Origin of the sequence: Streptococcus sp. Marseille-Q5986, assembly GCF_946902915.1 — a bacterium.
Classification (GTDB): domain Bacteria; phylum Bacillota; class Bacilli; order Lactobacillales; family Streptococcaceae; genus Streptococcus.
Genome location: NZ_CAMPPY010000001.1, coordinates 460,020 through 517,690, shown reverse-complemented (window position 1 = coordinate 517,690; position 57,671 = coordinate 460,020). Strand labels below are relative to the sequence as shown.

The following is a 57,671-nucleotide window of genomic DNA, read 5'->3' as shown; positions in this document are numbered from 1 at the left end:
ACACTAGCTGGCTTGTCACCGTCTTTTTCTAAATATTTACCCATGCTGTCCCAACCTTCACCGTAGGTTACGATGTTAGGGTCAATCTTGTTGATTGCTTCACGAACAGCTTTCATCGTTTTCACGTCGAGGTCGCTCATAGCGTCAAAACGGAATCCATCCATTCCGTATTCCATCGCCCAGTAAGCAACTGAGTTGACGATGTACTGACGCATCATTTCGGAGTTGGAGCGTATGGCATTTCCTACGCCGACATCATTGTTCATCTTTCCATCTCTATTAATGGCATAATAGTAGCCAGGAACTGTGTATTCAAAAGGATTGCTTTGTCCATCATAGAGGTGATTGTAGACGACATCCATGACGAGATTTAAGCCTGCATCATGGAGTTTTTGAACCATGGTCTTGACTTCACGGATACGATTTTCAGGGTCACTTGGATCCGTCGCATAGGAACCTTCAGGGACATTGTAGTTTTTAGGATCATATCCCCAGTTTTGTTGGTCATTCGCTGAGAATTCCTTAGAAATTTCGTTGTTTTTTGGATCGTTCTTTTCTAGTTCAGGAACTGTTTGATAGTCATAGATAGGCATGATTTGGAGATAGTTTACTCCGAGATAACGTAGATAGTCTAGTCCTGTCTTTTTGCCTGTTTTTGGATCAGTTGTCCCTTTCTCAACAAGTCCAAGATAGTTCCCTTTATTTGCTTCTGTTACACCCGAGCTTTTATCGATAGAGAAGTCACGTACGTCAACTTCGAGTACACTCAACTTTGTTTTAGAGTTCACACGCTTATTCTGACTAACAGTAACTTTCCCTCCAACAGTAGTTGGATCTAAAATAACAGAGCGTTTCCCGTTTTTGACAACTGCTACTGAGTAAGGATCCTGGGTGGTAACTGTTTCCGCAGGACCGTTGTACATTTTAGCAATCTGTGCATGAGAAGCGGTGGATGAGAGTTCTTCTTTTGTGTCTTTAGATGCAGAAGCAGAATTGACATATTTGTCTCCGCGTTTTTTCCATACACCTGGTTTTTCCTCATACCAATCTTCCGTCTTCTGGATGAAGTAAGCTTTAGGTATGGTGAGGGTGTAATCGTAAGCAACCTTATCAAGTGTTTTCAATGTTGACGCTACTTCACTTGGTTTTAGATGATAGCTCCAAAGTCCAATTGTGTTTTTAGTATGGTCATTTTGATTTTCATCGGTCCCACGAGTCATTTCAAATTGTTTCAGAAGAGGGGCATTTTCTGCTGTTGATTGATAAATATTTAAAGTAACTTTCTCTGCGGTCGGTGCCCAGACATTGATAGTTGCGCTGCCGTCAGCATGTAGGGTCGCTCCCAATGCTCCTTTAGAACCGACAACATCAAATTTACCTTGCTTATTTACGACTTTATCGGTATAGCCATACTTTTTATCAAATTCTGGAGTTTGGACATTCAAAAACTGTGAATACCAGCCATCTGCACCATGGTAGATGTCAACAGCACTTGCTTTGAGGACAGTTGCCGTCATGTCTTCTTGACCACTGACTTTAGTTGCTCCAGACCATTCTCCCTTGTCAGTAATAATATATTGGAAAGATTGTACATCTGCGTCTGGCTTGACTGTTAGGACACGCTCCCCCCCCTTTTTTCCATTTTTAAGAAGCGTCCGCTGGTCTGGTGTTGAGCAGTATCTCCCCAAACCCAGGCATAGTAGTCTCTTGTATCACCAGCTGCTGGTTTGTAGTGGATGCGTACATCTTGAGCGACCTGAGCTACTGGTTTTAGCTTATCCGCTGTTGAGACAGCATTCTTGACTATCTGTTCATTTACAGCAGTATCCACTGTATGTTCTTTGTTTTCAGTGTTAACTGATGTTAATTCGGATTGTTCTTTACTGTCTTTACTTTTTGATACAGTCTCTCGTTCATTATTCTCTTTCCCAGCTTGCTCACCAGATGTTGCTACAACTGTGGAAGAGATAGTCTTATCATCTCCCACAGATACATCTTTTTGAATTTTTTCAGGGGAATCCTGTGGTATACTGTACACCTCTTCTATCACTGCGGGATTTGTGGGAACGGGGCTGTCTGCAAACGCTTTCGACTCTCCCCCTAATAAAACACTGGCGATAACAGCAGTACCAAACAACCAGCGTTTCCCTGATTTCCACATCCTAAACCCACGCAAGGTTTTCGTCTCTTTAATAGCCATAACATACTCCTTTGATATATTTCATCACCTTCTATTATGCAATCGTTTTCAAAAAAAGTCAAGTGTTTTGATTTAAAATATTTTATTTTCTCGTTATAACATAAAATATAACAAAAAAATAGCTATTCTGCTATACTAAAGCAAGTCAATGATTTCCACAAGGTCAAGCTAAAGTATAACACCGTTTCAGAAATGTTTAGTTTGAGACAAGCACTGCCAACTCCTACGTCTGGAGTTTCCTCCACTTGCAGAGTAAACGGTTGTTGCATTATGATAGAAATGGACGTTCACTTTATCTGGATTTATATTTACCAGTTTTTTGTAACAGCTCGTGCAAAGTTACCTCTTATGAGTCCAGTAGAATGGAGCTTCAGCAAAAATAGGTCTAATGAATTCATATCAGCTTTTAAATGCAATCGCGGAGGATTAGAAAACCAGTTAAGTATTTTTCTGGTAAAATGATTTACTTTGTGTTAAACTAACAAACATGGAACATCATTTTAATCCTAAAGCAGAATCATTTGATTCTCCCAAAAATAAATTTCTCGCTGACTTTACTTGTCAAGAATGGAGAAACAATTTTCTCAGAATGGTTTTTCATCAACTAAAACTCAGGTGTTCTACAGTGCAGATGGACTCTTTTTAAGGAATTATGCTGAACTGTTCGTAACGTCAACACAGAAGTCCTAATCACATATACATCAAAGGATTTAATTCTGGATTGAACAGGACTAGATCCTTTTATTTTTTCTCAGCCTTCTTTATTCCTCATTAACTACTGAGCAAAGTTACAAAATCATCATAAAATTACTTCCCTCAAAATCGTCAAGTATGATGAAAAGCTTGATTCTCAAGGAACACAAATTGCCTAGAAGTATGGAGGCGATACTTATGATGGGAACAATTTTCTTTGATTCCATTATTTTTTCAAAGAATAACTAGAAAAACTAAAGGAAAGCTAGGTTATTCTAGTTATTTTTGAGTTTTTCATAGTTGATAATCAAGGATTTTAAATCCCCTTGCCTACTTCTGCATCTGCTACAATTTCGGCGAGATTTGTCTGGCTCAGTTGTTTTTCCATCGCCTGCTGTGTTTCGATTAGCTTATGATCCAAGATCTTATGAATATTGGCCCCTACTGGACAGTTAGGATTAGGATTGTCATGAAAACGAAAGAGTTTGCCAGATTTCCCCAAACATTCGACAGCCTGATACACATCAAAAAGATTGATATCTCGGAGGTCCTTTATAATTTCGGTACCACCTGTCCCACGAGCAACTGAAATCAATCCAGCTTTTTTCAGTTGCGACAAAGTCTTACGGATAATGACTGGATTAACTCCAACGCTAGCTGCGAGAAAATCACTGGTCACCTTGCTTTCCCGGCCCTTGATAGCAATGATAATGAGCATATGGGTCGCAATGGTAAATCGACTTGAAATTTGCATTTTGTTCCCCTTTCACCTGAGATTCTCATCATCTCTCTTCTCATACCCATTATACCCCTTTTTGATGTCATGTCAATCATTACTACCATCTAACCATGCATCCAACTCAATATCATGCCCCTGTTCTTGGGCAATCTCATACAGAAGTTCCTGGTTATGAGTATGGTGAATCCCATTTACCAAACTTTCATAATAGACCTGGAAATAGGGGAGCTTTAAATCTTTGGCCAACTGCAATTCGGCTTCTACATCATAATCCACTCGACGAAAATCAACATCAGCCAAACCTGCTTCATCAAACTCTAAGATCATATATTGGGCCCGCAGATCCTTACGTAATCCTGCATCTAAAAAGAAGGGTTGCCCAATGGACCCTGGATTAAGAATCAACTGTCCATCACTTCCATAACGAAGCAACTGTTGGTGGATATGACCATATACTGCGATAGAGGCATGCGGTTCCTTGACCAATCTATCAAAATCTTCTTGTTTTCCCCTATGAATCAACTCTCTACCCCAGTTTTTATCTGGGAGATGGTGAGTGATTCCTACCGTCAAATCACCAAACTGACGATGAACTTGCATGGGTTGATTGTAGAGGTCTTCGATTTCTTCAGGGCTGATTTCTTCTAAGATATATTGGCAGTGACGTAGGAGGTAGCGATGGCTAACTTTTGTCAAATCTAGCTTACGATGCAAGCCTCGCCAGAGACTATTCTCCCAATTTCCAAGAACTTTTACTGTGATGGGCAAAGCAGCTAAAAGATTCAATATCCTTCTACGTCCCGTTCCCGGCATAAGAATATCCCCCAAAAGCCAGTACTCATCTACCTTTGCCTTTTTAGCATCAGTCAGTACAGCTTCCAAGGCTGTCGTATTCCCATGTATGTCTGAAAGAACTGCTATTTTCGTCATCCTTTCTCCTCTTTTCCTCTTACTTCTTTTGTTAGTATTATAGCAGAAAACACTCAAAAAGAGCACTATCACTACTCACTGGATCAACTTGTAAAGGCTTCCAAGGTGTGCTATACTATATGTAGAGAGTTCCCCTTCGTTTAGGATCATGTGCTCTTCAACATCTCTCAATTTTTGCAGATTGGAGGACTATTGCCATGCGGAAATATCTTAAGTATATTCCATACTACCTTGTCCTATTTTTCTTTTACTGGCCTCTCTATGAGTTGCTTTTATTGCTGATATCTGATTCTTATACGCTGAAGGGACTTTACATTTATAACATTCTCCTCTTTTCTCCCCTAGTAACCTTTATCGTGTCGCTACTTTATAGCTATCGATTTCATTTCTCACTTTGGTGGCTACTTGGTATTGGTCTGATCTTTTGCTTTACCATCATCACCTTTGGTGAGTTCATCCTGCTTTACTTCCTAGCCTATGAACTCTTTGCCTTACTTGGCTTGGCTGCTGGCATGGGTATCAAGCATGTCTTCCAAAGAGAGAAAAACAAAAAAATTATACAAAAACCTTGAAAATTCTCGCAATCATGCTATAATAATCCATAGAGACAAGTCACTTAGTCCCTTTCTACTAGAGAGTGCGTGGTTGCTGGAAACGCATAGAGAGCCTAAACTGATACTACTCTTGAGTTTTTTATGAAAACATAAAACGGTGGCCACGTTAGAGCCAATCAGAGGTGTCCCTCTTTTTTGAGGAACATAAATGAAGGTGGAACCACGTTGCGACGTCCTTTTGAGGATGTCGCTTTTTGATTTATTAACGAAAAATCAAAAGGAATTTCTATTTATATTTCAAGGATACCTTCACTATAACTAGGCTAATAAAAACTTTATAAGGAGAAAACCATGATTAAGATTACTTTCCCTGATGGCGCTGTTCGTGAATTCGAATCTGGCGTAACAACTTTTGAAATTGCCCAATCTATCAGCAATTCCCTAGCAAAAAAAGCCTTGGCTGGTAAATTCAAGGGCAAACTCATCGACACGACGCGTGCTATCACTGAAGATGGAAGCATCGAAATCGTGACACCTGATCACGAAGATGCCCTGCCAATCTTGCGCCACTCAGCTGCTCACTTGTTTGCCCAAGCAGCTCGTCGCCTCTTCCCAGACATTCATTTGGGTGTCGGTCCAGCTATCGAAGATGGCTTCTACTACGATACGGACAATCAAGCTGGTCAAATCTCTAACGAAGACCTTCCTCGTATCGAAGAAGAAATGAAGAAAATCGTCAAAGAAAACTTCCCATCAATCCGGGAAGAAGTGACGAAAGACGAGGCCCGTGAAATCTTTAAAAATGACCCTTATAAGTTGGAATTGCTTGAAGAACACTCAGAAGACGAAGGTGGTTTGACTATCTACCGTCAAGGTGAATACGTAGACCTCTGCCGTGGACCTCACGTCCCTTCAACAGGTCGTATCCAAATCTTCCACCTTCTCCATGTAGCAGGTGCTTACTGGCGTGGAAATAGCGACAACGCGATGATGCAACGTATCTACGGTACAGCTTGGTTTGACAAGAAAGACTTGAAAAACTACCTTCAAATGCGTGAAGAAGCCAAGGAACGTGACCACCGTAAACTTGGTAAAGAGCTTGACCTCTTCATGATTTCTCAAGAGGTTGGTCAAGGGCTTCCATTCTGGTTGCCAAATGGTGCCACTATCCGTCGTGAGTTGGAACGCTACATCGTAGACAAAGAGCTAGCTTCTGGCTACCAACACGTCTACACTCCACCACTTGCGTCTGTTGAGCTTTACAAGACTTCTGGTCACTGGGATCATTACCAAGAAGATATGTTTCCAACTATGGACATGGGTGACGGTGAAGAGTTTGTCCTCCGCCCAATGAACTGTCCACACCACATTCAAGTCTTCAAACACCATGTTCACTCTTACCGTGAATTGCCAATCCGTATCGCTGAAATCGGTATGATGCACCGCTACGAAAAATCTGGTGCCCTTACTGGTCTTCAACGTGTACGTGAAATGTCACTCAACGACGGTCACCTCTTCGTTACTCCAGAACAAATCCAAGAAGAATTCCAACGTGCCCTTCAGTTGATTATCGATGTTTATGAAGACTTCAACTTGACTGAATACCGCTTCCGTCTCTCTCTTCGCGACCCTCAAGATACTCACAAGTACTTTGACAACGATGAGATGTGGGAAAATGCCCAAACCATGCTTCGCGCAGCCCTTGATGAAATGGGTGTGGACTACTTTGAAGCCGAAGGTGAAGCAGCCTTCTACGGACCAAAATTGGATATTCAAGTTAAGACCGCTCTTGGAAAAGAAGAAACTCTTTCTACTATCCAACTTGACTTCTTGCTTCCAGAACGCTTCGACCTTAAATACATCGGAGCTGATGGCGAAGAGCACCGTCCAGTTATGATTCACCGTGGTGTTATTTCAACTATGGAACGCTTCACAGCTATCTTGATTGAAAATTACAAAGGCGCCTTCCCAACTTGGCTTGCACCTCACCAAGTAACCCTCATCCCAGTATCTAACGAAAAACACGTGGACTACGCTTGGGAAGTAGCGAAGAAACTCCGTGACCGCGGTGTCCGTGCAGACGTAGATGAGCGCAATGAAAAAATGCAGTTCAAGATCCGTGCTTCACAAACAAGTAAGATTCCTTACCAATTGATCGTTGGGGACAAGGAAATGGAAGACGGAACAGTCAACGTTCGTCGCTACGGCCAAAAAGAAACACAAACTGTCTCAGTTGATGACTTTGTTCAAGCTATCCTAGCTGATATAGCCAACAAATCACGCGTTGAGAAATAAAACAATCACAGTCTGAGAAACATTTTTCAGAGCCAGAAAAAGCAACAACTATTTCAGCTGTTGCTTTTTTATCTTTTATTTAATCTAAGCTAGTAGTGATTGCTCAAACCACCACACAAGATTTATTTTCATGAGTTAGATAAGGTCAATATCCTCAATCCTTGTCTGCTTCATTTTCTTTTACGAGATCTTTTTGTGAATCTTTTTCAGAGAGTTTTTGATCGATATACTTGTTAATGGTTTCATAAAATTCCTTGGTCGTATCGCTGTCTAATTTTGTCGAATTATGAACTTGATTGACTTTCAATTGAACAGATTGGATACCGTAAGAGGCTTGTTTTTGATGGAGCGCTTCTAATTCTTCGTCTGAAATCGGATCTCCAACAACCGTCAAGACCAATTCATTGTTCCTTGACTTGTAGACTTGATTAATGACCGTGTGATTGGCGAACTCTTTTCCTACAAACTGTTTGATTCCTTCTTTTCGCGCTTGATCTATCGTCAGAGTGACTGCTGAATAACTGGCTGGAAGAGCCAATAATACAATCAAGGATGTCAAGCCAATTCTCATTTTAATATTTAGCTCTTTAAATGAACTTAAGGGAGATTTCCTCATCAAAATTCCTGTTCCAACAATGTTGGTTAGCATGATAAAGACACAATTGATCAAGAAAAGATAGAGAGCTCCAAATAAAAATCGTACATTTCCATTAGCTAAACCATAGCCTGCAGTACAGATAGGTGGCATCAGAGCTGTTGCAATGGCTACTCCTGGCACGATATTGTTTGCTTCTTTTTTCCTTGAACCAATTACGCCTGCTATCCCACCAGCAATAGCAATGAGCACATCCCAAATGGTTGGAGAAGTTCGTGCAATCAATTCGCTACTTGCATAAGATAAGGGAGAAATCCAGAAATACAGAGTCGAGACAAGCAAGCTGACCAATACTTGGGTAAATAAAACCTCTAGAGATTGCTTGATTAAACGCGTATCAAAAATAGCTAAACCAAATCCGAGTCCAACAATCGATGTCATAAGAGGAGAAATCAGCATGGCTCCAATAATGACAGCTGTTGAATTCATATTTAGGCCGATAGAGGCAATAAAAATCGCACACATCAAAATCACTGTATCTCTTAATCGAACATGAAGGTCATCATATAGTTTCTCGCGGAATTCACGTGTTGAATAGTTTCTGGTCATTGGTTACTCCTTTTATTTCATATAATCTTATTTCTGCATGGATGATGGTAGAGAGACTTTTGTCCAATCTTACATATTTTTCTTCTCACCTGTTATTCTTTTGAAAATTATCCTTTAAATATCCGTCAGTCTATCCTTAACATTATATCAAAAATTTTACAGTCTTTCTCTGAAGAAATCTATCAATTGAACAGATAGAGAAAGTTATCGTCAACCTCATGGTATCATCGACTACTTCAATGACCTCTAGAACCAAACTAAGTATATGATAAACAAAGGCCAATGGAGAAATGCAAAAATTACAGGAAGGAAGAAAACTGTCAAGATTTGCTTGTTAATGGTTTGCTTAATATGCTTTTGATCTAGACCTACCTTTTCGTTCGTGGTCTTCACATCCCTCAGAGATTTGTTTATAATAGATAAAATAATTTACTCAGATATACAGTTAAAGATAAAAAAGCCCAGTTGTCTTATCCTGGGCTCTTATCTACTCTTCTCACTCAAGGACTAAGTTCACTTGAGCAAACTGAATCCGCACTATCGTTCCTTTTCCGACCTCAGACTCGATGCGAATCTGGTGCCCCAGTTCTTCAGAAATTTTCTTAGATAGGTAGAGGCCAAGTCCAGATGACTGCTGGGTCAAACGACCATTGTAGCCTGAAAAGCCACGTTCAAAGACTCGGAGCACATCACTGTTTTTAATCCCGATTCCCGTATCCTTGATACAGATCTCCTGGCCTTCCATATAAATCTCTAGTCCACCTTTCTTGGTGTATTTGAGGCTATTTGAGAGGATTTGTTCAATGACAACCAACAGCCACTTCTTATCGGTCACGATGATTTTGTCAAGGTCATGTAGATTGACCGTCAGTCCCTTTTGGATAAAGAAAAGAGCATACTTACGAACAACTTTCTTCACCAGTTCCTCCACTTGAACCTTTTCAAATACCAAGTCATCGTGGAAACTTTCTAAACGCAGGTACTGCAACACCAGATTGGTATAGGAGTCAATTTTGAAAATTTCCTGTTCTAACTGCTGCTTCAGTTGGCGGTCGGCTACTTCTGCAACTAGCAGTTGACTTGCTGCAATGGGGGTCTTAATCTGGTGCACCCATAAGGTGTAGTAATCAAGTAAATCCGTCAGTTTACTTTGGGCTTCTGACTTCTTTTGATACAATTCAGACTCACGCTCTTCGAGTTTTTCCGCTAGCACACATTCCAAAGGAGACTTTGGGTCTCTTTCAGCATAGAGTACTTCCTGACGGTAAATCTGAGCTTCTGCAAATATATCCCAAGCCAAAAATAAGAAGGTCAAAAAACTACTGAGGAGGAAAAAATAGAAAAAATAAAATCCTATACTAGCGAATAAAAACTGAAAGAGAAAAATAAGAAAACCCAATGAAAAAATATAGACAAAAAGACGACTGCGAGAACGCAGATGGGCCAGAAAAAATAGTTTCCAATCAAGCATGTTTCAGTCCGTATCCTATTCCCTTCTTGGTTTCGATAAATCCTGCCAAGCCTTGCTCCTCTAACTTTTTACGCAAACGAGCAACATTGACAGACAAGGTATTATCATCGATAAAAAAGTCACTATTCCAGAGTTCTCGCATCAGGTCATCTCGCGCCACGATATTACCCGCATGTTCAAACAAAATCCGCAAAATCTGAAATTCATTCTTGGTCAAACTCAGGACTTCCCCCTGATAGTGCAAATCCATAGACTTGGTATTGAGGATTACACCGGCATACTCCAGCAGACTTTCATCTCGGCCAAACTCATAAGAACGGCGTAACAAGCCCTGAACCTTAGCAAGGAGCACCTGCTGGTCAAAAGGTTTGGTAACAAAGTCATCTGCCCCCATACTGATCGCCATGACGATATCCATCGCCTGATCTCTGGAAGACAGAAACATGATGGGCACCTTGGAAATCTTACGAATCTCCTGGCACCAGTGATAACCATTGAAAAGAGGCAAGCCAATATCCATGAGAACCAAATGAGGTTCTGACTGGACAAAGAGAGTCAAAACTTCCATAAAGTCCTCTACCAAAATAACCTCAAAACTCCATTCAGAAAGCAATTTCCCAACTTGTTGCCGAATGACTTGGTCATCTTCTACTAGTAAAATCTTGTGCATGCGCTCCTCCTTTGTTCTTATTATAACAGATTTTCCCTATGGATAAAACGCAAACCTGTATTTAAACCAGCTCGCTAGCAGTATAGCAAAATCTAGTCAGCCTACTAGCTAATTCTAGGTAAATGTGATAGGATAAACATAGAGAAAGGAGCTTTTATGGCCAATATTTTTGACTACTTGAATGATGTAGCATACGATTCCTTTTATGACCTCTCCGTGAACGAGTTAGATGTTCTTGCCTTGACTGAATTAACCTACCTTGCTTTTGATGATGTAGTCACCCAAGAACCAAAGCGTCTCATAGATCTTGCACCTCAAATCCCTAGAGAAACAACTATGTTGACCAATAAAAGCCGCCTCCAGTTGTTGGATCAACTCGCTCAACACAAACGCTTTAAAAATTGCAAGCTTTCAGACTTTATCAACGATATCGATCCTGAATTGCAAAAACAATTTGCAGCCATGACTTATCGTATCAATCTCGATACCTATTTACTTGTTTTTCGCGGAACTGATGACAGTATCATTGGCTGGAAAGAAGATTTCCATATGACCTATATGAAGGAAATCCCAGCTCAAAAACATGCTCTCCAGTATTTACAGGACTTTTTTGCCCAACATCCTAACCAAAAGGTTATCCTAGCAGGACACTCAAAAGGGGGCAATCTAGCTGTCTATGCTACCAGTCAACTTGATCTAAACTTGCAGAAAAACATTATCGCTGTCTATACTTTTGATGCACCTGGACTTCACAAGGAACTAACCGAAACACCAGGCTATCAAAACATGATAGACAGAACAAAAGTATTTATCCCACAAGGTTCTATCATCGGGATGATGCTGGAAATTCCTGATAAAAAAATCGTCGTTCGAAGCACCGCCTTAGGTGGCATCGCCCAGCACGATACCTTCAGTTGGCAGATTGAAGATAAACACTTTGTCAAACTAGACGAGATAAATAGTGACAGTCAGCAAGTCGATACAACCTTCAAGGAATGGGTTGAAACCGTTCCTGACGAAGAACTACAGCTCTACTTCGACCTCTTTTTCGGAATCATTCTCGATGCAGGAATCTCCTCTATCAACGACCTTTCTTCCTTCAAGGTTATTGAACACATTCATCAACTCTTTGTCCAAGCTCAATCCCTCACTCCCGAAGAAAGAGAAACCATGGGGCGCTTAACTCAACTCTTGATTGACACCCGATACCAAGCTTGGAAAAATCGTCAAGGCACGAAAAAGACTTTCTGATACCCTAAGCATTCTCTTCTATGCTATACTTAGTTTAGTACATTCTTTGAGATTGGAGCCAGTATGAAAATCCATAAAACCGTGAATCCCGTTGCCTATGAAAATACTTATTACCTGGAAGGAGATCAACATCTGATTGTGGTTGACCCAGGTAGCCATTGGGAAGCTATTCATAAGACTATTGAGAAAATCAACAAACCAGTCTGTGCGATTCTCCTGACCCACACCCACTACGACCATATTATGAGTCTGGACTTGGTTCGCGAGACTTTTGGAAATCCCCCAGTTTATGTAGCAGAGAGTGAAGCATCTTGGCTTTATACACCTGTCGATAATCTCTCTGGTCTCCCTCGTCATGATGATATGGCAGATGTGGTCACAAAACCTGTAGAACACACCTTTGTCTTTCATGAGGAATACCAGCTTGAGGAATTTTGTTTTACAGTTCTACCAACCCCAGGGCACTCTATTGGCGGTGTTTCCCTCGTCTTTCCTGATGCCCATCTAGTCTTGACTGGAGATGCTCTGTTCCGAGAAACTATCGGACGAACAGACCTTCCTACAGGTAGTATGGAACAACTCCTCCATAGTATCCAGACTCAACTCTTTACCCTTCCTAACTACGATGTCTATCCTGGTCATGGTCCAGCTACAACCATCGCTCATGAAAAGACCTTTAATCCCTTTTTCTAGCAAGCAAAAAACCAATGATATCAGCTGTTTTTATTCTATTCAGACAAAGTTGTAATATAATGTAGTGTTTTCTCCATTAGCCACGCTGTTCCAAGTCCAATAAAGCTACCTAATATTATCCCGATGAAACGAAGCTCAACTAATGTTATTGAATCTGTCTTTGTAATTAGCGTTGATAATAAAATAGTCATGGGATTGATAAAAATATTTGCAACAGCATAATTACGTACCACATAGTATTGGGATAGTCCATATAAACAAGAAATCGTTAAAATCAACGATAGGCCACTGATGTTAAATTGTAATAAAAATATAGATAATATTAAACCGAATGAACTACCTAGTAAATATTGAACATGACGTTTTTTCATCGCTTCAAGATTTTCAACTAATAGAATGGAAGCACAGGCTATTGTTACCCAATAGGGTTTATCTAAACCTAACGCGTGACTAATATAAACTGTCAAAAATAGAGCAATGCTGTAAAATATTGCATCAACAAGAGCAACGGCATCTTGTTTAAAAACTTCCGTCAATAATGTCTTATCTAAACAACTCGCCTCTTTTCGTTTATCTAGTCGTTTAATACTATATCCGCCAATTAAACTTAAGAAAATACCTAAAGTAAAAAAACAGCTTATCTCAAAGAGTCTTGATAACGGCAGAGATAAGTTGACACCCATAGCACAAACCATTACATAAAATAGAGCTCCAGGTTTATGAATATCGTATAAGCGTGTCAATAAACGACTGATAAAGGCAACTATTCCAACAACAATAGGTGAAAGCCATGGCGATATAGTAGATAGGAGACCTAATATAAAAGATAGTAATAAGGTTATGCCTATAATTCCTAGAAATTTCATCAAGGATTTTGAAGGGATATTTCGATAATAAAATAGGGTAAACAAACCTATAGAGGATATGCTAGGTATGGAATAATTGTTACTGAAGTAACCCATCAATAGAATAATCAATATAGATATCGTTAAGATAATTGAACGAAAAGGATTATCATTAACTTTTGTAAAAGTGAGGCAAGATTTTAATTGTTTTAAATATTTCATAGTTTGATTATAACACAATCCTTTTTAGGATATGAGAATTGAGGTTTTAACAAAGCTGTATTCCTAGCTTTTATTTCTCTGTTTTCTAGTTTTTATTTTGTCAAACATTGATTATCTTGAGCGTCAAGAAAGTCTTGCGTAAAATCAAGGATAATTTTTCAGTACGTGCTGAAAAATATGAGAGCTATCAAGACTTAAAAACGAAAAAATATCAAGTGCTTTCATCTCCTGAAGGTAGACAGATTTTCGCTCAACGCAAGATTGTCTTTGGACAGATAAAGGCTTGTTTAGGTTATAAGAGATGCAATCTGAGAGGGATGAGTCAAGTGAAAATTGACCTGGGATTGGTACTTATGACCAACAACCTCCTAAAATACAATAAGAGAACGACTTAAAATTAAAAAGCTAGAGTTCCTCAATTGGGAATCTCTAGCTTTTTGTAACTGAGAACTATTTTGTCTCAGACTCTTTGTCTTACCAAATAATCACACGATCCTCTGGTGAACGCCACATACCGTCTCCTTCTTTGACATTATAGGTTGTAAAGAAATCATCGAAGTTTGGTACTTGCACATTGACACGGAGTTTGGCTGGTGCGTGCACATCGACGCTAGCCAAAAGTTTCATAAATTCTGGACGACCTTTCATGCGCCAGATGCGACCGAAGTTGTAGAAGAATTCTTCTGCTGAGAAGTCTGGTTCTCTCTTGGCTGCTTCGAGAGCTGCAGCGATTCCTCCCAAGTCCGCCACGTTTTCTGATACCGTCAATTTACCGTTGATGGTTGCTCCATAAGAATCCTGTCCATCAAACTGGTCAATGACTTTTTGTGTTTTCTCCTTGAAGGCAGCATAGTCGCTCTCGGTCCACCAATCCTTAAGGCTACCATTTTCATCAAAGGAAGCTCCGTTGGTATCAAAGGCGTGCGAAATTTCATGGGCAATAACCGCCCCAATACCCCCGTAGTTAGCAGAAGATGACTGATGCAAGTCATAGAAAGGCGCTTGTAAGATAGCCGCTGGGAAGACAATCAGGTTCTTCTGTGGATTGTAGTAGGCATTGACCATATGAGCAGGCATGCCCCACTCCTTGTAGTCTACAGGCTGGTTCCACTTGCTCCAACTGTGCTTGATTTCCACACGCGCAAATGCTAAGGCATTGTCAAAAAGACTAGCATTTTCATCGACCACCTTGTCCTTGTAACGTTCTGGCAATTCTTCTGGGTAACCGATATAAGGCTTGATGACATTGAGTTTGACAATGGCCTTGTCACGAGTTTCAGGAGTCAGCCAGTCGTTCTTAGCCAAACGTTCCTTATACACGTCAATCATAGTCGCTACTTTTTTCTCTACGTCTGCCTTAGCTTCTGGAGAGAATTTTTCATGCGCATACCAGAGACCAAGAGCCTGCTTAAAAGGACCTTGGGCCAAGTGATAAGATGCCTTGACCTTGTCTTTGGCTTCTGGAACTCCAGAAAGCGCGCGGCTGTATGCACCTGACAAGACACGGATTTCTTCTGTTAAATAGCTGGTTGAGAGATTGACAACACTTAAAATTAAGGTTGCCTTGAGGAGAGGCCAGGCTTCTTCACTATAGAATTGATCTGCTGCTTGCCAGAAACGTTCCTCGTCTACGATAACCTTATCTGGTACTTGTCCAAGAACTGCTTGGAAGAAGTCATCCAAAGGTAGGGCAGGCGCGAATTTTTTGAAATCTTCATAAGAATATGGATGGTAGAGTTTAGCATACTCTGAACTTTCTTCATTAGAAAGCACCACTGCCGCAATTCGACGGTCCAATTCTAATCTTTTCTCTAGCAAGTCTTCAATTTCTTCATCAGAGAAATCATAAGCCTTGAGGAGATTTGCGCTGGTTTCTTTCCAAAGAGTCAAGAGCTCTTCGCGCTGAGGATGGTCTTCTGCATAGTAGGTCGTATCTGGCAAGATCGTGCTTGGAGCACTAGCCCATAGAACATTGATTCTGGCATCCATAAAGTCTGGCGATACACCAAAAGGAAGGAAATTAGGTTTTCCAGCAAGCTCAAAATCTGCTAGTCTAGCTGTAAAATCCGCAAAAGTTTCCAATTCTTGGAATTCTTTAAGGAGAGGCAAAACAGGTGTGATACCGTCAGCTTCTCTCTTGTCAAAATCACGAACCAGGCGGTGGTATTTGACAAAATTTGCCAAGATAGCATCCTCAGGCACCTCTTCTCCTGCCAACCACCTGTCTGTTGTCGCCAGCATCAGGTCTTCAATTTCCTGATCTAAATCAACAAAACCTCCTGTTTGAGACTTGTCGGCTGGGATTTCAGCTGTCTTTTGCCATTCTCCATTGATTGCATCATAAAAATCGTCTTGATAACGTGTCATCTTGTTCTCGCTTTCATTTATACTTATTTTTAGTTTAACAAAAATTACCTTGAAATGCAATTAATAACCATTTAACTATTATTTTTTAGTTATTGTAGAAAATCTTTCCATGATAAAACGCATAAGTCCAAGTTTTTACACTTGATACTATGCGTTTTATAATTTTGAATCCTTTTTCCTAACCTCTTGCTTGGTTTTAATACACTATGATTTTTTATCAAATGTCAAAAACGATAAATAAGCATTGATAGCAGAAAAGAACATTAACTTCATGAAAAGATCCAAGGATAGCCTACCACTAATATATGCTATTGCAGAAAAGATAGATAATGAAATAAAGAAACTTAGTACTACACGGATTATCTTTTTCTTAAGCCCACGCATTTATACGACCGTTATTCTTATAATAATCATTAGCATCTATAAGTTGAGCAAGAGAATATCCAACATTATAGTAAATATTTACAACAGCAACAACATTCTCTATTATCTTGGATATAAAACCAGATAAAACACCGACACGTTTAGCTGTAGCTTTGGCAGATCTACTTAAAATAGAACGAGCAGCAGCTACACCATGTTTAGCTGCGTATCTACCAAGGGTAGCATATCCACTGATAAGTGTATCGACAATTAAATCAAATGCCCAAGCAAATTCACTTAAAGTAACGCCTTGACCATCCCATACACTAGCTCTACTACTATACGGACTCATTACTCTATATGCAATCTCTCTCATTTGTTCCTCATTCAATTCAGGATAAAGACTCTTTTTTTCTTTAATCAATCTATCTATCTGATCTTCAGAAAGTTCCAGTGGTTTAGATAATTTTTTATCTACTTCTGCAACTAAACTTGAAATTTGTGAATAATTGCTAGCTTCGGACGCATATACTAAAGATGGCACAACATTACTAGCTAAAAACAGTGTAACAATTGATGAAATGATGAATCTGAAAATTTTAGACATATTAGTCCTCCTTAAGAAAATGATAAAGCAAAAACCACTCAAAGTATTCAGCAAGACATTTACCACTAAAAACCTCCTCTCCAGTCTAATTAAATACTTTTGTTAACATCATTATTTTACTACAAAAATGGTAGCGCTATCAATGTTTTTCCTGTAATTTCCTATAATTTATATATTATTTTAACTTTAGAATCTCTTTTCAGTTATTATTTTAATTTTTTAAAATAACGTTCGGATTAGCAAGAGTATCTCCGCATTCGGATTACAAAAGAAGGATGATAGGTAGCAATTTCTTGACAAAACCAAGGATTGATAGTAAAATAATTCTAAGAGATCGATTCCAACTGTTACGAGTTGTCGATACTCGAATAATCTATATAGAAATTTAGAGGTATTATTATAATGAAGCAATTTGAAATTCTTTCAGATAAATATTTAGAGTCCATTACAGGTTCTAGTAGGAATTTAGCCCCAGGAGTGTATTGTGTAGACGTTAACGGTAGAGCAAAATGTAGTATCAATCCTGGAGAATTTTGGGGGTACACTGGAAGTGTAATAGTCAATGGATGGATTAATTATGGTCCATGGGCACCTAGACCAGGATTTGGTGTAATAATTCCATGATGCAAGTTGAATTTCGAGAAAGGGTAGAGCATCTTCTTCATCAAAAAGAAATAAATGAAAATAGTGAGTTGAGTGACCTATTTCGTCTTTCTATACAAGATTTAAACAAAAATGAAAAATATCAATCAGTCATGGCCAAATTGAGTCAAGGGTTGTCCCTTTATCTCATGACACATCATTATCAAGCCCCTAAGTCCGTGATTGATTTTGGTTTACAGATTGCCAAAGCACCTAGCAAAGAGAGAGGGAAGCTGGCTTTCTTGCAGATGCTTGCTCAAACCCTACAAGGCTTTCGTTAAAACTATCGAACATCAGAGGGGAGACTCTGGTGTTTTTTGCTGATGAGACTATAAATTTTCCTAAAAATATGATACAGTAGATTGAAATAAGCTATGAACAACTTGATTAGGGAAATCAAATTAATTTCTAGAAATGTTTTAGCATCCGCGGCGTACTATTCTAGTTTCAACTTACTATAGAATAGGTGGCAGATAAAAAATTGAAGGGAAGATAGCATACAAAATAAACCAATCATTATCGGAGTTACAGGTGGTTCTAGTGATAAAACCAGTGTTTCAAGATCTATTTTATCCTATTTCCCTGCTGGAAAAGATTTCTATGATTGAGCATGATTCATACTACAAGAATCAGTTTCACTTGACATTTGAAGAGCGTGTCAAAACCAACTATGACCATCCTTTGTCCTTTGATACAGACTTGATAATTGAACAAATTAAGGGATTGTTGGCAGGGCGTCCGGTGGGCATTCCAATACTATACTGTAATTGAATTTTTTAATTTAGGCGTTAGAACTGTTTCCTCAGTTCTAGCGCCTTTTCTTATGTGACTATTAGTCCGTCTCGCTCCGTTAGGTGCGAGACAAAAAGACCACCCGCTATGCGGGTGCGCGTCGAAGGTTATACCAAAAAAACTCCGAACGCGATACAATAAAGGTGTTCAAGCCAATTGTAAAGCGAAAGGAGAAAAATATGGCACAAAAGGCTCATAGTTTATCGCACACAAAGTGGAGGTGTTCTATCACATTGTGTTCACCCCTAAGTATAGACGAAAAGTTATCTATAATCAATATCGAAGTAGTTTAGGCGAAATATTTCATCGCTTATGTAGGTTATAAAGGTGTTGAAATTATCGAGGGTCACTTAATGCCTGATCATGTACATATGTTAGTAAGTATTCCGCCGAGGATAAGTGTTTCAAGTTTTATGGGGTATTTAAAAGGCAAAAGTGCACTCATGATGTTTGATAAACACGCCAATCTCAAGTATAAGTTTGGGAATCGGCATTTCTGGGCAGAAGGTTATTATGTGAGCACAGTAGGGCTCAATGAAGCCACAATTAAGAAATATATTCAAGAGTAAAGAAATTATCCAGTGGATGATTTCTTCACGAGTATAAAAATTTGAGAACGAGTAAAGCATGATATAGCACTAGATAAATTGGGTGTAAAAGAATATGAGGACCCCTTTAGGGATAGTGGTAAGTAATACTAACGCCTCTTTGAGAGGCAAGTGACGAGTCAAGAGCAATAAGGCTTGAACAAAGTGAAAGCCAGCGTCTTTAGGCGCTGGCTGGTAATTTGGGCTTATAGCCCTAGTACAAACCACCCGTTTGACGGGGGGTTATGATTTTTGATAAGTCTGCTTAATAGAGACTATAGTAGATCAAAATAAAATGTGAACAAATCGATTGGCTGATTTCAATGAATTTCTAAAAATGAATTAGAAGTCATATTATACTATTCTAACTTCAATCCACTATAGTTTGTAAATGATTCTGAGAATCTTATGAGCCCAAGCAATAATCGGCTTCATCTTGCTTCCTATTTGAGAAATTCAATTGTAAAAAGAAGAAAAAACTGGATCCGTAGAATGTGCTGCGATTAATCCCGACATGGTCACAGCCTGTTTGATATATCGATTCCCTTGCGTGAGGTGTAAAGATTTTTCAATACCTTATTTTAATTTTTTCAAAAATTAACTTGACTTAATTTCTTTTTTAATGTATACTAAGAAACGATAAGAAACGAAAGGAATACAACTATATGATACATATCGAAAACCTAAGTGTCTCCTACAAAGAAACGTTGGCACTTAAGGATATTTCACTAGTGCTCCATGGACCAACAATTACCGGTATCATTGGTCCAAACGGTGCTGGGAAATCAACATTATTAAAAGGGATGCTGGGAATTATCCCACATCAAGGTCAGGCATTTCTAGATGACAAGGAAGTTAAAAAATCCTTACATCGAGTCGCCTATGTCGAACAAAAAATCCATATCGACTACAACTTTCCCATCAAGGTCAAGGAATGTGTCTCGTTAGGACTCTTTCCCTCTATCCCTCTCTTTCGAAGTTTAAAGGCTAAACATTGGAAGAAAGTGCAAGAGGCCCTTGAAATCGTCGACCTAGCTGACTACGCTGAACGGCAAATCAGTCAACTGTCTGGAGGTCAGTTCCAGCGGGTCTTGATTGCCAGATGTTTGGTGCAGGAAACCGACTATATCCTCTTGGATGAACCCTTTGTTGGGATTGACTCAGTCAGTGAGGAAATCATCATGAATACGCTGAGAGATCTGAAAAAAGCTGGTAAGACAGTTCTCATCGTCCACCACGACCTCAGCAAGGTTCCCCACTACTTTGATCAAGTCTTACTTGTCAATCGAGAAGTCATTGCCTTTGGCCCAACCAAAGAAACCTTTACCAAAGCCAATCTCAAAGAAGCTTACGGTAATCGACTATTTTTCAATGGAGGTGACCTATGATTGCAGAATTTATCGATGGATTGCAAAAATTCCATTTCTTACAAAATGCCTTGATAACAGCTATTGTCATCGGGGTCGTAGCTGGAGCTGTGGGATGTTTCATCATCCTACGCGGGATGTCACTCATGGGAGATGCCATTTCACATGCTGTCTTGCCAGGTGTAGCCCTCTCCTTTATCTTGGGCCTTGACTTCTTTATCGGAGCCATTGCCTTTGGACTACTAGCTGCTATCATCATTACCTACATCAAGGGAAACTCGATTATCAAAAGCGATACCGCCATCGGCATTACCTTTTCTTCTTTCTTAGCCCTCGGTATCATCTTGATTGGTGTCGCTAAAAGTTCAACCGACCTTTTCCATATCCTTTTTGGTAATATCCTGGCCGTCCAAGATACAGATATGTTTATTACTGTGGGTGTGGGAGCAGCCATTCTCTTGTTAATCTGGATTTTCTTCAAGCAACTCTTGATCACTTCCTTTGATGAACTCTTGGCTAAAGCCATGGGAATGCCTGTCAATTTCTATCACTACTTACTCATGGTACTCCTAACTCTCGTGTCTGTGACAGCCATGCAAAGTGTCGGAACTATCCTGATTGTAGCCATGCTGATTACCCCAGCGGCAACTGCTTATCTATATGCTAATAGCCTGAAAAGCATGATTTTCCTTTCCTCAACCTTTGGAGCCACTGCTTCAGTTTTAGGACTCTTTATCGGCTATAGCTTTAACGTTGCGGCAGGTTCTAGTATCGTGCTTACAGCCGCTAGTTTCTTTCTCATTAGTTTCTTTATCGCTCCAAAACAACGATATTTGAAACTAAAAAATAAACATTTGTTAAAATAAGGGGCAAAGCCCCAATAAAATTGGAGGATCTAATGAAAAAATTAGGTACATTACTCGTTCTCTTTCTTTCCGTCATTGCTCTTGTAGCATGTGCTAGTGGAAAAAAAGATGCAGCTTCTAGTCAAAAACTAAAAGTTGTTGCCACTAACTCAATCATCGCTGATATTACTAAAAATATTGCTGGCGACAAGATTGATCTTCACAGTATCGTTCCTGTTGGTCAAGACCCACACGAATACGAACCACTTCCTGAAGACGTTCAGAAAACTTCTCAAGCTGATTTGATTTTCTATAATGGGATCAACCTTGAAACAGGTGGCAATGCTTGGTTTACAAAATTGGTAGAAAATGCCAAGAAAACTGAAAACAAAGACTACTTTGCAGTCAGCGAAGGCGTTGATGTTATCTACCTTGAAGGTCAAAACGAAAAAGGCAAAGAAGACCCACACGCTTGGCTCAACCTTGAAAACGGTATGATTTTTGCTAAAAATATCGCAAAACAATTGAGCGCTAAAGATCCTAACAACAAGGAATTTTACGAAAAAAATCTCAAAGAATATACTGATAAGCTAGACAAACTTGACAAGGAAGCTAAAGAGAAATTTAACAATATCCCTGCTGAGAAAAAACTCATCGTAACCAGCGAAGGATGCTTCAAATACTTCTCTAAAGCCTACGGTGTCCCAAGTGCCTATATCTGGGAAATCAACACTGAAGAAGAAGGAACACCTGACCAAATCAAGACCTTGGTTGAAAAACTTCGCCAATCAAAAGTTCCATCACTCTTTGTAGAATCAAGTGTGGATGACCGTCCAATGAAAACTGTTTCTAAAGACACAAACATCCCAATCTACGCACAAATCTTTACTGACTCTATCGCAGAACAAGGTAAAGAAGGCGACAGCTACTACAACATGATGAAATACAACCTTGACAAGATTGCTGAAGGATTGGCAAAATAAGCCTCTGAAAAACGTCATTCTCACACGAGCTGGCGTTTTTTCTATGCCCATATTTCCGGTCAAATCATTGGAAAATTCTGACCGTTTCAGCTAAAATGGAAGAAAAAAGATTGGAGTATCTTATGGTAACTTTTCTCGGAAATCCTGTAACCTTTACAGGTAAACAACTGCAAGTCGGCGACAAGGCACTCGACTTTTCTCTCACTACAACAGATCTCTCTAAAAAAACACTAGCTGACTTTGATGGAAAGAAAAAAGTCTTGAGCGTTGTGCCTTCTATCGATACAGGCATCTGCTCAACGCAAACACGTCGATTCAACCAGGAACTTGCCAACCTTGACAATACCGTCGTTCTTACCGTTTCTATGGACCTACCCTTTGCCCAAAAACGTTGGTGTGGTGCTGAAGGCATTGACAATGCCATCATGCTTTCAGACTACTTTGACCATTCTTTCGGGCGCGATTATGCCCTTTTGATCAACGAATGGCATCTCCTTGCACGTGCCGTCTTTGTTCTCGATACTGACAATGTCATCCGTTATGTAGAATACGTTGACAATATCAACACGGAACCAGACTTTGAAGCTGCTATTGCTGCAGTGAAAGAACTGGACTAAAATTAAAGCCATTAGGGTAGAAGACTAGAGAAATCTAGCTTTTTTTGATATACTAGATGGAGAGAAAAGACAAGAGGAAACGAATGACGCCAAATAAAGAAGACTACCTAAAATGTATTTATGAAATCGGTACGGAGATGCAGAAAATCACCAATAAAGAAATTGCTGCCCGTATGCAGGTCTCTCCACCTGCTGTAACAGAGATGATCAAACGCATGAAAAGTGAAAATCTCATCCTCAAGAACAAGGAGAACGGCTATCTATTGACAGATATCGGTCTCAAACTGGTCTCAGAACTCTATCGCAAACACCGGTTGATTGAAGTCTTTCTAGTTCACCATCTTGATTATACCAGTAACCAGATTCATGACGAAGCTGAGGTATTAGAACATACGGTTTCAGACTTTTTCGTCGAGAGATTAGACAAAATGTTAGGCTTCCCAAAAACCTGTCCTCATGGAGGAACCATCCCAGCTAAGGGAGAGCTCCTGGTCGAAATCAATAACTTACCACTAGCAGATACCAAAGAAGCAGGGACCTATCTACTGACTCGAGTCCATGATAGCTTTGAACTTCTCCAATATTTGGAAAAACACAGCATTCATATTGGAGACCAAGTCCAAGTCAAGCAGTTTGATGGCTTCTCTAATACCTTCACTCTGATTCACAAAAATGAAGAACTCCAAGTCAGCCTAGAAATCGCCAAACAACTCTATGTTGAGAAAATCGACTAATTTCTCAAGTCCCCTACCAACCCTGAAAGCTTGATTTTCAGGGTTTTATTTCTAACATTTGATGTTACTCTCATTTAGTTGTAGAATGGTTATGATAAAAAACGAGAAAGATACCTTAAACATGGTTTGACCTCTTCGAGATTGCGATTGCATCTGGTTACCTCAACTCCCGACTCGATAAATTCGTAGACTGGGAACCATGGACAGCTCTTGTACCCTCTGGATTGATTTCCGTAACCAATGTTGGGATTTCCATGTTGTCCACTCGTTTCACGGGAAAATTAAGCAAATGGGGAAATTACTTTGGTATTGTCAATACGATTTTGTCTGGTACCATTGATTATATCCTTGGAAATAAGGCGGTCATTATCACCTATCCTGTCACTTTCCTCATTTATACCTTTGCTATTAAGAAATCGGAAGCTTCACAAGAAGGAAGACCCAACCAAATGAGCCAAAAACAGGTAAAATTGCGACCATCATCATTTCAATCATCGCCTTCCTCTTTGCATTTTTGACCAACTATATCGGCTATGGTGATAAGATGAATCTCCTTGCCTACGTAACAACTATTGCATTTGCACTGTCCCTCATTGCCAATGCTTTGAATGCATTAAAATTAACAATTCAGTGGGGATTTTGGTTGATTTACAATTTCGTTTAGCTAACAAAGGCTGGTATTCAAGGAAACTTCGCCAATATCGGTAAATACATCTTTTATATCCTCAATGCAATCGGAGCTTTATTTGTCTGGAATGATAAGGAAGCTAGATAGAAGCTAGATAATAGAAGGAAACTGAAATAAAACGCATAGTATCAAAGTTTTTCAACACCTCACACTATGCGTCTTGCTGATTTTAAAGACTTTTTGTAAAGTCTCATTATTACTTATACAATGATAGTAATATCACTGCCTATACCCAATCGTTAATTTAGTTGTAAAATAAATGATGGTTCTAACTGGCAGGAACAATTAAATATTCTGTAGTCGTAGTAATATAACCACTAAAGTTTGAATTTTCATAGTAAGAAGTCACTATTTTAAATTGTCTCTTACTATGATTATAATAAGTTCGAACCCTGCTATAAGCCCCTGGAGGATTACTTGGTAAAATTGCCATAAGTGCTCCAGTTATGGTACCTACTAATGGTCCTCCAATCATGCTTATAAGCCTTCCATATATAAATGCAGCAATATTTTTTAATTGAGAATTTCTATCTGACCTCCTTCACTACCTCCTACATATACCCAATCTGAATAAGCACTTCTAAAGTAGGAATAATTTAATTCAAAACTTGTTAATGACAAAAACAATTGATTATTCCTGTAAATTCCATCCTCTCTCTTTTCAAGCAAATCAATTGATCCATCTAAATAAGTCAACTTTACTGAATCATTCCCAATCACTTCAACAAATGGTTGACTTAAATCATTTTTTAAAGAAGAAATTTCATCAGTTTTAGTATTCATAGTGATATTTTCATTGGCTAAAACACTTATATTCGGTAATAGAATAGGAGTCAACAGAAAAATACTTGTAACAACTGTTATCAGTTTCTTAAGATAAATCATAATTTTTTCCTCCTCTTATATATTAACGGTTGAATATTTTACAAGACTATTATATAATAATTATATAAAATATTTATCCGTTAACATATAAAAAGAAGGTTTTATCATGAAAAAAATCATCTACATCAAAACCATTCAACTCCTTATCATCGATGGAATTATGCTGGCATTTTTAACATTTAAAGAGAGCCTTACTTGGGATTGGATTTTGATTTATAGCGGTTGGCTCATTTTCTTTCATCCTATGCTATTGACCTATCTTTCTAATCAACTTTGTGACCACTTTAGTCAACTCTATTCCCAGATTAGACCAAGATTCTGGCGTTTTGCCTTACAAATCCTTCTATGGGATATCCTGATGATTCTCTCCTTGATATGTTTAAGTGGTGTCCCACTTTTCCTTCAGGGAACTCTCCTCATCCTGGGACATCTCATCCCTTCTTATCGCACCTGCCAAAGCCTAAAACAAGATTTCCCAAAAGCCTATCAAGAACCCATTTCTTGTTGGAGTATTTTATGATAGATAAGAAAAACCAAGCCCAGCTTGGTTTTTCTTATCTATTTTTGGTGTCAAGGATGATGGTTACTGGGCCATCATTGACCAGTTCCACCTGCATATCTGCTCCAAAGACTCCTGTCTCAACAGGAACTTCCTTGGCTAGTTCTTGGTTAAATTCTTGATAGAAAGCTTCCGCCATATCTGGTTTAGCTGCCCCTGTAAAGGTTGGACGATTGCCTTTTTTGGTGTCGGCAAACAGAGTAAACTGAGAGATGGAGAGGATTTCGCCTTGGATATCCTTAACAGATAGGTTCATCTTGCCTTCAGCATCTGAGAAAATTCGCATATTGACAAGTTTTCTCACAGCATACTCCAAATCTTCCTGCTGATCCTCAGGTCCAACACCTACTAAGAGTAAGAGCCCCTGCTGGATTTTCCCATATACTTGACCTTCAATAGAAACTTGAGCTTTCTTGACACGATGAACGATAATTCTCATAGCAATCCTTTCTGATTATATCAAGCCAACTTAACCATTGGTCCGTTTGACTGAGTAGACTTCTGGTACACTCTTAATCTTATCAACTACTGTAGTCAGTGTAGAGAGGTTGAAAATACCAAAGCAGACATGGATATTGGCAAATTTCATATCCTTGGTTGGTTGGGCGTTAACGGTTGAGATATTTTTAGTTGTATTTGATAAGACTTGCAAGATATCATTCAATAGACCAGAACGGTTGAGCCCGTAGATATCGATGTGAGCCATATACTCCTTACTTGAGAATTGGTCTTCCCATTCAACATCGAGTAGACGCTGCTCGTAATTTTCCTGTGAGCGAAGGTTCATACAGTCTACACGGTGAATAGCTACACCACGACCCTTGGTAATATAACCAACGATATCATCATCTGGAACAGGGTTACAACATTTGGCAATCCTGATCAAGAGCCCAGAAGCACCTTGGATGACTACTCCGCCCTCATATTTCCTTGAGCGTTTCCATACCTTATCGGCGTAATAGCGTTCTCTTAGGATTTCTATATCCAGCAGTCCGCCCATATCATTGACAGCCAAGTCCAGACGCTTAAAGATACCCTCATAGTCCATGCAACGGCTCAAAAAATTGTACCAGCCTACACCTCTTGCCTGTAAGACGTGTTCTAAATGCCGACAGCCCATGTCCTTTAATTCCAGTAAAACGCCCATAGAAGCGGTAACGATAATCTCGCCATAGCGGTATAGTTCCTCATAGCCAAACAGTCCATAATCTTCATGGATAAAGTATTCTACTTTCATAGACAGCACGTTTTTGATAATCTCCAATGCATCCGTAGTAGGGAAGCATACAGGCAGATAATCAATGTTCAGCGTAAAAGGCTGTGTGCATTTGCAGTAGTCCAGATAATGCAGGAGCGTATGCTTCATTTCCTTGCTGGCTCTTGTTTTTCCGTTATCAATTTCATTCAAGTTTTGCCTGCTGATATGCAGTTCCTTTGCCAGTCTGCTTTGGGAATAACCGCAGGCATTCCGTTTTGTTTTCAATGCTTCGATAAAATCCATGTCATTCATGTTTATTCCTCCAATCAAAAAAGCATACGCCCATAGGAATATACACCTTGTAGTTTGTGTTTCCGATATGCTGTTTTCGACCTGTCGGGTAGAAATGACAGGGTGTGAAGTGCAGTAAGTTCTTATAACTTCGTACATCGTTTCATATCGGGATTTTTGTAATTGTTTTGTATCTTGTTTCTTGTAATAGTACCCCCTGTTAGTCAAACGGGAGCTTTGAACGGCTCGCCAGCAAGCTGGCGTGGCGGTATGTCTTACGACCGCCACCGCTGGCGGATCACTCCGTCGGTTGTCGAAATTTTGAGTGTATTTCCCACACAAACTGGAACTTAACACTCGCTTAAAAGAGATATTTCATCATCATTTAATAATCGTATTGATAGCAGACTGTACCGCTTTATATCTTCCTTCGTTTGATAATGCCGCCAAACAAGTTATCAAATATTCTTTTCCATCTTTTTCATAAAGAACAACTATGCTGTAAGAAGATGCCATAGTTCCCGTTTTCATTCCTTTTACATTCGCATTATAGTACGGTGAATTTTTATCTAAAAACTCATTCGTATTCTTCCATGTGATTTCACCTTGTGGAGTTTCAATTGAGAAAGAACTTATCCCTATACATTCTCTAACAAAACCATAATTTAGAAGTTTTAAGGCTACACGGTTAATGTCATCTAAATGAGTATAAGCTTGCATAGAAGCCCCACTTGGGTCATTATACAAATTTGTTTTAGAATAACCCTCTTCGATTAAATGCTTACTAACTCCTGTCATAAAATAATCAATATATTCTGTTGCTGTGTAGCCTTCTCCCAGTTCGTTTTTAGCGATATGGTATGCTAATGCATAGGCAGCATCATTTCCGGAAGGAACAAGCAAAGCCTCCATTATTTGTTTAACTGTATAGTCCCCAGCATACAGATATGCTAAAGACGAACCCGGCGGCACAAGTTCCAATACCTCTTGATTTACTTCAACAATATCTTCTAAAGCAACTTTTTCCAAAGCATAATCAATGACAAATAATTTTGCCAAACTTGCTACTGTAGGCGACTGATTATCGCCCTCGTAAAATAAATATTTTCCTTGCTCAATATCATAAACAGAAAATGAAAGAGCATCCTGCGAAATATTAAGCTCATTTGTATTCAGTCGAAAATCGATTTTTTTGTAGACATTTTTAAAAAAATCAAAATCACAAATGCCTGTTTTATACAGCCCAATCGTAGCAACAGGTACGATAAACAATATTATTACAAAAATCATTATTATCTTTTTGTATTTTTTACGTTTTTTCTTCATGTTTTTTCCTCCAACTGCTAATTTTGTCGTCTCTTATAAATCGAAATTTATCTTTATTTGTATTATATCATGCTGTTATAAGCATTGCCATTTCTTTTCTGCTTTTGAAAGGCTACTTATCAGCTATGATTTGTAAAGGGTGCTATTTAGCATTGCTTACGCAACAAGCCCTTGACAAATCATAGCCCGATAAGTCTATGGTAATCAAGCAGAACTGAAATAATCTGCTGTTTCATGCCATAGAAATAGACGCTCTGTTTCAAGTATCAATTTCTTATAGCTCTGTATTTCTCTTTATAAGTCATTACATAAGGCTCTTTCATTTGTTGTAATTTCATTGTAATTTACCTTATTTTCTTTTATTTTTTTGCTGATAGATACTGTATTTATGCGGTATTCCTCAATTTAGTATCTGTTTTTAGTATCAAAAATAATGGTGACTGGTCCATCATTGACTAGCTCCACCTGCATATTCGCTCCAAAGATACCTGTCTGAACGGGGACTTCCTGAGCTAATTTTTTATTGAATGCCTCATAGAAAGCAACTGCCATATCCGGCTTGGCTGCACCTGTAAAGGCGGGACGATTGCCCTTCTTAGTATCCGCAAAGAGGGTAAACTGGGAAATAGAAAGGATTTCCCCTTCAATATCTTTGACAGATAGGTTCATCTTGTCTTCTGCATCTGAAAAAATTCGCATATTGACAAGCTTTCTCACAGCATAATCCAAATCTTCCTCTTGGTCCTCTGGGCCAACACCGACCAGCAATAAGAGTCCCTGATTAATTTTTCCCCGTACCTGACCTTCGATACTCACTTGGGCTTTTTTAACCCGTTGGATAATGATTTTCATAATAACCTTTCTAGTAACTGAAGGGAGAATTAGCCGTTGGTCCGTTTAACAGAGTAGATCTCTGGTACACTCTTAATCTTATCCACGACTGTAGTCAGTGTAGAGAGGTTGGAAATACCAAAGGAGACATGGATATTGGCAAATTTCATATCCTTGGTTGGTTGGGCGTTAACGGTTGAGATATTCTTAGTTGTGTTGGAGAGAACTTGCAGAACATCATTTAAGAGCCCTGTACGGTTGAGACCATAGATATCGATGTGGGCAGTATATTCCTTGCTTGAGAATTGATCTTCCCATTCCACATCAAGGAGACGTTGCTCATAGTTTTCTTGGGCACGGAGATTCATACAGTCCACACGGTGAATAGCTACACCACGACCCTTGGTAATGTAGCCGACAATGTCGTCACCCGGCACTGGATTACAACACTTGGCAATCCTGATCAAGAGCCCAGAAGCACCTTGGATGACTACTCCGCCCTCATGCTTAACCTTGAGGGTTTCTTTGTTTTCAACCTTGACTTCGCCACCCTTAACCAGTTCTTCTGCTTCCGCCTTGGCCTTAGCGCGTTCTTCCTCACGACGTTCCTTTTCCGTCAAACGGTTAAAGACGGTAATAGCGCCAATTTCTCCAAAACCAATGGCTGCATAGAGAGCTTCCTCTGTCTTGTAGCTGGTCTTTTGAAGGACCTCGTCCATATGACGCTTGTCCATGAATTTATTGGCCACATAGCCATTTTCTTGGAACTGGGCCATCAGCATTTCACGACCCTTGTTGACAGACAATTCCTTATCTTGGTTTTTAAAGAACTGACGAATCTTGTTACGCGCCTTGCTGGTTTTAACCATGTTGAGCCAGTCACGGCTTGGCCCAAAGGAATTTGGATTGGTGATAATTTCAACCTGGTCACCTGTTTTTAACTTGGTCGTCAATGGAACCATACGACCATTGACCTTGGCACCCGTCGCTTTTTCACCGACTTTTGTATGGATTTCATAAGCAAAGTCAATCGGTCCAGAATCCTTTGGAAGTGAACGAACCGCCCCGTCTGGAGTAAAGACATAGATTTCTTCAGCTAGGTAATTCTCTTTGACCGTCTCTACGAAATCCTTGGCATCATTGGACTGATCTTGAAGTTCCATCATCTCCTTGATCCAGTTCATACCGATAGCTGATTCTTTGCTATTAACCTGCCCCTTAATGCCTTTCTTATATGCCCAGTGAGCTGCTACCCCGTACTCAGCCACCTCGTGCATTTCCTTGGTCCGAATCTGGAATTCAATCGGCCCCTTTGGTCCATAGACGGTCGTATGGATAGACTGGTAACCGTTGGCCTTACGATTGGCGATATAGTCTTTAAAGCGACCGGGCATGGGTTTCCAAAGTTCATGCACATAACCAAGCATGGCATAAACATCACTTTGGGTATCCAAAATACAACGAATGGCAATCAGATCATAGATTTCCTCAAAGCGTTTCTTCTTATCCTGCATCTTGCGATAGATCGAATAGATATGCTTAGGACGACCATAGATTTTCCCTTTGAGATTGCGTTCGGTAGCGTACTCTTCCAACTTGGTTACGACTTCATCGACCAAAGCCTCACGTTCCCTGCGTTTTTCCTTCATCATGTGGGTGATCTTGTAAAACTCAGTTGGATTAAGGTAACGGAAAGATAGATCTTCCAACTCCCACTTGACACTGGAAATCCCTAGACGATGAGCAAGTGGTGCGTAAATTTCCATAGTTTCTCTGGAGATACGTTCTTGCTTGTCCTTTCGTAGGTGTTTGAGAGTCCGCATATTGTGCAAACGGTCCGATAATTTAACCAAGATAACACGGATATCCTCTGACATGGCCATAAGCATCTTGCGGTGATTTTCAGCCAATTGTTCCTCGAGTGATTTGTACTCAACCTTACCAAGCTTGGTCACCCCATCAACGATAATCCGAACATCATGACCGAACTCTCTCTCCAGATCATCCAGTGTCGCATCTGTATCCTCAACCACGTCATGCAAAAAACCACAGGCAACGGTTACGGCATCCAGCTTGAGCTTAGCCAGAATTCCTGCTACCTGAATGGGATGGATAATATAGGGCTCTCCTGATTTCCGAAACTGCCCACTATGACAATCAAGTGCGTAAATCAATGCTTTTTGTACAAAAACAACATCTTCCTTTGTTAAATATTCTCTCGTTAAAGCGACTACCTGATCGCCCGTCAAATTCACTTCTTTCGGCATCTATACTCTCCAATTCTTCCTACCATTTTATCACTTTTTTAAGGATATGAAAACTAGAAAAAACCGTTTTTATACCAATAACAAGCATTTAAAAGAAAAACACTGCTAGATTGCTCTAGCAGTGTTTTGACATTTCATTTGTTTAGTAAACTGTCTTTTCAGTTTCTACGTCGAAGAAGTGTGCTTTGTTCAAGTCAAATCCAAGTTCAACTGTTGCACCTGTTTGCAAGTAGTCACGAGCATCCACTTTGGCAACAAATTCGTCTTTACCAACTTGGCAGTAAAGGTGAGATTCTGAACCAAGCAATTCTGATACGGAAATAGTAGCTTTGACAACTGATTCTGGGAATGTTTCAAGGAAAGCAGGTTCTGCATTCACGTCTTCTGGACGGATACCGAAGATCAATTCTTTACCTTCGTAGCCTTTTTCACGAAGAACTTTCAATGCTCCTTCTGGCACTTTCAAGCGGAAACCGTCTGAAACAATTTCGCTACCAACCAATTTCACGTTGATGAAGTTCATTGCTGGGCTTCCGATGAATCCTGCAACGAATTTATTAACTGGGTTTTTGTAAACTTCTTGAGGAGTACCAATTTGTTCTACACGTCCGATAGTACCTGTACCAGCAGGGTTCTTAGTTGCTGACATGATAACGATACGGTCCGCAAGTGTCATCGCTTCTGTTTGGTCGTGGGTTACGTAGATAGTTGTAGCTCCGATACGACGGTGAATTTTAGCAATCTCAGCACGCATTGATACACGAAGTTTGGCATCCAAGTTTGACAAAGGTTCGTCCATCAAGAATACTTTTGCATCACGGACAATCGCACGCCCCATGGCAACACGTTGACGTTGACCACCTGAAAGGTCAGCAGGTTTACGATCCAAGAATTCTTTCAAACCAAGGATTGCTGCTGCTTCTTGAACACGTTTGTCGATGTCTTCTTTGCTGTATTTACGCAATTTCAAACCGAAAGCCATGTTGTCATATACAGTCATGTGTGGGTAAAGAGCGTAGTTTTGGAATACCATGGCAATATCACGGTCTTTTGGAGCTACGTCGTTGACAACAACGCCATCGATAGATGCAGTACCTTCTGTGATGTCTTCAAGACCAGCAATCATACGAAGAGTTGTTGATTTACCACATCCAGAAGGACCTACGAAAACGATAAATTCTTTGTCTTTGATGTCCAAGTTGAAGTCTTCAACTGAATAGTGTTCGCTGTTTGGATATTTTTTGTAAATATTTTTAAGATTCAATTCTACCATGAGGTGAACTCCTTTTGTCTTTTGATAGTTTTATTATAGATGAAAACGCTTTACATTTCTATGGCAAGGTGACCAAAAAAATAAAAAAGTTCTGTGCAACTTGCACAAAACTTTAGAGAATATCTGGTAAAATCAGCTGATAACACAAGGTCAGGTCTGACAATTTCTTCAACTGAAGCCCTGTCAATTCTTCCCATCTATCAATCTTGTATTGAAGAGAATTGCGGTGCAGGTAGAGTTGCTGGGCTGTTTTGGTTAAGACCGCACTGTTTTCCCAAAGAGAGAGTATGATTTCCTGAATCTGATCTTGATCCAAAATCATCTGGTGCAGGCATTCTTTAATGACTCTCAGGTCCACAAGTCTTTCCCCCATACTCCAAAGATAGAGCTGTGAAAAGGTATGAACACCTTGGTGACCCTGACGCCACCAAGTCTTAAACAAATCCCGCTCCGCTTTGATCAAGTCGGATAGGACTTGATGACCTGTTTGAGACCAAACCTGGCCTAACATGATAGACAGACGAAGACCAAAGTCATACTCAACCGCTTCAATCGTATCAGATAAGATAGAGCGAACAGAGGTGTACTTATCTTGTTGAAGCACAAATACATAATCCTGAGCTCCGACCTGTAGCACCGTCTGACAATTAGGAAAAAGAGTCCGCATCATATCCAGCCAAGAGGCTAGATTTTCCTGCTGATAATAGGATAGATGATAATAAACCAGTTGTATCTTTTTAAAAGTTTGAGGTGCCTGCCCCTTTCCCTCGATCAGATAGGGATACCAAGGATTGAGAGAACGAGCCTGCTCCTGCTGCGTCAAAAGAGCAACCAACTGCTTTTCACGCTCGCTGAGACCAGCTTCCTCCAGTAAAATCCACTGCTGAGAATCTAAAGGGAGAGTGAGATAGCCTAGTTTCTCAATCGGCTGATCTGAAATCTGAGCTTCAGGAAACCAGTCTTGTAATTCCTTTGCAATCATATTCTAGCCCTCCACTTTTTGGATGCACCAAGAAATTATGGTCTCTAGACGCTCCATATTTTCAGTCAGATGGAGATAGCCCATCACGGCTTCAAAACCTGTAGACATGCGGTAGGTAACGACATCCGCATTTTTAGCCTTTGTGTGGCTATTGGTATTGCGCCCACGTTTATAGATTTCTTCTTCTTTTTCAGTGAGAATATGGTCCTCTAGCATGAGAGCAATCAAGCGAGCCTGAGCCTTGGCTGAGACATACTTGGTCGCCTCTTGGTGGAGTTTATTGGGTTTGGTCATACCTTTAAGGATGAGATGGCGGCGAATATACATGGAGTAAACGGCATCTCCCTCAAAAGCCAGCGCAATCCCATTAATGAGATTGACATCAATCACGAGTCCACCTCACTCCATCTTTGGTGTCAAGGAGCTTAATTCCTTGAGCAGCCAATTGGTCACGGATTTGGTCTGCTGTTGCAAAGTCACGCTTCGCACGCGCCTCTTGACGTTTTTGGATTAAGGCTTCAACTTCTGCATCCAAAACTTCCTCAATAAAGACGATTCCAAAGACTTCCAACATATCTGCAAGAGCTTCCTTAACACTTGCATCATAGTTTCCTGAGTTGATCCATTTGGCCATTTCAAAGACTACTGTGATACCGTTGGCAGAGTTGAAATCCTCATCCATAACAGCTACAAACTTATCTTTAAAGTCCTGTAACTCTTGAACATCTACAGTTCCAGTAAATGGTTGCTCATAGGTGTTTTTCAGATACTTGAGATTAGTCTCTGCATCCCGCACCGCTTTTTCCGTAAAGTTGATTGGCTTGCGGTAGTGTTGAGTCGCAAAGAAGAAACGAAGCACTTGCCCATCGAGGGTTTTAAGGGCATCATGTACGGTAATAAAGTTGCCCAAGGACTTGGACATCTTGACATTGTCGATATTGACAAAGCCATTGTGCATCCAGTAGTTGGCAAAAGTCTTTCCTGTTTTAGCTTCAGACTGGGCAATTTCATTGGTATGGTGAGGAAACTCTAGGTCAGCTCCCCCACCGTGGATATCAATAGTATCGCCCAAAATTTCTGTCGACATGACCGAACACTCGATATGCCAGCCTGGACGACCATGTCCCCAAGGACTATCCCAAGAAATCTCGCCTGGTTTAGCAGATTTCCAAAGGGCAAAGTCTACAGGATTTTCCTTACGGGCGGTCTCCTCATCTGTCCGACCTGAAGCACCTAGTTCCAAATCTTCCAAGGTTTTATTGGCCAATTTAGCATAGTTGTGGGATTTTTCCACACGGAAATAGACATCCCCCTGGCTCTCATAAGCATAGCCTTTTTCAATCAAATCTTCCACAAAACGGATAATATCCACCATAAACTCCACCACACGCGGATGGCGAGTCGCAGGTTTGACACCCAAGGCCGTCACATCCTCACGAAAGGCAGCGATGTACTTGTCCGCAACCTCCTGAGGCGTGATGCCTTCTTCCTTGGCGCGATTGATAATCTTATCATCCACATCCGTGAAGTTGGAAATATAGGTAACCTCATACCCACGGTATTCAAAATAACGTCGAATGGTATCAAAAGCCACTGTTGAACGGGCATTCCCCACATGGATATAGTTATACACGGTTGGTCCACAAACATACATCTTGACTTTGCCGTCCTCAATCGGGACAAATTCTCGCAAATCACGAGACATGGTATCATAGATTTTAATCATAAAATAATAGTCAGGAAAGCCAAAATTCAAGAACACTTAGTTTCATCACTAAGAGTTCAATTGAATTTCAGTCCGAATCTCTCTAGACTTCGGAATCCCTTGCTCCTTTCTCATTCAGATAAACTACCTGTGTCTGTTTGACAAAGCCAATCTTTTCATATAAGCGTTTGGCACCTACGTTGCTATCCTCTACTGCAATTTGGAACCCCTTATCATTTTGCTCAATCAGTTGGTTGACTAGAGATTTTGCTAAGTAGCTTCCATAGCCTTTCCCACGTTCGAGTTCAGATATTGCTAAACCGTAGAAGTAATTCGTATTAGTCGATAAATCTACCGTGCAAGTTCCAATAACCTGACCGTCTTTTACTAAAATATATAGGCGGCTTTCTGGATCTTTCAGAGCTTCGGTGACATATCTATCCACAACTTCTCTCGATTCATGTTCCCCTGAAAATGCCTGAAATTTTAACTGGCTAATTTGCTCCTGATACGAACTATCTGCTAACAAAACTTCAAGATTGGAAAGTTTTGCTAACGGATAAGGTCTTCTATCCTTACCTAACCAGGTTTCTGTCTCTTCTTCCTCGACCAATCCCCAGTTGCTGACAAAATCAGGATGACGCTCTAGAAAAATACGTTCTGTCTGAAAAGTAACTGAATGAATAGGGAAAGGAGCCGTTTCTTTCTCAAAACTCGTAAACAAAGCACGCGCAATTCCCTGACGGCGATGATTTGGATGAACCAGTATCGTCACTTCCACATCTTGGTCATCAGCATAGACAGTTAATAGACCAACAAGTTCGCCTTTTTCATAATAAAGGAAAAAGGCGGGCATGTTGGGGTCAAAATTAAGCATGTTAGAGAGATAGGGATCACGATAAGTTCCATCATAGGCTTGACAACAGTCAATTAATTTTTTCGCCTCAGATAACTCTTCTTGGCTCAACTTATTTCTTGCTTGAATCATATAGGTATCCTCTACAGCCCAGACGATCTGTGACTGGCTTCTTTAGCCTGCTCGAGTTTATTGACGTAATACTCTCGTTTTTCTTCGACTTCGTGAATGACTGGCTCATCTTTCTTTCCATGAACACGGACAATCTTGGCCGGAATACCGACAACCGTCACATCACTAGGTACGTCTGCGACGACAACTGCTGCTGCACCGACCTTAGCATTTTCACCGATTTCTACCGGTCCGATGACTTGGGCATGGGCTGATATGAGAGCTCCTTTACGCACAGTCGGATGGCGTTTGCCAACATCCTTCCCTGTTCCACCAAGAGTCACTCCGTGATAGAGAAGAACGCCTTTTTCAACAATCGCTGTCTCTCCAATCACCAGACCTGAGCCATGGTCGATAAAAACACCTGAGTCAATCTGGGCACCCGGATGAATCTCGATTTGGGTCCAAAAACGCCAAAACTGACTGTGCATCCGAGCCAGGAGTTTGAAGCCGTGCTTCCATAGAAAATGCGAGAGACGGTGGGCAGCTAAGGCCTTGACACCTGGATAAGTCAGCAAAACTTCCAAACTGTTGCGTGCCGCTGGATCATTTTCTTTTACAATATCAATGGTTTCGCGCCACCATCCCATACATTTCTCCTTTTCTTATTCTGAATCTTTTGGTGTTTCTGTAACTTCTTTCTTAGGTTTGTGGTCCTTATGGTGACGTGGACGGTGAGGTCGCTCAGACTTTTCACCTTTTTCATCATGCTCAGGTTTTGGAGGACGAGGAAGAAGAGCTTTCATAGAGGCATCAATACGGCCTTTTTCATCAATCTTGATAACCTTAACATCGACTTCATCACCGATAGCTACCAAGTCCTCGACACGGTTGGTACGAGTCCAAGCCATTTCAGAAATGTGCACAAGTGCATCTGTCTTATCAAAGAGGTTGACAAAGGCTCCAAATTTCTCGATACGAACAACCTTAGCATGGTAAACTTCATCCACTTTTGCTTCACGAACCAAACCAGCAATGATTTCTTTGGTACGGTTAATGGCATCTTGGTCGCTAGAGTAGATGGACACATTACCTTCTTCGTCGATATCAATCTTAACGCCTGTCTCAGCAATAATCTTGTCGATAGTTTCTCCACCCTTACCGATGACAATCTTGATCTTGTCGACATCAATCTTGATGGTATCAATTTTCGGAGCAGTTGGAGCCAATTCTGGACGCACTTCTGGGATGGTTGCTTCAATCACATCAAGGATTTCAAAACGCGCTTTCTTGGCTTGAGCAAGGGCCTCAGTCAAGATTTCTGCAGTGATCCCTTGAATCTTGATATCCATTTGAAGGGCTGTAATCCCCTCACGAGTACCGGCAACCTTAAAGTCCATGTCTCCAAAGTGATCTTCCAAACCTTGGATATCTGTCAATACTGTGTAGTTATTTCCATCTGAGATGAGACCCATAGCAATCCCTGCTACTGGCGCCTTGATTGGCACACCACCAGCCATAAGGGCAAGAGTTCCCGCACAGATAGAGGCTTGAGAAGATGAACCGTTTGATTCTAATACTTCAGCTACCAAGCGGATCGCGTATGGAAATTCTTCCAAACTAGGCAAGACTTGAGCAAGGGCACGCTCACCGAGAGCACCGTGACCAATTTCACGACGACCAGGCGCACCGTAACGACCAGTTTCCCCTACAGAGTATTGTGGGAAGTTATAGTGGTGCATAAAGCGTTTCTTGTACTCTGGATCCAAACCATCGATGATTTGAGTTTCTCCCATCGGAGCCAAAGTCAAAACTGAAAGAGCTTGAGTTTGTCCACGAGTGAAAAGACCGGAACCATGTACACGAGGAAGATAGTCAACCTGCGCATCTAAAGGGCGGATTTCATCAACCTTACGACCGTCAGGACGCACCTTGTCTTCTGTAATCAAACGGCGCACTTCAGCATGTTCCATTTGTTCCAAGATTTCAGCCACATCACGCATGATGCGTTCAAATTCTTCATGGTCTGCATATTTTTCTTCGTAAACTGCTGTTACTTGGTCTTTAACTGCTTGAGTTGCAGCTTCACGAGCTAATTTTTCTTCCACTTGAACTGCTTTTTGGAGGTCGCTGTTGTAGGCTGCGATGATTTCAGCCTGTAATTCAGTGTCCACATGAAGCAATTCTACTTCTGCTTTTTCCTTACCGACAGCAGCAACGATTTCTTCTTGGAAGGCAATCAATTCTTTGACTGCTTCATGCCCTTTGAGAAGAGCTTCCAACATGATTTCTTCTGACAATTCTTTGGCACCAGACTCAACCATGTTGATAGCATGCTTGGTCCCAGCTACTGTCAATTCAAGAAGCGATTGCTCTGCCTGTTCTTGAGTCGGGTTGATAATGATTTGGCCATCAACATAACCCACTTGTACCCCAGCGATTGGTCCGTCAAATGGAATATCTGAGATAGATAATGCCAATGATGAACCAAACATAGCCGCCATTGGTGCAGATGCATTTTCATCGTAAGAAAGAACTGTGTTGATGACTTGCACTTCGTTACGGAAACCTTCCGCAAACATCGGACGGATTGGACGGTCAATCAAACGCGCTGTCAAAGTCGCATCTGTTGAAGGACGTCCTTCACGTTTCATAAAGCCGCCAGGAAATTTCCCAGCCGCATACATTTTTTCTTCATAGTTGACTTGAAGAGGGAAGAAATCCCCAGTCGCCATTTTCTTAGACATAACGGCAGCAGTCAATACAGTTGACTCACCGTAACGCACGACAACAGAGCCATTTGCTTGCTTAGCAACCTGACCAGTCTCTACGATCAACTCACGACCCGCAAAAGTCGTTTGAAACACTTGTTTTGTCATTTTAATCCCCTTTGGATTGATGAAATTATACGCCTTGCCTACAAAAATCAGGATACAAAGGGCGTAAAGAATCCCGTATGAAAATAGGAGATTGACGCAGTGTGCGATGCACACCAGGAAATCTATCTTTTTCACTAGGGATTTAGCCCGTGTTCAATTACTCAAGATACTAAGCCGTCAAGCAACTCAAAGGAAAATAGGAAATCGAACGACGGAGCGACTGCTCCTAGGCAGATTTATCTTTTTCCAAAGAGTTGTAGGCGTGTTCAATTCTCAAGATACCAAGGACGTCAAAAGCAAAGTAAAAATAGGAAACTGACGAAGTCTTCGATGAAGACAAGACAGTTTATCTTTTTTACACAGCTTTTCGGCCGGGTTCAATTAATCAAGATACAAATCATTAGAAAGGTTTGACACTAAAGCATCTAATCCTTTCACGCTAACCGCTATTAGGCGATTAGCTAAATGCTTTACTAACTCTCTCGTCAAATAACATCGATTTGACTCGTTCGTGTCGCTCAAACTAAATACTGAAAAGAATAAATTATGAAAAAATTTCTGTCATAAAATTGAGAATCGACAAAGCCTTTAAAACTTTAATACCCTCATCTTTGTATCAAGTACGTACAGAGTCTATTTTATCATATTTTTCTTAAAAAGTACGGTCTTTACCATTAAAAAGTAAACCATTCCCCTCACCTGAGAAGAATGGTTTACTTTTATTATCCTAGAGACTGATGATTAAACAAGGCATGGGTTGCTTGGTGGATGTATTTTGCTGTATCCGCATTGTTCATAGTGTAGAGATGCACACCTGCAACATCCTGAGTTACCAAATCCACGATTTGGTCCACTGCATAGGCAAGTCCTGCTGCTCTGAGCGACTCAGGGTCATGCTCATACTTGTCTAAAATGGCTTTAAATTTGCGTGGAAGATGGATATTCTCACAAGTCTTCAATAGGCGGATAGCCTGATTTCGATTCAGAATTGGCATAATCCCTGCATGAATAGGAACATCAATCCCAGCCAAGATGCACTTGTCTTGGAAATCATAGAAGCGCTCATTGTCAAAGAAAAGCTGAGTTACAAGGCTCGAACAACCTGCATCCACTTTCTTCTTAAGATTTTGAATATCTGAAATCTGATTTGGTGAATCTGGATGCCCTTCTGGATAACAAGCCCCAACAATATCAAAGTGAGGAGCTTGTTCCTTGATGAACTCGATCAAGTCGGTTGCGTAGCGGAAATCCTTCTGTGGCTCCACATCTGGAATAATATCCCCACGCAAAGCCAAGATTTTCTGCACCCCAACCTTGTCCAAGTCAGCAATGGTTTCAGCCACCTTGTCCTTAGTCAAATAAATGGCTGGCAAGTGAGCAATAGTCGGAATCGCCAAGTCATTTTGGATAAAGTCAGCCAAACGAACCGTCGTTTCCTTGATATTAAATTTATTATTGCTGGCAGTTACACTGATAAAGTGAGGGGCCAACTCCTGCATATCTTGAAGAGCAGAAATAATTTTATCATTACCCACTGCTGGGTTTGGAGGGAACACTTCAAATGAGAGTGACGGTGTTTGGCGTGACATAGTCCTTATCCTTTTCTTTTTGATTTCATTTTGAACAACCGTTGTAGGGAGAAATCCTTATCTTACAATTTCTCACGCGCAGCTTTAGCTGCTTCAACAAGGCGGATCAAGCTTTCTTTTGTTTCTGGAATACCACGTGTTTTCAAACCACAGTCAGGGTTGATCCAAACTTTCTTGCTTGGCACTTTAGCAAGGATAGCTTCGATTGTGTGGTCGATTTCGCCTTCATTTGGCACACGAGGTGAGTGGATATCGTAAACCCCAGGTCCCACTTCTGTTTGGAAGTTTTTCGCTTTGAGTTCGTCCAAGATTTCAAGGTTTGAACGGCTAGCCTCAAATGAGATAACGTCCGCATCCAAGTTGTCGATAGCTGGAATGATATCTGTAAATTCTGAGTAACACATGTGAGTGTGGATTTGTGTATCTGGCGCTACTGTTGAGTGTACCAAGCGGAAGGCAGGAATTGCCCAGTCAAGGTAGTCTTCATACCAGTCGCTACGACGGAGTGGCAATTTTTCACGAAGAGCAGCCTCGTCGATTTGGATGATTTTCACACCAGCAGCTTCAAGGTTCAGCACTTCATCCTTGATAGCAAGGGCGATTTGAAGAGTAGAATCCTTGATAGAGATGTCTTCGCGTGGGAATGACCAGTTGAGAATGGTAACAGGTCCAGTCAACATACCTTTAACAGGTTTGTTTGTACGGCTTTGTGCATAGCTAGACCATTTAACAGTGATAGGGTTAAGGCGAGTGACATCACCCCAGATGATTGGTGGTTTCACCCCACGCATACCGTATGATTGTACCCAACCATTTTTAGAGAAGAGGTATCCTGACAAGTTTTGACCGAAGTACTCAACCATGTCATTACGCTCAAATTCACCGTGAACAAGGACATCAAAGTCGATATCTTCTTGCCATTTGATCCATTCATCGATCGTTTCAGCAAGGAAAGCATCGTACTCTTCTTGAGACAATTCACCCTTACGGTAAGCCAAACGTTTGGCACGGACTTCCTTAGTTTGAGGGAATGAACCGATAGTTGTTGTTGGAAGAGCTGGAAGTTTGAAAGCTTCTTCTTGGATAGCTTCACGTTCTGCAAAGGCTGGCAAACGAGTGTAGTCTGCGTCTGTCAAGCCAGCGATACGAACGCGAAGTTCCGCATTTTCACCAACACGTTCAGTCGCAAAGAGTTCTTTGTTAGCTGCAAGTGCTTCTGCACCTTGACCATTGCGGATAGCATCCAAGTCACGAAGTTCTTCCAATTTTTCTACTGCAAAAGCAAAGTGGTTCAAGATTGCTGGTTCAAATTCTTCGTTAGCAGTTGTAAATGGCACATGAAGAAGTGAGCATGAGCTTGTCAAAACGATGTTTTCAGCTGGGATTTGCTCAAGAACAGCCAAGCTCTTTTCGTAGTTGTTGCGCCAGATGTTTTTACCATTGACGATACCTGCATAGAGAGTCTTGTCAGCTGGGAAACCACCTTTAACGAGTTCAAGAGTTTTCTTACCTTCAACGAAGTCCAAACCAATGGCATCAACTGGCAAGTTTACAAGGTCAGCGTAGACGTCACGAACATCACCGAAGTAAGTTTGAAGCAAGACTTCAAGACCTTTCTTGTCAGCCAAAAGCTTGTTGTAGAGGTTCAAGAAGAGAGCTTTTTCTTCAGCTGTCAAATCTTTGACAAGAGCCGCTTCGTCCAGTTGAATACGAGTCGCACCAAGTTCAGCCAATTTAGCAAAAACATCTTGGTAAGCAACCACTAAGCTATCTACGAAGTCTTCTGCTTTCACGCCTTCTTCAAAGTCTGATAATTGAAGGAAAGTGAATGGACCTACAAGGACAGGACGAGTGTTCAATCCAAGTTCTTTTGCTTCTTGGAACTCATCAAAGATCTTGTGACCAGCCAATTTTACTTGAGTGTCTTTTTCAAATTTAGGAACGATGTAGTGGTAGTTGGTGTTGAACCATTTCTTCATCGGAAGGGCACGCATATCCCCTTTTTCTCCTTGGTAACCACGCCCCAAAGCAAAGTAACGCTCAAGATCAGACAAGTCCAAGTTTTGAACAGAAGCAGGGACCACGTTGAAAAGGAAAGCTGCATCTAGAAAGTTGTTATAGTGAGAAAAGTCATTTGATGGGATTTCAGTGATGCCTTTTTCTTTGACAATGTTCCAGTGTTTAGCACGCAAGTCTTTTGCTGCTGCCAAGAGTTCTTCTTCTGAGATTTCTTTTCTAAAGTATTTTTCAGTTGTAAATTTCAATTCGCGGAATTCGCCCAAACGAGGGAAACCAATGATCGTAGTCGACATGATGTGTCCTCCAAAATTTGTTGTTGAAATTATCTTAACAGAAAAGAAAGTGTCTGTATAATTGTAAAAAATTAGGCTTTGATATAGTTTGAAACTATATCACTATTTTAAACTAAAGAAAAAGACTTGAGACTTATGTCTCAAATCCTTTGCGTAGCCTATTTTGTGGCTGTATTTTAGTTAGAATGCTCAAACGTGTTATTAGTAATTCTTATAAGTGACTATGACTTGCTATTAGAAAAGACTATAGCTCTATCCCCTTGTCATGGAGATTAGCCAGACACTCCTCATAGCAGGCATCGTCATGTTCGCTGTATATAGGACTAGGCAACTTCTCCTCTACCAAATCTTCATAAGGAGGGCAGGTCTTACCACGGTAGTTCTTGTCCAGCCACTCTGGACTAACATTGTAGCCACGGTTAGCCATCTCCTCCATGATCAAGCGATGATAGGTATAGAGGTGATAGGGCGAGTGGGTAAAGACATGGTCCACCGTAGCATGCTTTTTGCCCCAGCCATTACCACGCAGGGCGCAGCATTCTCGATGTTGCCCCAAAAGTTGAGGACGCGGAAACTGTGAAATCAAAGCCTCATGCCAAAGTCTCATGGGAGTCTCCTTTCAGTAAAGTCGAATGTTGCAAGTAGGTATTCGGATAAAGTTTAAGCAAATCTCTAGTCTTATCAATCACATCTTCCTTAGAAGCTTGACCAAAGCGGTAGCGAGCCAGCAAAAGCATATAGTCCTTGCGCTCAGTTTCTGTCGCTTTCTTTTTGAAATAGCCCCAAATATGCTGAAAGGCATTGCAAACCTAACCCCTATGTTCTGGGATTTGGCTGGCACGGTCAATCATCTCTTGAACCAGACTCACCTCCACCTGTTCATTCTTCAAGTATTGACGAATCTCATTGTAAATATTGCTAGAATGACTCAAAACGAGATACTTGTTCCTAGCCTAGAGTTGCTGGCAAAGGCCATGTTGGTTATTATTCATAATTGACATTATACCATATTTGGATTTATAAATATCTATTCCTATCTTATGATCTTATAAAATTGCCTTTTTTAAAGCCGCTTGAAGTTCTTCATCTACTGCATAGATATAGAGTCCATTTACTCCTCTTGTAAGCAAAACATTTAATTCATTTTTTAAAAGATCTTCACCAAAATTTTTCATTTCACCATTTTCGAGTTTCCTATTTTGAACTGCTCCTTTATTTTTACTAGCAGAGATATCAAACTTAATTTTACCATCTCTATATTTAACCGATGGATCAATAATGACTCTAGCATAATTCAAATCAAAACCTTGCACAGTAAAAGCGGATTCTACTTCATCAATAGTTTGTGGTTGTTCAATCCAAGAACATTTAGAGTTTTTCCTACCCCTACTCAATTCTCTATTCCAAGGACATAACCAGCCTTCTATTTCCACACACCAATAATTTTTATATTCATCTTTATATCTATATTTATAACTATCTTTATATTTTCTCCAGGTTTAGATTGACTACTATATTCCCAGTTATAAGTTGCTATTAACCTAGAAATCCCTAAATGCCGATTCTTATCTTTTAATTTAATAGCATCCTGTACTTCCTTGGGAGAATTAAATATCTGGATATCATAGTTATTGTCTTCTTTTAATTTGCTAATTTCTCTTTTATCAATAATATTTCTAATCCAACTAATTGTAGATTCACTAGCTTTTATACGCATTTGATTATTTAATTCAATTAAATTGCCAGACAACCTCGCTTGATGTTGTAAAGTCAAAAATGAATCATCTACCCATATTTGAGATTTATTCATTATTTGATTATCATCGTACACTAAAACTACTACTTTCGATTTTGATAGTATATCTTTTAAATGATTACCACCTTGATAAGCTTGATTGTTTGCAGTCAAAAGTAAGTGTCCTTCGTCAATAACAACTATACCAGCATTAGCATCTTGCTTTTTTAGTGCCTTTAAAAACTGAGTTGGTTTCATAGCAACATTAAGAGTTGAACCACTCTTTCATTCAAGCTTTTTCTCTATTTCTTTATAGACACTCAATTGATCGTCATGATTAACAACCAAATTAATTGCATTATTTTCTCTTAGGAAATCCGTGTCATCAGAATTTAATAGTTCATCGATTAAAGAACTCATCAAAACAGTTTTACCAGCACCAGCTTCTCCTTTAACCAAGATTAAAGTTCCAAACTCGCTCTTACTAAGTGCTGATGTAATTTTAAAAATGATTTCATTTTGTGCTTTTAATTGCTCATTGGTTAATTTATGAAATGGGGAAGATTTAAAAATTGCAGAATTTCTAACAATACTTTCTACTGGAAATAAATACTTATTTTTCTTATTTAACGAACTCCAAATTTTGGTAAAAATCTCATCAAGCTCATCAGAAATATAATATTTATTTTGAGGATTCCTCGCCTATTTTGAACATTTGAAACATTATCAACGCTTAATAAATACAACATTAGTCTATTCTCAATATCTAGTGTCAAAGACTTATTAAAGTGATGGTAACCTATAACAAACATTTTAGTAGTATTTGATTTTGAAAATTTAGCCCAATCTTCTCTAATTTCACCTAAATGTTGATTTGTGCGACGTACAATATCTGTTGTTTCACCTACATAAACACTATAACCATCTGACTTTTTATCATTTACAATATATAGTCGGATATTCAAACAATAGCATTTTGTTTTCATCACGAAAACTGATTTTTAAAATTTCCTGTAAAGTGCCTAATGAACCACTTTCATATTTTACTTCTTCAATTACTGGTTTCAATATTTTACTCATATCAGTTACTCAACACTATAATTCAGTATATTTTTTATTACTTCCCTTACTTAATTTAACAAGATATTTCGCTTTATTTTTTTCTAATTTTTCTTCAATAATCTGCTCTATATCCAGTTGTAAATTATCAGCTAACATCACTGAATATATTAGCACATCCGCTAGTTCTTCTTTAATTCTTTCAAGAGATTTTGTGGTAACTTCTTCAGGCTGCTTCCATTGGAACAATTCTAGAAGTTCACTAGCTTCCAGCAAGATGGATATAGCTAAATCTTTTTCATTGTGAAATTTTCTCCAATCCCGATCATCCTGAAATTTATTAATTTTCTCTATTGCTAGTTTCATTTCAATTCTCCAATAGGTCTATTAACTTACATTATAACATGAAAATCTTTCTTAACTCCTAATAAAAGGTAAAGTCACAAAAATCCCCTTAGAAATCCGCTTCTAAGGGGTTGTCCTTATCCTGCTGCTTGGGCTGGTTCTGCTGGTTTGGTCTTTTTATCTTTCTTGTTGCTAATGATGAGACGTCGCTTGCTATCTCGGATGCTATTGAGTTCCTTGAGGAGTTGAGTCAGGTGTTCCTTTTCAGGATAGGCTTCTGCACTGGCTGCGGTATAGCGCATAAAGAGGTCGTAACTAGTTGAAAGTTCGGTACGGAGTTGTCTGGTCTTGCCAACTTCCTTGGCAGACTTGTGAGCACGCGCCTTACTTTCCACTTGATCATATTCCTCTTGAACATTGATCACCGCCGTCAGCATAGGGGTTAGTCCTAGGATGATAACTGCCTCATGATAGGGTGTCTCACTAAGCGTTTTGAGAAGGCTCTTGATTTCTGCCGTTTCCACATCGTTGCTATGCTTAGTGATGTCCTTATACTTAGCAAAGACTGGTTTCAGAGTCTCATGAGCTTCTTTGAGCTTGGCATCCTTAATCTTAGCAAATCCTCTATGAAGGGTAAAGAGACCGACCAAGGCACTATCACGATTGCGATCGACTTCTGTCAGATTGCTAGACTCTTTCGTCTCCACCGCCGCAAGTTGAGCTTGAAAATCATCGAGCTTGGTCTTGAAAGGTTCCAAATGTTTGGCATACATGCCCTCATCCTTGTTTGCCTTAGAAAAAGTCGCCAAGCTTTGATGAGTATCCATCATCAGACTTTCAAACTCACGGTTGGTAAAGTTACTGTAACTAAGAGGGCGAATAGCGTATATTTTTGTCATGATGATATCCTTTCTATTTTCCACTATGTAATCTTTTAAATTAATTCTAACAGTTACTTTAAAAGATTTATCCCTCATCCGCTCAACTGTCATTATTTCCATCTCAAATGTACTTTTTAGGACAAATCAGACATTTCCAAATTAAAAAATCTCTATCTGACTGGACATACACTCCGTCCATCAGATAGAGACCCTTACTATTTATAGATTTTAACTCTTCTAGCTTTAGAATACATATAAACTTTAAGTAAGACAACTATTCGAAAGCTAGAAGACCTCAAAACTTTCTCAGATAAGCCATTCGAAGCTTAGAATACTTTTAAATCAATGGAATTACAATCATTCTAAACCTAGAATGCATGTAAACTTTAGGAAACAGACATATTCTAAGTCTCGAAGACCTGTATTCCCATCTATTTCTCATCAAAAATACTCATTCCCCCTTTCTCCTCCAAAATATGGTATAGTAGAATTATACTATCTACGAGGAGTTAACATGTCACAGGATAAACAAATGAAAGCTGTTTCCCCACTTCTGCAGCAGGTTATCAATATCTCATCGATTGTCGGTGGGGTTGGGAGTTTGATTTTCTGTATTTGGGCTTATCAGGCTGGGATTTTACAGTCTAAGGAAACCCTATCTGCCTTTATCCAGCAGGCAGGCATCTGGGGGCCACCTCTCTTTATCTTTTTACAGATTTTACAGACGGTCGTCCCTATCATTCCTGGAGCCTTGACCTCGGTGGCTGGGGTCTTTATCTACGGTCACATCATCGGGACAATCTACAACTACATCGGCATCGTGATTGGCTGTGCCATTATCTTTTATCTGGTGCGCCTCTATGGTGCTGCCTTTGTCCAGTCTATCGTCAGCAAGCGCACCTATGACAAGTATATCGGCTGGTTGGACAAGGGCAATCGTTTTGACCGTTTCTTTATCTTTATGATGATTTGGCCAATTAGTCCAGCTGACTTTCTCTGTATGCTGGCCGCCCTGACCAAGATGAGCTTCAAGCGCTATATGATCATCATCGTTCTGACCAAACCCTTTACCCTCGTGGTTTATACCTACGGTCTGACCTATATTATCGACTTCTTCTGGCAAATGCTTTGACATATAAAAAATCCGTTTGGTTTCCCAAGAGGATTTTGAAAGCGTAGATTGACTATAGCTTGATTCTAATACTCAATGAAAATCACAGAACAAACCAGGAAACTAGCCGCAGGTTGCTCAAAGCACTGCTTTGAGGTTGTAGATAAGACTGACGAGGTCAGTTACATATATCTACAGCAAGGCGACGTTGACGCGGTTTGAAGAGATTTTCGAAGAGTATAAATATACTTTGGTATGGAAATCATACCTATTTTTCGATAGTGAGTCGAGGACTTATCTAGGCTTTCCGCCGTGATAGAAACACCTGAAATCGAATAGTTTCAAGTGTTGGGAAACTTTGAGACATTAGGCTCAAAGTTTAGGTATGGAATTTCGAAGAAAGTCGCTACCGTCCGTAATCACTTAAGGAAAGGCTCAAAAAACATTGTCTTCAAGAGCCTGAGACAAAAAGATTTTGATTTTAGGAATTTTTTATTATAAATTTTTAAAATCGATAGATTAGACAAAAAAGCGAACAAGACCGAATTCTGAATGTCAGATAACTCGTTTTGTTCGCTTTTTACATTTAAGGTTAGACTTTTGTCCCAGACTCTTGTTTTATTTTGCGACACCCTTAGCAAGGACAAAGTTTCCAAGTGTAGCGGAACCATTGCCTGCGACTGCTGGAGTGACAATGTAGTCACGCACGTCTGGTACTGGTGGGTAACCATTGAAAAGAGCAGTGAATTTCTCACGGACACGGTCCAGCATGTGTTGTTGAGCCATGACCCCACCACCAAAGACGATTACGTCTGGACGGAAAGTCACTGTAGCATTGACTGCAGCTTGAGCGATATAGTAGGCTTGAACATCCCAAACAGGGTTGTTGAGTTCAATGTTTTCCCCACGTACACCTGTACGAGCTTCCAAACTTGGACCAGCTGCATAGCCTTCCAAACATCCCTTATGGAAAGGACAAACACCCTTAAACTCTTTTTCAATATCCATTGGGTGTCTAGCAACATAATAATGACCCATCTCAGGGTGACCCACACCACCGATAAATTCACCACGTTGGATAACACCTGCACCGATACCTGTACCGATGGTGTAGTAAACCAAGTTTTCGATACGACCACCAGCATTGTTACGGGCAACCACTTCACCATAAGCAGAGCTGTTTACGTCTGTAGTGAAGTACATTGGCACGTTGAGGGCACGACGAAGGGCACCAAGCAAGTCCACATTTGCCCAGTTTGGTTTTGGAGTCGTTGTGATAAAGCCATAAGTTTTTGAGTTTTTATCAATATCAATGGGACCAAATGAACCGACTGCAAGACCAGCAAGATTATCGAATTTCGAGAAGAACTCAATGGTTTTATCGATTGTTTCGATTGGAGTTGTTGTTGGAAATTGTGTTTTTTCTACAACGTTAAAGTTTTCATCACCGACAGCACAGACAAACTTTGTACCGCCCGCTTCCAAGCTTCCATATAATTTTGTCATGATAAACCTCTTGTTTTTATTTTCTTTATTATAGCATATTTCGAAAGTCTAAATTTCTCTATTTTTTTAGATTTTCCTCTGTAAATCTTACCATTCAAGCAAAAACGAACAAACATGTCATTTGTTCCTTTTCATTGAGTATTAGATTTTCACTTCGATGATAGCGTCACCCTTGACAACAGAACCACTTGCGACTGGTGTCACAGAAGCGTAGTCTGCTGTGTTGGTTACGATAACCATTGTTGTATCATCAAGTCCAGCTGTAGCGATTTTGTTTGAGTCAAATGTTCCAAGAACATCGCCAGCTTTGACCTTGTCGCCTTGAGCAACCTTTTGCTCAAAGCCTTCACCGTTCATAGTCACCGTATCGATACCAACGTGGATCAAGATCTCAGCTCCATTAGCTGTCTTCAAACCGTAAGCATGTCCTGTAGCAAAGGCAATCGATACTTCTGCATCAGCTGGAGCGTAAACCACGCCTTGGCTTGGTTTCACAGCGATCCCTTGTCCCATTGCACCACTTGAAAAGACTGGATCATCAACATTCTCAAGAGCAACCACATCACCGACGATAGGAGTTACAAGTGTTTCATTTTGAAGAGTATCAGACTCTTCCACTACTGGTGCTTCTACTGTAGTTTCAGTAACTGTTTCTGCAGTTGCTGTTGCAGCTTCATCAGCAAAGACACTAGCTGCTTTTGTTTTCCCGTAGAAATAAGTGAAAGCAAATGCGGCAACAAAGGACATAATTTCCGCAATTATATACATAGGGATTGAACCAGCCTTAATAGAAAGGAATCCGATAAATCCAGCCGCTCCCAATGAAACTGCAATAACGTGAGTTAAACCCGCTACGAAGGCACCAATTGCTGAACCAGCAAGGGCGCAGAAGAATGGGAATTTGTATTTCAAGTTTACCCCAAAGAGAGCAGGTTCTGTAATACCAAGGAAGGCAGAAACAGCAGCCGAACTGGACAATCCTTTTGTTTTAGCATTTTTTGTCAATAAGTAGATTGCAAGAGTAGCCGCACCTTGTGCTACGTTTGCCATTGAAGCAACAACAAAGATGTAGTCTCCAAATCCAGGACCGTTATTATTGTATGCAGACAACAATTGTGTTTCGATTGCTGGGAATGATTGGTGAAGACCTGTCATAACGATTAATGAGTAAGTTCCACCAAATAGCCCCATACCAAAGGCACCTGTTGTGTTGTACAACCATACAATCGCATTTGTAATCGCATCAGACACAACCAACATAACAGGACCGATAACTGTAAAGGTAAGGAATCCTGTAATCATCACTGATAAAAGCGGTGTGAAAGTGAAGTCAACTGCAGATGGCAATTTCTTGTGGAAGAATTTTTCCAAATTAGCTAACAACCAGACTGCAACAAGGACTGGAATAACCTGATAAGCATAGTTTGTTTGTGTAACATGGAAACCTAAGATGTCCCAGAAGGCTTCTTTCCCACCCAAATCTGGAGTGGTCATAATCATACCGATTGCCGCACCAAGGAATTGGTTTGCTCCAAAGCGCTTGGCTGCTGAAATACCAACCAAAACAGGGAGGAACATAAATGGAGCAGCAGACATCAATTGAATCATAGCTGAGAAGCCTTTGATAGCAGGATACATATCTTCAATTGATTGAGGTCCAAACAAGCCTGGTGATGTCAAGAAGTTCCGTAAAGCCATCAAGAGACCACCTGCAACTAAGGCAGGGATAATAGGAACAAAGATGTCTGACAAAAGTTTAATCAAGTCCATCAATGGATTGAACTTTTTGTCTTTATTCACAATCTCTTTCAAATCATCTGTCGAAACTTCTTTCAAACCAGTTTTCTTGATAATTTCCGCATACACGAAGTTAACATCACCAGGACCAATGATAATTTGATATTGTCCGTTAGTGCTAAAAGTCCCCTTCACATCCGCATTATTATCTAGATCTGCTTGGTTCACTTTTGATTCGTCTTTCAATACCAAACGAAGACGAGTTGCACAGTGGGCTGCAGCTACAAGATTATCCTTACCGACAGCCTCAATGACCTCAGCAGCAACTTTACTATAATCCATAGCAAAAATCTCCTTATAAAATTTTGTTCTTGTTTGAAAGCGATTTTATTCGCCCTACGACTATTATTTTATCACGTTTCTAAAATATGTCAAGCGTTTTGCAGAAAAAATATTCTATCCACTTAGTGGATACGCTTTAGATTGATTGTTTTTGATTGATTTATCAGGTATTCCTTGAAAAAATAAGTTTGAAATCTTATTTAAAAAGGTTTTTATTTCATTATCTTGCATATTTCCGTGAAAATTTGATTGATTTCCTGCATTTATTTTATGACTAACGTTTGACAGTTTTTCTCTTTTTCAACATAAAAGACTTGCTTTTTTAACCGAAAACGGTTACTATTAAAAGTAATAAGATTTTTGGAGGAATAAAATAAATGGAATGGACAACTGAGCGTCGTTATAGACCCTATGAAGATTGGAAGCGAGAAGAAATTCAAAATATAAAGAAAAATATATCACAATCTCCATGGCATACTCATTACCATGTTGAGCCAAAAACAGGACTTCTCAACGACCCAAATGGCTTTTCTTACTTTGATGGCAAGTGGATCCTCTTTTACCAGAATTTTCCTTTTGGTGCAGCCCACGGTTTGAAATCTTGGGCACAGCTAGAAAGTGATGATTTGATTCACTTTAAAGAAACTGGAATCAAAGTTTTACCAGATACTCCATTAGATAGCCACGGTGCCTACTCTGGTTCTGCCATGCAGTTTGGCGATAACTTGTTCCTATTTTATACAGGAAATGTTCGTGATGAAAACTGGATCCGTCACCCTTACCAGATTGGAGCTTTGATGGATAAGAATGGCAAGATTACAAAGATTGATAAGATCTTGATCGACCGGCCAGCCGACTCTACTGACCACTTCCGTGATCCGCAAATTTTTAACTTCAAGAGCCAATACTATGCCATCGTCGGTGGACAGGACTTGGAGAAAAAAGGCTTCGTCCGTCTCTACAAGGCTGTAGACAACGACTATACAAGCTGGCAAGCCGTTGGCAACCTTGACTTTGCTAACGACCGTACTGCCTACATGATGGAATGTCCAAATTTGGTCTTTGTAGGGGAACAACCTGTCCTTCTCTACTGCCCACAAGGATTGGATAAGAACGTTCTAGACTACGATAATATCTTTCCAAATATGTATAAAATTGGGGATTCCTTTGACCCTGAAAATGCCAAAATGGTAGATGTATCTCAACTTCAAAACATGGACTATGGTTTCGAAGCCTATGCAACTCAAGCTTTCAACGCTCCTGATGGACGTGCTCTAGCTGTTAGCTGGCTTGGCTTGCCAGATGTTTCTTACCCTTCTGACCGTTTTGACCACCAAGGAACCTTCTCTTTGGTCAAAGAACTCACTATCAAAGACGGTAAACTCTACCAATTCCCAGTCGCAGCTGTCAAGGACCTTCGTGCTTCTGAAGAAACCTTCTCAAATCGTGCCCAAACTAAGAACACTTACGAACTCGAACTCAACTTGTCAGCTAATAGCCAGAGCGAAATTGTCTTACTAGCTGACAAAGAAGGCAAGGGACTTTCAATCAACTTTGACCTTGTAAATGGTCAAGTGACAGTAGATCGTAGCCAGGCTGGTGAACAGTACGCCCAAGAATTTGGTACAACTCGTTCTTGCCCAATCGATAACCAAGCTACTACTGCTACGATTTTCATCGATAACTCTGTCTTTGAAATTTTCATCAATAAAGGAGAAAAAGTATTTTCTGGTCGTGTCTTCCCCCATGCGGACCAAAATGGTATCCTGATTAAATCTGGAAACCCAACTGGAACTTACTATGAATTAGATTATGGTCGCAAAACTAACTGATGTCGCCAAACTTGCAGGCGTCAGTCCTACTACCGTTTCTCGGGTTATCAATAAAAAGGGCTATCTATCTGAGAAAACCATTCAAAAGGTTAATGAAGCCATGCGAGAACTAGGCTACAAGCCCAACAATCTGGCTCGAAGTCTCCAAGAAAAATCTGCCAAGTTGATTGGACTCATTTTCCCAAACATCAGTCATGTCTTTTATGCGGAGTTGATTGACAAGTTGGAACACCAACTCTTCAAAAACGGCTACAAGACCATCATCTGTAACAGCGAACATGACTCTGAAAAAGAACGGGAGTACATTGAAATGCTGGAAGCCAATCAGGTAGACGGTATCATTTCTGGAAGCCACAACTTGGGAATTGAAGACTACAATCGTGTGACGGCACCGATCATTTCCTTTGACCGAAATCTATCACCTGATATCCCTGTCGTTTCCTCTGATAACTACGGCGGCGGGATCCTCGCAGCCCAAACTCTGGTCAAGACAGGCGCCCAGTCTATCATTATGATTACAGGGAATGACAACTCTAATTCACCAACTGGACTACGCCATGCTGGCTTTGCCACTGTTCTCCCAAAAGCTCCTATTATCAATGTTTCGAGTGATTTTTCTCCCGTCAGAAAAGAAATGGAAATCAAGAATATCTTGACCCATCAGAAACCAGACGCTATCTTTGCTTCGGATGATTTGACAGCTATCCTGGTTATCAAAATCGCTCAAGAATTGGGAATTTCTGTTCCTGAAAAGCTCAAGGTCATCGGCTATGATGGGACCTACTTTATCGAGAACTACTATCCTCATTTGACAACGATTAAGCAGCCTATGAAAGAGATTGCCCAACTCACTGTTGATCTACTCTTACAAAAAATCGAAGGAAAGGAAGTCGCAACAACCGGTTACTTCTTACCCGTTACTCTATTACCCGGAAAAAGTATTTAAGTACAAAAAACTCAGACGAATTCGTCTGAGTTTTTTATGATCGTAAATTTTCCAGATAGCGCTGGGCTGTCTCTAGGTTAAAGGTTTTATCTGCGATGAGACGCTCAACGAGGGGAGCAACTTCAGACTCACTAGCACCAGCTAGGAGAGCTAAGGATTTGGCCTGCAATTTCATGTGGCCTTGCTGGATGCCTGTACTTACCAAGGCTTTGAGGGCCGCAAAGTTTTGTGCCAGCCCGATAGAAACGATGACTTGTGCAAGTTCCTTGGCTAAAGGATTTCCCAGTAGTTCATGGCTGAGGGCTACACGTGGGTTGAGTCCTATAGAGCCACCCTTGGTCGCTACAGGCATAGGTAGTGTCATCTCACCGACCAATTCTTCTGTGTCCCTATCTAGACTCCATCGACTGAGACCTTGATAGCGTCCATCTCGACTGGCAAAGGCATGAGCCCCAGCTTCAATAGCACGCCAGTCATTACCAGTGGCAATCAAAATCGCATCGATACCATTAAAAATCCCTTTATTGTGAGTAGCCGCTCGGTAAGGATCAGCCTGTGCAAACTGACTAGCCAAGGCAATTTTCTCCGCAATTTCTCGTCCTTGGTCCCTTTGGGGGCTCAAGTAGCGAAAGGCGATACGACAGCTTGCTGTCACTAGAGAATCTGTCGCGTAATTGGACAGGATTCCCATGAGACTCTGTCCCTGGCTGAGTTCTTCTAAGACTGGTTTCAAGGCTTCCAGCATGGTGTTGAGCATATTAGCACCCATGGCTTCCTGGGTATCGACATGGATATAAACAACCAGAAAGTCTGTTTCATCTTTGATCTGCTCTACATGCAAATCACGCGCCCCACCTCCTCGTTTAACGATAGAAGGATAGGCTTGATTGGCAAGTTTCAAGAGCTCTGCTTTCTTGCTGGCAATTTTCTCTTGCGCTTGTTCAGGTTCAGCAACTTGATAAAGGGCTACCTGGCCAATCATCTGGCGCTCATGGACTTGAGCAGTAAAGCCACCTGCTCGCTTGATGATTTTACTGGCGTAGCTGGCCGCAGCAACCACTGAGGGTTCTTCTGTCACATAGGGAACTGTATAGTCCTGACCGTTCACCAAAACCTCTGGAATGACGGAATAAGGCAGAGAAAAAGTTCCCACTACATTCTCACTCAGCTGATCTGCAACTGCCAAGCTGATTTGTTCATCCTGCTCCAGACCCGTTTGCTTTTGAGGACTAAGGAGCGCCTGAGCTTTCAGCAACTCAAGGCGCTCATGGTATGATTTTTTAGAAAATCCATTCCAACTTCTCTTCATTACTTTTTAACCTTGCTATAACGGCGTTGGTGGTCGACAATTTCAACCAAGGCATAGTCTTGATTTTCAAAACCTGCAAATTGGGCTGAGCCAGACTCATCCAACTGCACCTCTTCGAAGAAGACTTTTTCATAGTCTGCAACAGACAATGCTGTACGTTGTTTGAGTTTACTCAAGCGATCCTTATCAAGGTAAGCCTCATAGCCTTCAATCAATTCGCCACTAAAGAACTCTGAAACCGCTCCACTTCCGTAACTGTAGAGGGCAATTTTATCTCCAGCCTTCAAAGTCTCTGCATTTTCCAAAAGAGAGAGGAGCCCGAGGAAGAGGGAACCTGTGTAGATATTCCCAATCATCTGACTGTAGAGAATGGACTTATCAAAGTTTTCTTGCAGACTATCCTTTTTTTCCTGAGGCAAAGTCTTATCCATCATCTTACGCAAGCCTTTTAGGGCTAATTTGGGATAAGGCAAGTGGAAGCAGATGGCCGCAAAATCATTCATAGTCCAATCATAACGTTTCTTGTATTCATCCCAAGTCGTCGTAAGACTGTCAAGATATTGCTGAGTTGAGTACAAGCCGTTTACATAAGGAGTGGTTGAATAGTTCGGACGCCAGAAATCCATAATATCACGCGTTTGGGCAACATTATCATTGTTAAAAGCCATGGTACGCGGATTTTGCGTAATCAACATCGCCACACTCCCAGCTCCCTGAGTTGGTTCACCTGGAGTCGCCACACCGTACTTGGCAATATCACTGGCGATGACCAAGACCTTAGACTCTGGAGAATTTTCCACATACAACTTAGCATAATGGAGGGCAGCTGTTGCTCCATAACAAGCTTCTTTGATTTCAAAACTGCGAGCGAACGGCTGGATACCTAATAGACCGTGAACAAAGACCGCCGCTGCCTTACTCTGGTCAATCCCTGACTCGGTCGCCACGATGACCATGTCAATTTCTTCTTTTTCTTTCTCTGTTAGAATAGAGTTACTTGCACTGGCAGCTAAGGTGACAACATCCTCAGTCAATGGTGCAATGCTAATTTCGTTTAATAAGAGACCCTTACTATATTTATCAGGCTCAACTCCTCTTGCTTCTGCTAGGTCTTGTAATTTCAAGACATATTGACTGGTCGCAAAACCAATCTTATCAATACCGATTGTCATATTTACCTCTGTTTTTTCATTCATTGTAAAAAATCGTTCTATTCCATTTTATCACAAATAGGAACAAATGAGAGAAAAAAGACTTGATTCAACAAATCAAGTCTTTGCTTGGTAACTTCTCAAAGTAACTTCCACTTTCCTGATCGAAGTGGAAATTCGTCTAAAACGGATTTTCATGGTGGAATTAAGTGTGAGACGTTTGAGTTAGAAATGAGATCTACTCTGACCAAACAGAAACACCTTACCCTTTCAGACCGTAATGATATCCAACTA

At 40.4% G+C, this 57,671-nt stretch carries 48 protein-coding genes and 10 pseudogenes (2 of these 58 cut by a window edge); 20 read left to right on the top strand and 38 right to left on the bottom strand.

Going from position 1 to position 57,671, the window contains the following annotated elements; all coding sequences use genetic code 11:
- Positions 1-1,688, bottom strand: the 5' end (the start) of a protein-coding gene (gene pulA, locus OVN21_RS02750; protein WP_267247177.1) for a type I pullulanase. 2,683 nt of this gene lie to the left of the window's left edge; only the first 1,688 of its 4,371 coding nucleotides appear in the window; its start codon is at positions 1,686-1,688; its stop codon lies off the left edge, out of view.
- Positions 1,613-2,200: a KxYKxGKxW signal peptide domain-containing protein gene (locus tag OVN21_RS02745; protein WP_267247176.1), complete on the bottom strand. Its 588-nt coding sequence runs from the start codon at positions 2,198-2,200 to the stop codon at positions 1,613-1,615. Before OVN21_RS02745 ends, pulA begins: the two co-directional genes overlap by 76 nt.
- 487 nt (positions 2,201-2,687) lie before the next feature.
- Here OVN21_RS02745 and OVN21_RS11120 point away from each other — a divergent pair.
- Positions 2,688-2,768, top strand: a pseudogene (locus OVN21_RS11120) (SAM-dependent methyltransferase); the annotation flags it as partial.
- Between the two features lie 441 nt (positions 2,769-3,209).
- Here OVN21_RS11120 and OVN21_RS02740 read toward each other — a convergent pair.
- Positions 3,210-3,647 carry an Rrf2 family transcriptional regulator gene (locus OVN21_RS02740; RefSeq protein ID WP_267247175.1) on the bottom strand — a complete coding sequence of 146 codons (438 nt, stop codon included), beginning with the start codon at positions 3,645-3,647 and terminating at the stop codon, positions 3,210-3,212.
- 72 nt (positions 3,648-3,719) lie between these two features.
- Complete coding sequence (locus OVN21_RS02735; RefSeq protein ID WP_267247174.1) at positions 3,720-4,562, bottom strand: metallophosphoesterase family protein; 843 nt, start codon at positions 4,560-4,562, stop codon at positions 3,720-3,722.
- 197 nt (positions 4,563-4,759) lie between these two features.
- Between OVN21_RS02735 and OVN21_RS02730 the strand changes: the two genes are divergently transcribed.
- Entirely contained in the window at positions 4,760-5,134 is a 375-nt protein-coding gene (locus tag OVN21_RS02730) for a hypothetical protein (protein ID WP_267247173.1), read from the top strand.
- A 333-nt stretch (positions 5,135-5,467) separates the two neighbouring features.
- Positions 5,468-7,411 carry a threonine--tRNA ligase gene (thrS, locus tag OVN21_RS02725; protein WP_267247172.1) on the top strand — a complete coding sequence of 648 codons (1,944 nt, stop codon included), beginning with the start codon at positions 5,468-5,470 and terminating at the stop codon, positions 7,409-7,411.
- 154 nt (positions 7,412-7,565) lie between these two features.
- Here thrS and OVN21_RS02720 read toward each other — a convergent pair whose 3' ends face one another.
- The 4 genes and pseudogenes from OVN21_RS02720 to OVN21_RS02705 form a co-directional block, all read right to left on the bottom strand.
- Positions 7,566-8,615, bottom strand: a complete 1,050-nt coding sequence (locus tag OVN21_RS02720) for a DUF389 domain-containing protein (protein WP_267247171.1) — start codon at positions 8,613-8,615, stop codon at positions 7,566-7,568.
- A 142-nt stretch (positions 8,616-8,757) separates the two neighbouring features.
- Positions 8,758-9,036, bottom strand: a pseudogene (locus tag OVN21_RS02715) (ABC transporter permease); the annotation flags it as partial.
- A gap of 75 nt (positions 9,037-9,111) precedes the next feature.
- Positions 9,112-10,086, bottom strand: coding sequence for a sensor histidine kinase (locus tag OVN21_RS02710; protein ID WP_267247170.1), 975 nt, complete (start codon positions 10,084-10,086; stop codon positions 9,112-9,114).
- Positions 10,079-10,756 (bottom strand): response regulator transcription factor, encoded by a 678-nt coding sequence (locus tag OVN21_RS02705; RefSeq protein ID WP_267247169.1) that lies wholly within the window; start codon positions 10,754-10,756, stop codon positions 10,079-10,081. The genes OVN21_RS02710 and OVN21_RS02705 overlap by 8 nt, the downstream gene beginning before the upstream one ends.
- Before the next feature lie 156 nt (positions 10,757-10,912).
- Here OVN21_RS02705 and OVN21_RS02700 point away from each other — a divergent pair, with 156 nt between their 5' ends.
- Both OVN21_RS02700 and OVN21_RS02695 read left to right on the top strand, forming a co-directional pair.
- Complete coding sequence (locus OVN21_RS02700) at positions 10,913-12,007, top strand: DUF2974 domain-containing protein (RefSeq protein WP_267247168.1); 1,095 nt, start codon at positions 10,913-10,915, stop codon at positions 12,005-12,007.
- A 63-nt stretch (positions 12,008-12,070) separates the two neighbouring features.
- Positions 12,071-12,700 (top strand): MBL fold metallo-hydrolase, encoded by a 630-nt coding sequence (locus OVN21_RS02695; protein WP_267247167.1) that lies wholly within the window; start codon positions 12,071-12,073, stop codon positions 12,698-12,700.
- A 35-nt stretch (positions 12,701-12,735) separates the two neighbouring features.
- Here OVN21_RS02695 and OVN21_RS02690 read toward each other — a convergent pair whose 3' ends face one another.
- Complete coding sequence (locus tag OVN21_RS02690) at positions 12,736-13,767, bottom strand: FUSC family protein (protein ID WP_267247166.1); 1,032 nt, start codon at positions 13,765-13,767, stop codon at positions 12,736-12,738.
- 107 nt (positions 13,768-13,874) lie between these two features.
- Between OVN21_RS02690 and OVN21_RS02685 the strand changes: the two genes are divergently transcribed.
- Positions 13,875-14,162 (top strand): transposase, encoded by a 288-nt coding sequence (locus tag OVN21_RS02685; RefSeq protein ID WP_267247165.1) that lies wholly within the window; start codon positions 13,875-13,877, stop codon positions 14,160-14,162.
- A gap of 79 nt (positions 14,163-14,241) precedes the next feature.
- Here OVN21_RS02685 and pepO read toward each other — a convergent pair whose 3' ends face one another.
- Positions 14,242-16,134: an endopeptidase PepO gene (gene pepO, locus OVN21_RS02680; protein WP_267247164.1), complete on the bottom strand. Its 1,893-nt coding sequence runs from the start codon at positions 16,132-16,134 to the stop codon at positions 14,242-14,244.
- Positions 16,135-16,504: 370 nt separating this feature from the next.
- Positions 16,505-17,104: a hypothetical protein gene (locus OVN21_RS02675; RefSeq protein WP_267247163.1), complete on the bottom strand. Its 600-nt coding sequence runs from the start codon at positions 17,102-17,104 to the stop codon at positions 16,505-16,507.
- Between the two features lie 620 nt (positions 17,105-17,724).
- Between OVN21_RS02675 and OVN21_RS02670 the strand changes: the two genes are divergently transcribed.
- The 9 genes and pseudogenes from OVN21_RS02670 (at position 17,725) to OVN21_RS11055 (ending at position 24,446) form a co-directional block, all read left to right on the top strand.
- Positions 17,725-18,027, top strand: a complete 303-nt coding sequence (locus OVN21_RS02670) for a bacteriocin immunity protein (protein ID WP_267247162.1) — start codon at positions 17,725-17,727, stop codon at positions 18,025-18,027.
- Between the two features lie 216 nt (positions 18,028-18,243).
- Positions 18,244-18,499 (top strand): annotated as a pseudogene (locus tag OVN21_RS02665) (uridine kinase); the annotation flags it as partial.
- 218 nt (positions 18,500-18,717) lie between these two features.
- Positions 18,718-19,233: pseudogene (tnpA, locus tag OVN21_RS02660) on the top strand (IS200/IS605 family transposase).
- Between the two features lie 557 nt (positions 19,234-19,790).
- Entirely contained in the window at positions 19,791-20,513 is a 723-nt protein-coding gene (locus tag OVN21_RS02655) for a metal ABC transporter ATP-binding protein (protein ID WP_138335311.1), read from the top strand.
- Complete coding sequence (locus tag OVN21_RS02650; RefSeq protein ID WP_267247161.1) at positions 20,510-21,358, top strand: metal ABC transporter permease; 849 nt, start codon at positions 20,510-20,512, stop codon at positions 21,356-21,358. The genes OVN21_RS02655 and OVN21_RS02650 overlap by 4 nt, the downstream gene beginning before the upstream one ends.
- Before the next feature lie 32 nt (positions 21,359-21,390).
- The gene (locus OVN21_RS02645) at positions 21,391-22,320 is read left to right on the top strand and encodes a metal ABC transporter substrate-binding protein (protein ID WP_267247160.1); all 930 of its coding nucleotides are present in this window, start codon (positions 21,391-21,393) and stop codon (positions 22,318-22,320) included.
- Positions 22,321-22,442: 122 nt separating this feature from the next.
- Complete coding sequence (tpx, locus tag OVN21_RS02640) at positions 22,443-22,937, top strand: thiol peroxidase (RefSeq protein WP_267247159.1); 495 nt, start codon at positions 22,443-22,445, stop codon at positions 22,935-22,937.
- A gap of 83 nt (positions 22,938-23,020) precedes the next feature.
- Complete coding sequence (locus OVN21_RS02635; protein ID WP_267247158.1) at positions 23,021-23,671, top strand: metal-dependent transcriptional regulator; 651 nt, start codon at positions 23,021-23,023, stop codon at positions 23,669-23,671.
- 224 nt (positions 23,672-23,895) lie between these two features.
- Positions 23,896-24,446, top strand: a pseudogene (locus tag OVN21_RS11055) (nicotinamide mononucleotide transporter).
- A 426-nt stretch (positions 24,447-24,872) separates the two neighbouring features.
- On the opposite strand, the gene OVN21_RS02620 reads toward OVN21_RS11055, so the two are convergent.
- Positions 24,873-25,244, bottom strand: coding sequence for a hypothetical protein (locus tag OVN21_RS02620; RefSeq protein ID WP_267247155.1), 372 nt, complete (start codon positions 25,242-25,244; stop codon positions 24,873-24,875).
- A 106-nt stretch (positions 25,245-25,350) separates the two neighbouring features.
- Here OVN21_RS02620 and OVN21_RS02615 point away from each other — a divergent pair, with 106 nt between their 5' ends.
- Positions 25,351-25,764 (top strand): hypothetical protein, encoded by a 414-nt coding sequence (locus OVN21_RS02615; protein WP_267247154.1) that lies wholly within the window; start codon positions 25,351-25,353, stop codon positions 25,762-25,764.
- Between the two features lie 34 nt (positions 25,765-25,798).
- Here the strand turns inward: OVN21_RS02615 and dtd (OVN21_RS02610) are convergent, their stop codons facing one another.
- The 22 genes and pseudogenes from dtd (OVN21_RS02610) to OVN21_RS02515 form a co-directional block, all read right to left on the bottom strand.
- Positions 25,799-26,242: a D-aminoacyl-tRNA deacylase gene (dtd, locus tag OVN21_RS02610; RefSeq protein ID WP_267247153.1), complete on the bottom strand. Its 444-nt coding sequence runs from the start codon at positions 26,240-26,242 to the stop codon at positions 25,799-25,801.
- 30 nt (positions 26,243-26,272) lie between these two features.
- A pseudogene (locus tag OVN21_RS02605) lies at positions 26,273-26,731 on the bottom strand (ACT domain-containing protein); the annotation flags it as partial.
- 135 nt (positions 26,732-26,866) lie between these two features.
- Positions 26,867-27,304, bottom strand: a pseudogene (locus tag OVN21_RS02600) (helix-turn-helix domain-containing protein); the annotation flags it as partial.
- A gap of 369 nt (positions 27,305-27,673) precedes the next feature.
- Complete coding sequence (locus OVN21_RS02595) at positions 27,674-28,618, bottom strand: serine hydrolase (protein ID WP_267247152.1); 945 nt, start codon at positions 28,616-28,618, stop codon at positions 27,674-27,676.
- A 405-nt stretch (positions 28,619-29,023) separates the two neighbouring features.
- Positions 29,024-29,470: a D-aminoacyl-tRNA deacylase gene (gene dtd, locus OVN21_RS02590; RefSeq protein WP_267247151.1), complete on the bottom strand. Its 447-nt coding sequence runs from the start codon at positions 29,468-29,470 to the stop codon at positions 29,024-29,026.
- A gap of 29 nt (positions 29,471-29,499) precedes the next feature.
- The gene (locus OVN21_RS02585; RefSeq protein WP_267247150.1) at positions 29,500-31,716 is read right to left on the bottom strand and encodes a RelA/SpoT family protein; all 2,217 of its coding nucleotides are present in this window, start codon (positions 31,714-31,716) and stop codon (positions 29,500-29,502) included.
- 142 nt (positions 31,717-31,858) lie between these two features.
- Positions 31,859-32,989 carry an ABC transporter ATP-binding protein gene (locus OVN21_RS02580; RefSeq protein ID WP_000229945.1) on the bottom strand — a complete coding sequence of 377 codons (1,131 nt, stop codon included), beginning with the start codon at positions 32,987-32,989 and terminating at the stop codon, positions 31,859-31,861.
- 112 nt (positions 32,990-33,101) lie between these two features.
- A complete protein-coding gene (locus tag OVN21_RS02575; RefSeq protein ID WP_267247149.1) occupies positions 33,102-33,971 on the bottom strand; it encodes a PucR family transcriptional regulator in 870 nt (289 codons plus the stop codon).
- A gap of 3 nt (positions 33,972-33,974) precedes the next feature.
- Positions 33,975-34,361 carry a Mini-ribonuclease 3 gene (locus OVN21_RS02570; protein WP_267247148.1) on the bottom strand — a complete coding sequence of 129 codons (387 nt, stop codon included), beginning with the start codon at positions 34,359-34,361 and terminating at the stop codon, positions 33,975-33,977.
- Positions 34,354-35,697: a cysteine--tRNA ligase gene (gene cysS / locus OVN21_RS02565; protein WP_267247147.1), complete on the bottom strand. Its 1,344-nt coding sequence runs from the start codon at positions 35,695-35,697 to the stop codon at positions 34,354-34,356. The genes OVN21_RS02570 and cysS overlap by 8 nt, the downstream gene beginning before the upstream one ends.
- Before the next feature lie 82 nt (positions 35,698-35,779).
- Positions 35,780-36,664, bottom strand: a complete 885-nt coding sequence (locus tag OVN21_RS02560; protein WP_267247146.1) for a GNAT family N-acetyltransferase — start codon at positions 36,662-36,664, stop codon at positions 35,780-35,782.
- Between the two features lie 11 nt (positions 36,665-36,675).
- Positions 36,676-37,293, bottom strand: a complete 618-nt coding sequence (gene cysE / locus OVN21_RS02555) for a serine O-acetyltransferase (protein WP_267247145.1) — start codon at positions 37,291-37,293, stop codon at positions 36,676-36,678.
- A gap of 15 nt (positions 37,294-37,308) precedes the next feature.
- A complete protein-coding gene (gene pnp / locus OVN21_RS02550) occupies positions 37,309-39,522 on the bottom strand; it encodes a polyribonucleotide nucleotidyltransferase (protein WP_267247144.1) in 2,214 nt (737 codons plus the stop codon).
- A 722-nt stretch (positions 39,523-40,244) separates the two neighbouring features.
- Positions 40,245-41,111: a methylenetetrahydrofolate reductase [NAD(P)H] gene (gene metF, locus OVN21_RS02545; RefSeq protein WP_267247143.1), complete on the bottom strand. Its 867-nt coding sequence runs from the start codon at positions 41,109-41,111 to the stop codon at positions 40,245-40,247.
- Positions 41,112-41,173: 62 nt separating this feature from the next.
- The gene (metE, locus tag OVN21_RS02540) at positions 41,174-43,423 is read right to left on the bottom strand and encodes a 5-methyltetrahydropteroyltriglutamate--homocysteine S-methyltransferase (protein ID WP_267247142.1); all 2,250 of its coding nucleotides are present in this window, start codon (positions 43,421-43,423) and stop codon (positions 41,174-41,176) included.
- Between the two features lie 244 nt (positions 43,424-43,667).
- Positions 43,668-44,030: a TIGR02328 family protein gene (locus OVN21_RS02535; protein ID WP_267247141.1), complete on the bottom strand. Its 363-nt coding sequence runs from the start codon at positions 44,028-44,030 to the stop codon at positions 43,668-43,670.
- A pseudogene (locus OVN21_RS02530) lies at positions 44,014-44,355 on the bottom strand (YbgA family protein). Before OVN21_RS02530 ends, OVN21_RS02535 begins: the two are co-directional and overlap by 17 nt.
- A gap of 114 nt (positions 44,356-44,469) precedes the next feature.
- A complete protein-coding gene (locus tag OVN21_RS11050) occupies positions 44,470-44,856 on the bottom strand; it encodes a DNA/RNA helicase domain-containing protein (RefSeq protein WP_323743847.1) in 387 nt (128 codons plus the stop codon).
- Positions 44,847-45,578: pseudogene (locus tag OVN21_RS11045) on the bottom strand (DNA/RNA helicase domain-containing protein). Before OVN21_RS11045 ends, OVN21_RS11050 begins: the two are co-directional and overlap by 10 nt.
- Before the next feature lie 206 nt (positions 45,579-45,784).
- The gene (locus tag OVN21_RS11040; protein ID WP_323743846.1) at positions 45,785-46,144 is read right to left on the bottom strand and encodes a GIY-YIG nuclease family protein; all 360 of its coding nucleotides are present in this window, start codon (positions 46,142-46,144) and stop codon (positions 45,785-45,787) included.
- Between the two features lie 109 nt (positions 46,145-46,253).
- Entirely contained in the window at positions 46,254-46,583 is a 330-nt protein-coding gene (locus OVN21_RS02520) for a MazG-like family protein (protein ID WP_267247140.1), read from the bottom strand.
- Between the two features lie 116 nt (positions 46,584-46,699).
- Entirely contained in the window at positions 46,700-47,461 is a 762-nt protein-coding gene (locus OVN21_RS02515) for a DUF6261 family protein (protein WP_267247139.1), read from the bottom strand.
- Between the two features lie 496 nt (positions 47,462-47,957).
- On the opposite strand from OVN21_RS02515, the gene OVN21_RS02510 reads away from it, so the two are divergent.
- Positions 47,958-48,575 (top strand): TVP38/TMEM64 family protein, encoded by a 618-nt coding sequence (locus OVN21_RS02510; RefSeq protein WP_267247138.1) that lies wholly within the window; start codon positions 47,958-47,960, stop codon positions 48,573-48,575.
- 597 nt (positions 48,576-49,172) lie between these two features.
- On the opposite strand, the gene scrK is transcribed toward OVN21_RS02510, so the two are convergent.
- Together scrK and OVN21_RS02500 are read right to left on the bottom strand one after the other, a co-directional pair.
- Positions 49,173-50,060 (bottom strand): fructokinase ScrK, encoded by an 888-nt coding sequence (gene scrK, locus OVN21_RS02505; protein WP_267247137.1) that lies wholly within the window; start codon positions 50,058-50,060, stop codon positions 49,173-49,175.
- Between the two features lie 141 nt (positions 50,061-50,201).
- Positions 50,202-52,139, bottom strand: a complete 1,938-nt coding sequence (locus tag OVN21_RS02500; protein ID WP_267247136.1) for a sucrose-specific PTS transporter subunit IIBC — start codon at positions 52,137-52,139, stop codon at positions 50,202-50,204.
- 377 nt (positions 52,140-52,516) lie between these two features.
- Here OVN21_RS02500 and OVN21_RS02495 point away from each other — a divergent pair, with 377 nt between their 5' ends.
- Together OVN21_RS02495 and OVN21_RS02490 are read left to right on the top strand one after the other, a co-directional pair.
- The gene (locus tag OVN21_RS02495; protein ID WP_267247135.1) at positions 52,517-53,971 is read left to right on the top strand and encodes a glycoside hydrolase family 32 protein; all 1,455 of its coding nucleotides are present in this window, start codon (positions 52,517-52,519) and stop codon (positions 53,969-53,971) included.
- Complete coding sequence (locus tag OVN21_RS02490) at positions 53,952-54,917, top strand: LacI family DNA-binding transcriptional regulator (protein ID WP_267247134.1); 966 nt, start codon at positions 53,952-53,954, stop codon at positions 54,915-54,917. The genes OVN21_RS02495 and OVN21_RS02490 overlap by 20 nt, the downstream gene beginning before the upstream one ends.
- Positions 54,918-54,951: 34 nt before the next feature.
- Here the strand turns inward: OVN21_RS02490 and OVN21_RS02485 are convergent, their stop codons facing one another.
- On the bottom strand, positions 54,952-56,226 hold the full coding sequence (locus OVN21_RS02485; protein WP_267247133.1) for a hydroxymethylglutaryl-CoA reductase, degradative: 1,275 nt from the start codon (positions 56,224-56,226) through the stop codon (positions 54,952-54,954).
- Positions 56,226-57,398 carry a hydroxymethylglutaryl-CoA synthase gene (locus OVN21_RS02480; protein WP_267247297.1) on the bottom strand — a complete coding sequence of 391 codons (1,173 nt, stop codon included), beginning with the start codon at positions 57,396-57,398 and terminating at the stop codon, positions 56,226-56,228. Before OVN21_RS02480 ends, OVN21_RS02485 begins: the two co-directional genes overlap by 1 nt.
- Positions 57,399-57,620: 222 nt before the next feature.
- Here OVN21_RS02480 and OVN21_RS02475 point away from each other — a divergent pair.
- Positions 57,621-57,671: pseudogene (locus OVN21_RS02475) on the top strand (transposase); it runs 1,010 nt beyond the window's last position.

What these genes read in the sequence shown, in the direction of transcription:
- scrK (WP_267247137.1), bottom strand. Translation starts at nt 50,060, where the DNA reads ATGACAAAATTATATGGAAGCTTGGAAGCGGGCGGTACAAAGTTTGTC.
- OVN21_RS02490 (WP_267247134.1), top strand. Translation starts at nt 53,952, where the DNA reads ATGGTCGCAAAACTAACTGATGTCGCCAAACTTGCAGGCGTCAGTCCT.
- tpx (WP_267247159.1), top strand. Translation starts at nt 22,443, where the DNA reads ATGGTAACTTTTCTCGGAAATCCTGTAACCTTTACAGGTAAACAACTG.
- dtd (WP_267247153.1), bottom strand. Translation starts at nt 26,242, where the DNA reads ATGAGAATTATCGTTCATCGTGTCAAGAAAGCTCAAGTTTCTATTGAA.
- OVN21_RS02740 (WP_267247175.1), bottom strand. Translation starts at nt 3,647, where the DNA reads ATGCAAATTTCAAGTCGATTTACCATTGCGACCCATATGCTCATTATC.
- metF (WP_267247143.1), bottom strand. Translation starts at nt 41,111, where the DNA reads ATGTCACGCCAAACACCGTCACTCTCATTTGAAGTGTTCCCTCCAAAC.
- OVN21_RS02700 (WP_267247168.1), top strand. Translation starts at nt 10,913, where the DNA reads ATGGCCAATATTTTTGACTACTTGAATGATGTAGCATACGATTCCTTT.
- OVN21_RS02655 (WP_138335311.1), top strand. Translation starts at nt 19,791, where the DNA reads ATGATACATATCGAAAACCTAAGTGTCTCCTACAAAGAAACGTTGGCA.
- OVN21_RS02615 (WP_267247154.1), top strand. Translation starts at nt 25,351, where the DNA reads ATGAAAAAAATCATCTACATCAAAACCATTCAACTCCTTATCATCGAT.
- OVN21_RS02560 (WP_267247146.1), bottom strand. Translation starts at nt 36,664, where the DNA reads ATGATTCAAGCAAGAAATAAGTTGAGCCAAGAAGAGTTATCTGAGGCG.
- OVN21_RS02535 (WP_267247141.1), bottom strand. Translation starts at nt 44,030, where the DNA reads ATGAGACTTTGGCATGAGGCTTTGATTTCACAGTTTCCGCGTCCTCAA.
- OVN21_RS02495 (WP_267247135.1), top strand. Translation starts at nt 52,517, where the DNA reads ATGGAATGGACAACTGAGCGTCGTTATAGACCCTATGAAGATTGGAAG.
- OVN21_RS02580 (WP_000229945.1), bottom strand. Translation starts at nt 32,989, where the DNA reads ATGGTAGAATTGAATCTTAAAAATATTTACAAAAAATATCCAAACAGC.
- metE (WP_267247142.1), bottom strand. Translation starts at nt 43,423, where the DNA reads ATGTCGACTACGATCATTGGTTTCCCTCGTTTGGGCGAATTCCGCGAA.
- cysS (WP_267247147.1), bottom strand. Translation starts at nt 35,697, where the DNA reads ATGATTAAAATCTATGATACCATGTCTCGTGATTTGCGAGAATTTGTC.
- OVN21_RS02710 (WP_267247170.1), bottom strand. Translation starts at nt 10,086, where the DNA reads ATGCTTGATTGGAAACTATTTTTTCTGGCCCATCTGCGTTCTCGCAGT.
- thrS (WP_267247172.1), top strand. Translation starts at nt 5,468, where the DNA reads ATGATTAAGATTACTTTCCCTGATGGCGCTGTTCGTGAATTCGAATCT.
- OVN21_RS11040 (WP_323743846.1), bottom strand. Translation starts at nt 46,144, where the DNA reads ATGAAAACAAAATGCTATTGTTTGAATATCCGACTATATATTGTAAAT.
- OVN21_RS02480 (WP_267247297.1), bottom strand. Translation starts at nt 57,398, where the DNA reads ATGACAATCGGTATTGATAAGATTGGTTTTGCGACCAGTCAATATGTC.
- OVN21_RS02650 (WP_267247161.1), top strand. Translation starts at nt 20,510, where the DNA reads ATGATTGCAGAATTTATCGATGGATTGCAAAAATTCCATTTCTTACAA.
- OVN21_RS02500 (WP_267247136.1), bottom strand. Translation starts at nt 52,139, where the DNA reads ATGGATTATAGTAAAGTTGCTGCTGAGGTCATTGAGGCTGTCGGTAAG.
- OVN21_RS02585 (WP_267247150.1), bottom strand. Translation starts at nt 31,716, where the DNA reads ATGCCGAAAGAAGTGAATTTGACGGGCGATCAGGTAGTCGCTTTAACG.
- OVN21_RS02695 (WP_267247167.1), top strand. Translation starts at nt 12,071, where the DNA reads ATGAAAATCCATAAAACCGTGAATCCCGTTGCCTATGAAAATACTTAT.
- pepO (WP_267247164.1), bottom strand. Translation starts at nt 16,134, where the DNA reads ATGACACGTTATCAAGACGATTTTTATGATGCAATCAATGGAGAATGG.
- OVN21_RS02745 (WP_267247176.1), bottom strand. Translation starts at nt 2,200, where the DNA reads ATGGCTATTAAAGAGACGAAAACCTTGCGTGGGTTTAGGATGTGGAAA.
- OVN21_RS02720 (WP_267247171.1), bottom strand. Translation starts at nt 8,615, where the DNA reads ATGACCAGAAACTATTCAACACGTGAATTCCGCGAGAAACTATATGAT.
- OVN21_RS02485 (WP_267247133.1), bottom strand. Translation starts at nt 56,226, where the DNA reads ATGAAGAGAAGTTGGAATGGATTTTCTAAAAAATCATACCATGAGCGC.
- OVN21_RS02510 (WP_267247138.1), top strand. Translation starts at nt 47,958, where the DNA reads ATGTCACAGGATAAACAAATGAAAGCTGTTTCCCCACTTCTGCAGCAG.
- OVN21_RS02690 (WP_267247166.1), bottom strand. Translation starts at nt 13,767, where the DNA reads ATGAAATATTTAAAACAATTAAAATCTTGCCTCACTTTTACAAAAGTT.
- OVN21_RS02730 (WP_267247173.1), top strand. Translation starts at nt 4,760, where the DNA reads ATGCGGAAATATCTTAAGTATATTCCATACTACCTTGTCCTATTTTTC.
- OVN21_RS02620 (WP_267247155.1), bottom strand. Translation starts at nt 25,244, where the DNA reads ATGATTTATCTTAAGAAACTGATAACAGTTGTTACAAGTATTTTTCTG.
- OVN21_RS02635 (WP_267247158.1), top strand. Translation starts at nt 23,021, where the DNA reads ATGACGCCAAATAAAGAAGACTACCTAAAATGTATTTATGAAATCGGT.
- OVN21_RS02645 (WP_267247160.1), top strand. Translation starts at nt 21,391, where the DNA reads ATGAAAAAATTAGGTACATTACTCGTTCTCTTTCTTTCCGTCATTGCT.
- OVN21_RS02675 (WP_267247163.1), bottom strand. Translation starts at nt 17,104, where the DNA reads ATGTCTAAAATTTTCAGATTCATCATTTCATCAATTGTTACACTGTTT.
- cysE (WP_267247145.1), bottom strand. Translation starts at nt 37,293, where the DNA reads ATGGGATGGTGGCGCGAAACCATTGATATTGTAAAAGAAAATGATCCA.
- OVN21_RS02595 (WP_267247152.1), bottom strand. Translation starts at nt 28,618, where the DNA reads ATGAAGAAAAAACGTAAAAAATACAAAAAGATAATAATGATTTTTGTA.
- pnp (WP_267247144.1), bottom strand. Translation starts at nt 39,522, where the DNA reads ATGACAAAACAAGTGTTTCAAACGACTTTTGCGGGTCGTGAGTTGATC.
- OVN21_RS02735 (WP_267247174.1), bottom strand. Translation starts at nt 4,562, where the DNA reads ATGACGAAAATAGCAGTTCTTTCAGACATACATGGGAATACGACAGCC.
- OVN21_RS02575 (WP_267247149.1), bottom strand. Translation starts at nt 33,971, where the DNA reads ATGATTGCAAAGGAATTACAAGACTGGTTTCCTGAAGCTCAGATTTCA.
- dtd (WP_267247151.1), bottom strand. Translation starts at nt 29,470, where the DNA reads ATGAAAATCATTATCCAACGGGTTAAAAAAGCCCAAGTGAGTATCGAA.
- OVN21_RS02670 (WP_267247162.1), top strand. Translation starts at nt 17,725, where the DNA reads ATGATGCAAGTTGAATTTCGAGAAAGGGTAGAGCATCTTCTTCATCAA.
- OVN21_RS02520 (WP_267247140.1), bottom strand. Translation starts at nt 46,583, where the DNA reads ATGAAACTAGCAATAGAGAAAATTAATAAATTTCAGGATGATCGGGAT.
- OVN21_RS02705 (WP_267247169.1), bottom strand. Translation starts at nt 10,756, where the DNA reads ATGCACAAGATTTTACTAGTAGAAGATGACCAAGTCATTCGGCAACAA.
- OVN21_RS02515 (WP_267247139.1), bottom strand. Translation starts at nt 47,461, where the DNA reads ATGACAAAAATATACGCTATTCGCCCTCTTAGTTACAGTAACTTTACC.